The sequence below is a fragment of the Leptospira noumeaensis genome, from assembly GCF_004770765.1.
GTDB lineage: Bacteria > Spirochaetota > Leptospiria > Leptospirales > Leptospiraceae > Leptospira_A > Leptospira_A noumeaensis.
The window spans coordinates 286,031-343,701 of the sequence record NZ_RQFK01000033.1 but is presented as its reverse complement, the minus strand read 5'-3'; the positions used below and the strand labels follow the sequence as shown (position 1 = coordinate 343,701).

50 protein-coding genes (2 of these 50 running past the window's edge) are annotated in these 57,671 nt (G+C 39.1%); 23 read left to right on the top strand and 27 right to left on the bottom strand.

The features are described from left to right. The 5 genes in view from EHQ24_RS18440 to gap are tightly spaced (at most 9 nt apart) and all read right to left on the bottom strand, a layout consistent with a single transcriptional unit that may run on beyond the window. Positions 1-112: the beginning of an LIC_12096 family protein gene (locus EHQ24_RS18440; protein ID WP_135603056.1), read on the bottom strand. The gene continues 557 nt to the left of window position 1, outside the view; 112 of the gene's 669 nt are visible here — the first part of the coding sequence; it begins with the start codon at positions 110-112; its stop codon lies beyond the left edge, outside the window. After that, a complete protein-coding gene (secG, locus tag EHQ24_RS18435; RefSeq protein ID WP_135603055.1) occupies positions 72-404 on the bottom strand; it encodes a preprotein translocase subunit SecG in 333 nt (110 codons plus the stop codon). The genes EHQ24_RS18440 and secG overlap by 41 nt, the downstream gene beginning before the upstream one ends. A gap of 9 nt (positions 405-413) precedes the next feature. Then, entirely contained in the window at positions 414-1,163 is a 750-nt protein-coding gene (gene tpiA, locus EHQ24_RS18430; RefSeq protein ID WP_135603054.1) for a triose-phosphate isomerase, read from the bottom strand. Position 1,164: 1 nt separating this feature from the next. After that, positions 1,165-2,355 (bottom strand): phosphoglycerate kinase, encoded by a 1,191-nt coding sequence (locus EHQ24_RS18425; protein WP_135603053.1) that lies wholly within the window; start codon positions 2,353-2,355, stop codon positions 1,165-1,167. A 1-nt stretch (position 2,356) separates the two neighbouring features. Further along, positions 2,357-3,364, bottom strand: coding sequence for a type I glyceraldehyde-3-phosphate dehydrogenase (gene gap / locus EHQ24_RS18420; RefSeq protein ID WP_002973650.1), 1,008 nt, complete (start codon positions 3,362-3,364; stop codon positions 2,357-2,359). A gap of 188 nt (positions 3,365-3,552) precedes the next feature. On the opposite strand from gap, the gene EHQ24_RS18415 reads away from it, so the two are divergent. Further along, the gene (locus EHQ24_RS18415) at positions 3,553-5,211 is read left to right on the top strand and encodes a GAF domain-containing sensor histidine kinase (RefSeq protein WP_135603052.1); all 1,659 of its coding nucleotides are present in this window, start codon (positions 3,553-3,555) and stop codon (positions 5,209-5,211) included. A gap of 13 nt (positions 5,212-5,224) precedes the next feature. On the opposite strand, the gene lepB is transcribed toward EHQ24_RS18415, so the two are convergent. Both lepB and EHQ24_RS18405 read right to left on the bottom strand, forming a co-directional pair. After that, positions 5,225-5,755: a signal peptidase I gene (lepB, locus tag EHQ24_RS18410; protein WP_135603051.1), complete on the bottom strand. Its 531-nt coding sequence runs from the start codon at positions 5,753-5,755 to the stop codon at positions 5,225-5,227. Further along, positions 5,748-8,243: a methyl-accepting chemotaxis protein gene (locus EHQ24_RS18405; protein ID WP_135603050.1), complete on the bottom strand. Its 2,496-nt coding sequence runs from the start codon at positions 8,241-8,243 to the stop codon at positions 5,748-5,750. Before EHQ24_RS18405 ends, lepB begins: the two co-directional genes overlap by 8 nt. A gap of 74 nt (positions 8,244-8,317) precedes the next feature. Here EHQ24_RS18405 and uvrC point away from each other — a divergent pair, with 74 nt between their 5' ends. The 4 genes from uvrC to EHQ24_RS18385 are packed head-to-tail and all read left to right on the top strand — an operon-like array spanning position 8,318 to position 16,065. Beyond that, complete coding sequence (gene uvrC / locus EHQ24_RS18400; protein WP_135603049.1) at positions 8,318-10,159, top strand: excinuclease ABC subunit UvrC; 1,842 nt, start codon at positions 8,318-8,320, stop codon at positions 10,157-10,159. Between the two features lie 34 nt (positions 10,160-10,193). After that, a complete protein-coding gene (locus tag EHQ24_RS18395) occupies positions 10,194-13,025 on the top strand; it encodes an LIC11755 family lipoprotein (RefSeq protein ID WP_135603048.1) in 2,832 nt (943 codons plus the stop codon). Beyond that, the gene (locus EHQ24_RS18390; protein ID WP_135603047.1) at positions 13,022-14,449 is read left to right on the top strand and encodes an LA_2168 family protein; all 1,428 of its coding nucleotides are present in this window, start codon (positions 13,022-13,024) and stop codon (positions 14,447-14,449) included. The genes EHQ24_RS18395 and EHQ24_RS18390 overlap by 4 nt, the downstream gene beginning before the upstream one ends. Further along, a complete protein-coding gene (locus tag EHQ24_RS18385; protein ID WP_135603046.1) occupies positions 14,446-16,065 on the top strand; it encodes a phospholipase D-like domain-containing protein in 1,620 nt (539 codons plus the stop codon). The genes EHQ24_RS18390 and EHQ24_RS18385 overlap by 4 nt, the downstream gene beginning before the upstream one ends. Here EHQ24_RS18385 and EHQ24_RS18380 read toward each other — a convergent pair whose 3' ends face one another. The 5 genes from EHQ24_RS18380 to EHQ24_RS18360 form a co-directional block, all read right to left on the bottom strand. Continuing rightward, a complete protein-coding gene (locus tag EHQ24_RS18380) occupies positions 16,066-16,251 on the bottom strand; it encodes a hypothetical protein (RefSeq protein ID WP_135583192.1) in 186 nt (61 codons plus the stop codon). Positions 16,252-16,294: 43 nt separating this feature from the next. Then, entirely contained in the window at positions 16,295-17,536 is a 1,242-nt protein-coding gene (locus EHQ24_RS18375; protein ID WP_135603045.1) for an MFS transporter, read from the bottom strand. Positions 17,537-17,598: 62 nt separating this feature from the next. Beyond that, positions 17,599-18,585 (bottom strand): LBF_2017 N-terminal domain-containing protein, encoded by a 987-nt coding sequence (locus EHQ24_RS18370; RefSeq protein WP_135603044.1) that lies wholly within the window; start codon positions 18,583-18,585, stop codon positions 17,599-17,601. Between the two features lie 7 nt (positions 18,586-18,592). Next, positions 18,593-19,381, bottom strand: coding sequence for a FecR family protein (locus EHQ24_RS18365; RefSeq protein WP_135603043.1), 789 nt, complete (start codon positions 19,379-19,381; stop codon positions 18,593-18,595). Positions 19,382-19,540: 159 nt separating this feature from the next. After that, the gene (locus tag EHQ24_RS18360; protein ID WP_135603042.1) at positions 19,541-20,083 is read right to left on the bottom strand and encodes an NUDIX hydrolase; all 543 of its coding nucleotides are present in this window, start codon (positions 20,081-20,083) and stop codon (positions 19,541-19,543) included. 123 nt (positions 20,084-20,206) lie between these two features. On the opposite strand from EHQ24_RS18360, the gene EHQ24_RS18355 reads away from it, so the two are divergent. The 5 genes from EHQ24_RS18355 (at position 20,207) to EHQ24_RS18335 (ending at position 26,122) form a co-directional block, all read left to right on the top strand. Next, complete coding sequence (locus EHQ24_RS18355) at positions 20,207-20,803, top strand: glutathione S-transferase family protein (RefSeq protein WP_135603041.1); 597 nt, start codon at positions 20,207-20,209, stop codon at positions 20,801-20,803. A gap of 68 nt (positions 20,804-20,871) precedes the next feature. Then, entirely contained in the window at positions 20,872-22,887 is a 2,016-nt protein-coding gene (locus tag EHQ24_RS18350; protein WP_208725863.1) for an ATP-dependent helicase, read from the top strand. Beyond that, the gene (locus EHQ24_RS18345; protein WP_135603039.1) at positions 22,887-23,579 is read left to right on the top strand and encodes an LIC12587 family lipoprotein; all 693 of its coding nucleotides are present in this window, start codon (positions 22,887-22,889) and stop codon (positions 23,577-23,579) included. The genes EHQ24_RS18350 and EHQ24_RS18345 overlap by 1 nt, the downstream gene beginning before the upstream one ends. Before the next feature lie 66 nt (positions 23,580-23,645). Further along, positions 23,646-25,769, top strand: a complete 2,124-nt coding sequence (locus tag EHQ24_RS18340; protein ID WP_135603132.1) for an LIC_12586 family protein — start codon at positions 23,646-23,648, stop codon at positions 25,767-25,769. Continuing rightward, positions 25,754-26,122, top strand: a complete 369-nt coding sequence (locus EHQ24_RS18335; RefSeq protein ID WP_135603038.1) for a hypothetical protein — start codon at positions 25,754-25,756, stop codon at positions 26,120-26,122. Before EHQ24_RS18340 ends, EHQ24_RS18335 begins: the two co-directional genes overlap by 16 nt. Here the strand turns inward: EHQ24_RS18335 and lpxB are convergent. From lpxB to EHQ24_RS18275, 12 genes are all read right to left on the bottom strand, one after another. Then, entirely contained in the window at positions 26,096-27,307 is a 1,212-nt protein-coding gene (gene lpxB, locus EHQ24_RS18330; protein WP_135603037.1) for a lipid-A-disaccharide synthase, read from the bottom strand. The two genes, EHQ24_RS18335 and lpxB, sit on opposite strands and share 27 nt — an antisense overlap. Continuing rightward, complete coding sequence (locus EHQ24_RS18325; RefSeq protein ID WP_135603036.1) at positions 27,282-28,142, bottom strand: LpxI family protein; 861 nt, start codon at positions 28,140-28,142, stop codon at positions 27,282-27,284. The genes lpxB and EHQ24_RS18325 overlap by 26 nt, the downstream gene beginning before the upstream one ends. Before the next feature lie 9 nt (positions 28,143-28,151). Then, entirely contained in the window at positions 28,152-28,382 is a 231-nt protein-coding gene (locus tag EHQ24_RS18320; protein ID WP_135603035.1) for an FmdB family zinc ribbon protein, read from the bottom strand. A 13-nt stretch (positions 28,383-28,395) separates the two neighbouring features. Continuing rightward, positions 28,396-29,850 carry an SH3 domain-containing protein gene (locus EHQ24_RS18315; protein WP_135603034.1) on the bottom strand — a complete coding sequence of 485 codons (1,455 nt, stop codon included), beginning with the start codon at positions 29,848-29,850 and terminating at the stop codon, positions 28,396-28,398. A gap of 21 nt (positions 29,851-29,871) precedes the next feature. Beyond that, on the bottom strand, positions 29,872-31,413 hold the full coding sequence (locus EHQ24_RS18310) for a TolC family protein (protein WP_135603033.1): 1,542 nt from the start codon (positions 31,411-31,413) through the stop codon (positions 29,872-29,874). Positions 31,414-31,472: 59 nt separating this feature from the next. Next, positions 31,473-32,363, bottom strand: a complete 891-nt coding sequence (sucD, locus tag EHQ24_RS18305; protein WP_135603032.1) for a succinate--CoA ligase subunit alpha — start codon at positions 32,361-32,363, stop codon at positions 31,473-31,475. 12 nt (positions 32,364-32,375) lie between these two features. Further along, on the bottom strand, positions 32,376-33,545 hold the full coding sequence (gene sucC, locus EHQ24_RS18300; protein ID WP_135603031.1) for an ADP-forming succinate--CoA ligase subunit beta: 1,170 nt from the start codon (positions 33,543-33,545) through the stop codon (positions 32,376-32,378). A 163-nt stretch (positions 33,546-33,708) separates the two neighbouring features. Next, positions 33,709-34,839, bottom strand: a complete 1,131-nt coding sequence (locus EHQ24_RS18295; protein WP_135603030.1) for a sensor histidine kinase — start codon at positions 34,837-34,839, stop codon at positions 33,709-33,711. Between the two features lie 84 nt (positions 34,840-34,923). Then, a complete protein-coding gene (locus EHQ24_RS18290; RefSeq protein ID WP_135603029.1) occupies positions 34,924-36,195 on the bottom strand; it encodes a Vgb family protein in 1,272 nt (423 codons plus the stop codon). 268 nt (positions 36,196-36,463) lie between these two features. Further along, positions 36,464-37,159 carry a hypothetical protein gene (locus EHQ24_RS18285; protein WP_135603028.1) on the bottom strand — a complete coding sequence of 232 codons (696 nt, stop codon included), beginning with the start codon at positions 37,157-37,159 and terminating at the stop codon, positions 36,464-36,466. A 49-nt stretch (positions 37,160-37,208) separates the two neighbouring features. Continuing rightward, positions 37,209-38,639 (bottom strand): Lcl C-terminal domain-containing protein, encoded by a 1,431-nt coding sequence (locus EHQ24_RS18280; RefSeq protein ID WP_135603027.1) that lies wholly within the window; start codon positions 38,637-38,639, stop codon positions 37,209-37,211. 47 nt (positions 38,640-38,686) lie between these two features. Next, positions 38,687-40,987, bottom strand: a complete 2,301-nt coding sequence (locus EHQ24_RS18275) for a SpoIIE family protein phosphatase (RefSeq protein WP_135603026.1) — start codon at positions 40,985-40,987, stop codon at positions 38,687-38,689. Positions 40,988-41,124: 137 nt separating this feature from the next. On the opposite strand from EHQ24_RS18275, the gene EHQ24_RS18270 reads away from it, so the two are divergent. Both EHQ24_RS18270 and EHQ24_RS18265 read left to right on the top strand, forming a co-directional pair. Continuing rightward, complete coding sequence (locus tag EHQ24_RS18270) at positions 41,125-41,883, top strand: SDR family NAD(P)-dependent oxidoreductase (protein ID WP_135603025.1); 759 nt, start codon at positions 41,125-41,127, stop codon at positions 41,881-41,883. A gap of 117 nt (positions 41,884-42,000) precedes the next feature. Then, a complete protein-coding gene (locus EHQ24_RS18265; protein WP_425270102.1) occupies positions 42,001-44,580 on the top strand; it encodes a PAS domain S-box protein in 2,580 nt (859 codons plus the stop codon). Here the strand turns inward: EHQ24_RS18265 and EHQ24_RS18260 are convergent. After that, positions 44,577-44,993: a response regulator gene (locus EHQ24_RS18260; protein WP_135603023.1), complete on the bottom strand. Its 417-nt coding sequence runs from the start codon at positions 44,991-44,993 to the stop codon at positions 44,577-44,579. The two genes, EHQ24_RS18265 and EHQ24_RS18260, sit on opposite strands and share 4 nt — an antisense overlap. A 78-nt stretch (positions 44,994-45,071) precedes the next feature. Here EHQ24_RS18260 and EHQ24_RS18255 point away from each other — a divergent pair, with 78 nt between their 5' ends. Then, positions 45,072-47,087: an oxidoreductase gene (locus EHQ24_RS18255; protein ID WP_135603022.1), complete on the top strand. Its 2,016-nt coding sequence runs from the start codon at positions 45,072-45,074 to the stop codon at positions 47,085-47,087. 7 nt (positions 47,088-47,094) lie between these two features. Further along, entirely contained in the window at positions 47,095-47,913 is an 819-nt protein-coding gene (locus tag EHQ24_RS18250) for a TrmH family RNA methyltransferase (protein ID WP_135603021.1), read from the top strand. 27 nt (positions 47,914-47,940) lie between these two features. Here the strand turns inward: EHQ24_RS18250 and EHQ24_RS18245 are convergent, their stop codons facing one another. Beyond that, positions 47,941-48,135, bottom strand: a complete 195-nt coding sequence (locus tag EHQ24_RS18245; RefSeq protein WP_135603020.1) for a hypothetical protein — start codon at positions 48,133-48,135, stop codon at positions 47,941-47,943. Continuing rightward, positions 48,122-49,246 carry a lysophospholipid acyltransferase family protein gene (locus tag EHQ24_RS18240; protein ID WP_135603131.1) on the bottom strand — a complete coding sequence of 375 codons (1,125 nt, stop codon included), beginning with the start codon at positions 49,244-49,246 and terminating at the stop codon, positions 48,122-48,124. Before EHQ24_RS18240 ends, EHQ24_RS18245 begins: the two co-directional genes overlap by 14 nt. Before the next feature lie 198 nt (positions 49,247-49,444). On the opposite strand from EHQ24_RS18240, the gene EHQ24_RS18235 reads away from it, so the two are divergent. The 9 genes from EHQ24_RS18235 to EHQ24_RS18195 all read left to right on the top strand — a co-directional run. After that, on the top strand, positions 49,445-50,239 hold the full coding sequence (locus tag EHQ24_RS18235) for a hypothetical protein (protein WP_135603019.1): 795 nt from the start codon (positions 49,445-49,447) through the stop codon (positions 50,237-50,239). Between the two features lie 147 nt (positions 50,240-50,386). Beyond that, entirely contained in the window at positions 50,387-50,725 is a 339-nt protein-coding gene (locus EHQ24_RS18230) for a MarR family EPS-associated transcriptional regulator (RefSeq protein ID WP_135603130.1), read from the top strand. Positions 50,726-50,783: 58 nt separating this feature from the next. Next, on the top strand, positions 50,784-51,731 hold the full coding sequence (locus EHQ24_RS18225; RefSeq protein WP_135603018.1) for a GDP-L-fucose synthase family protein: 948 nt from the start codon (positions 50,784-50,786) through the stop codon (positions 51,729-51,731). 61 nt (positions 51,732-51,792) lie between these two features. Further along, positions 51,793-52,800 (top strand): phosphoglycerate dehydrogenase, encoded by a 1,008-nt coding sequence (locus EHQ24_RS18220; protein WP_135603017.1) that lies wholly within the window; start codon positions 51,793-51,795, stop codon positions 52,798-52,800. Positions 52,801-52,802: 2 nt separating this feature from the next. Continuing rightward, the gene (locus EHQ24_RS18215) at positions 52,803-53,882 is read left to right on the top strand and encodes an NAD(P)/FAD-dependent oxidoreductase (protein ID WP_135603016.1); all 1,080 of its coding nucleotides are present in this window, start codon (positions 52,803-52,805) and stop codon (positions 53,880-53,882) included. A gap of 9 nt (positions 53,883-53,891) precedes the next feature. Further along, positions 53,892-55,643, top strand: a complete 1,752-nt coding sequence (locus EHQ24_RS18210; RefSeq protein ID WP_244310503.1) for an ABC transporter ATP-binding protein — start codon at positions 53,892-53,894, stop codon at positions 55,641-55,643. Then, a complete protein-coding gene (gene pseC / locus EHQ24_RS18205) occupies positions 55,640-56,824 on the top strand; it encodes a UDP-4-amino-4,6-dideoxy-N-acetyl-beta-L-altrosamine transaminase (protein WP_135603015.1) in 1,185 nt (394 codons plus the stop codon). Before EHQ24_RS18210 ends, pseC begins: the two co-directional genes overlap by 4 nt. Next, the gene (gene pseF, locus EHQ24_RS18200; protein WP_135603014.1) at positions 56,821-57,516 is read left to right on the top strand and encodes a pseudaminic acid cytidylyltransferase; all 696 of its coding nucleotides are present in this window, start codon (positions 56,821-56,823) and stop codon (positions 57,514-57,516) included. The genes pseC and pseF overlap by 4 nt, the downstream gene beginning before the upstream one ends. A gap of 30 nt (positions 57,517-57,546) precedes the next feature. Then, a protein-coding gene (locus EHQ24_RS18195; RefSeq protein WP_135603013.1) for a glycosyl transferase crosses the window boundary here: on the top strand, positions 57,547-57,671 show its 5' portion. 799 nt of this gene lie beyond the right edge of the window; only the first 125 of its 924 coding nucleotides appear in the window; it begins with the start codon at positions 57,547-57,549; its stop codon lies off the right edge, out of view.

Sequence of the window (57,671 nt, the reverse complement as noted above, 5' to 3'; positions counted from 1 at the left end):
CCTTATCTAATCTATTTTCTTTTTCGGAAATGGCAGTCTCAGCTAAAAGACTGGCACTAAAGAAGAATAAATTAAGGAGTAGTAGGAGCCGGTACTTCGGGAGTGCTTCCATCAGTTTCTACCGGAGTCTCTAAACTTGGTTCTAAATCAGGAACCAATACTTCGTCTTTTTTTGCAAAAACAAAGGATAAAGCCAGTGATAGAACGATAAAAAGAATCGCTGCCACTCTTGTTGTTTTTGTCATTACGTCAGCTGTGGATGCCCCAAAAACCGATTGGCTCGCGGTGGATCCACCTAACATTCCTGCACTTCCGCCTTTTCCAGTTTGGATCATGACAAGAAGGATGAGAAAGAGTGAGAGTAGAATAAAAAGTGTGAGGATGGTTCCTGCAAAAAATCCCATATTGTTTCCTTATTTTAAAAGTCCTAAAAATGAATCTAATTTTTGACTGGCTCCTCCCACGAGGCCACCGTCTATATTTGGTTTGGCGAGTAATTCTTTGATATTGTCCGGTTTTACCGATCCACCATAAAGAATTTGAATATTTTCCGCAATCACACCAGCACCAACAAATAAATTTCCTATTTCTTTACGGATAAAGGCATGTGCCTCTTCCGCTTCCACAGGTGTTGCCACCTTTCCAGTTCCGATCGCCCAAACAGGTTCATAAGCAATGACGAGGTTTTTAAAAAGGTCACTTGTAATGTCTTTTAGACCTTTTTTGATTTGGTCTTCTAACACAGTAAAGGTGTTTCCTTTTTCTCGTTCTGCCCAGGTTTCACCCACGCAGTAAACAACGCGGAGACCGGCTTTCAAAAAGTATAAAATCTTTTGGTTATCAAATTCGGAAGTTTCTCCGAGAAATTGGCGCCTCTCTGAGTGACCCACAAGAACTGTAGTAATGCCAAGTTCCGCTAATTGCGCGGGAGAAATTTCTCCAGTCATTGCTGTGAGTCCGGACTGGTAAGCATTTTGTGCCCCGACGATGAGTTTTGATCCTTTGGCAAGGGAAGAAACTGTTTCTAAATGAAGAGCACTGGGGAAGACCATCACTTCAAAAGCCGATGTGTCACTTGTAGAAACTAGTCCTTTTGTGATGGAACTTGCTTCTGCCAAAGTTAAATTCATTTTCCAATTTCCGGCGATGATCTTCTTTCTCATTTTAATTTTCTTCCTTAGGGATTAAACATTGTACACCAGGTAGAGTTCGTCCTTCTAAAAATTCTAAAGAAGCACCGCCACCAGTGGAAATATGCGTAATTTTGTCTGCAACACCCGCTTTGTTCACAGCAGCAATCGAATCACCACCACCCACAACCGTTTTGGCCTTGGATTTACTAATGGCTTTTGCAATCTCAATGGTTCCCTTCGAGAACTTGTCCATTTCAAAAACTCCCATCGGTCCATTCCAAAGGATGGTTTTGGCTTCTTTGATTGCTTTGATGTAATTATCTACGGTTTTTGGGCCAATGTCCATTCCCATCCAACCGTCAATGATTCCCATTTTATCAACAGACTTGGTTTTGGCATTGGGATCAAAGGCATCCGCAATGATATGATCCACTGGAATTTGAAGGTCCACTCCTTGGATTCCCGCTCGGTCAATGAGTTGGAAGGCTTGGGATTCAAAGTCTGGTTCCACAAGGGATTTACCCACGGGAACCGCTCTCGATTTGAGGAAGGTATAAGCCATCCCCCCACCGATGAGTAGATGATCTACTTTTTCCAGTAGGTTCTTTAAAATAGCAAATTTGGAACTTACCTTGGATCCACCCACAATCGCCACAAAAGGGCGTTCTGGTCTTGCAAGGAGTCCACTTAAAACTTCGATTTCTTTGCGCATCAGAAGTCCTGCAAAAGCAGGGAGAAGGTGAGCCACACCTTCTGTCGAGGCATGGGCTCTATGTGCAGTTCCGAAAGCATCGTTCACATAAACATCAGCAAGTTTTGCCAATTCCTTACAGAAGGCAGGTGCATTTTCCTCTTCTTCCTTATGGAAACGAAGGTTTTCTAAAAGTAAAATTTCACCTTCCCCCAGTTCATTTGATAACTTCACTACTGGCGCTCCAACGACAGCTTCCGAGAAACTGACTTTGGTTTTTACAAGTGTGGAAAGTACATCAAACACGGGTTTCATGGAATATTTTGGCTCAGGCCCGCCTTTGGGGCGACCTAAGTGACTTCCCAAAATGATCTTTGCCCCTTTGGAAATGAGTAATTCCAAAGTGGGAAGGGTTTTTTCGATCCGAGTTTTGTCTGTTGCTTTTCCGTTTTCTACAGGGACATTGAAGTCCACACGGACAAAAACTCTTTTTCCTTTTAGATTTTGTTCTTCTAGAAGAGGTAATTTCATCTTAGCCTTTTTTTGCCATGTAACGTACGAGGTCTAACACTCGGTTAGAGTATCCCATTTCATTGTCATACCAAGATACGAGTTTGAAAAAAGTGGAGCTAAGTTCAATACAAGCATCTGCATCAAAGATAGAAGAACGAATGTCCCCAAGAAAGTCGTTAGAAACCACCATATCTTCTGTATAACCAAGGATTCCTTTCATGGAACCTTCACTGGCTTCTTTCATTTTCTTTTTGATTTCTGCAAGTGATGTTGGTTTTTCTGTGCGAACGGTTAAATCCACAACAGACACGTCTGGAGTGGGAACTCGGAAACTCATACCTGTGAGTTTTCCGTTTACTTCTGGGATACAAAGTCCTACTGCTTTTGCTGCTCCTGTGGATGCAGGGATGATGTTTTGCGCTGCACCGCGTCCACCACGGAAGTCTTTTTTAGAAGGCCCGTCTACTGTTGGTTGGGTTGCTGTCATCGCGTGGATGGTAGTCATGAGTCCTTCTACGATTCCAAAGTTGTCAAGAACCACTTTTGTAATCGGAGCAAGGCAGTTCGTTGTACAAGATGCGTTAGAGACAACATTGTCTTTTGCAGAATCATATTTTTCATGGTTCACACCCATAACAAAAGTAGGGATGTCTTTGTCTTTTGCAGGGGCTGAGATCACGACTTTTTTCGCGCCAGCTTTGATGTGTTTTTCAGCACCCACTCGGTCAGTAAAAAGACCAGTAGATTCAATTACAAAGTCCACTCCGAGTTCTTTCCACGGGAGTTTTTCTGGGTCTCTTTCTGAGAAAGTTTTAACTTTTTTGCCATCGATAATGATTTCGTTGTCTGTGTGAGAAACTTCACCGTCGAATCGACCGTGAGTGGAGTCATATTTGAAAAGATAAGAAAGGTTGTCTGGGGTCACGAGGTCGTTGATGGCAACGAATTCTAAATTGGGATCTTTGATTCCGGAACGAAGTACAAGTCGTCCAATGCGACCAAAACCATTGATTGCGATTTTTACCATGAGTTTCTCCTAAAAGGCTCGTATCGAGAGATGAAACGATTTTTTAATTACAGAATTTCGGATTCGGGGTCTCTGTCACTCATTTTAAGACCTAAAGCTGCATAGAACCCTTAAGAAATTGAGAAATTCCCCATACTACTTGCCAAAATTTCGCAATGGAATCCGTCGAATAGGATTAGAAATTACCCATGAAAGGCTTAGAAAAAGAGCTAAAACGGGCACGGAACGAACAGAAAATTTTGGCCGAAGTCTCCTCCCACCCAGCAATTCGATCTGGGGAGATCGTTGTATTTGCTTCTTTTATTACGGAATCAGTTTCGAAACTTGTCGGAATCGAAAGGGTTGGGGTTTGGCTCTTTAATGAAACCAAAAACGAACTGCATAATGTTGACACATACCTTTTAAGCAAAGCAGACCATATCTCCGGAGCCATTTTGAAAGAAGCTGAATTTCGTGAGGAGTTCCAATACCTCCTGACGGAAAAGTTTGTAGATGCCAATGATCCCTATACCGATCCAAGAACCAAAGGTTTTATCAATTCTTACCTAAAACCAAATGGCATCACAGCTATGTTAGACGGAGTCATTCGAATGGGTGAGGAACTGATTGGAACAATCTGTTTTGAACACGTTGGAAAATCACATACTTGGGAAGAAGATGAAATTATATTTTGTAGCCAACTCGGAGATCAGATTGCCCTCACCGTTAGTAATTTTCGAAATAATGAAGTAAACAAGGAATTACAAGCCAGGGAAAAAGAACTTCGGGAACTCAATGAAAGTTTAGAAAGGTTAGTGGAAGAGAGAACAAAAAACCTGAAACAAACAAATGCAGAATTGGAAGTGACCATTTCCAGTTTACGAAAAACACAAGCACAGCTCATTTTATCCGAAAAAATGGCAAGCCTTGGCCAACTCGTTGCTGGGATTGCACATGAAATCAATAATCCTATCGCCGCAATCCATGCTTCGGCTCAAAATTTAAAAGAATCTCTATTTGATTCTGAGTTATCGTTATTCCAAAAGGAACTAAAAGACCTTCTACCATCCTTAGACAAACAGAAGTTATTCTTAAATTGTTTGGATGTTTTAAAAACTCGTGTGGATATGGTTTCAGGAAAGGAGAGGATGAGGCGGAGAAAAGAAATTGAATCTTGGCTCAAATCTAAAAATATACCGGAATCTTTTTCTTATCAGTTAATTGATTCTGGATTTGAATTGCCCATTCTGGAAGAGTTTGAAATTTTGTTTCAAGACTCGGATGTGTTTGCCATTATTTCTTTGTTAGCCGAAGAGATCACCGTGTTTCAATCTTTGAGTATTATGCAACTTGCCGTGGAACGAGCGAGTAAAATGACTTTTGCATTAAAAAATTTTGCAAGGTTTGAAGTTTCCACAAATCCCATAAAAACTAACCTTCATGAAAATATAGAAACTGTCATCACTCTCTACCAAAATCAGTTCAAAAAAAAGGTGACTCTCATCAAAGAATTTGAGCCAGTTCCCTATATCGAAGGTTATCCGGAAGAGTTATTACACCTCTGGACAAATTTGATTTATAACGGATTACAAGCCATGACCTTCTCTGGAGTGATGAAAATTCGAACTGAAGTTTTGGAAGATAAACTGAGAGTGACAGTGGAAGACACTGGATGTGGAATTCCAATGGAAGTCCAAAACCGAATTTTTGAGCCCTTTTTTACAACCAAACCGTCTGGTGAAGGGAGTGGGCTTGGTCTCGATATTTGTAGGAAAATTGTGGAAAGGCATAACGGACAAATCCACTTTGAATCAAAACCAGGTAAAACCAAGTTCTTTGTGGATTTACCTTTTGTACTTTCCGTTTAATATTTGTTTTGTTTTACCAAAGAGTTGCGATGACCTGAGTTTCCTGAACCACTCCTAATGTCCTTGAATCCACTCCTAGTTCTCTGTTGTCAGCAAGTAAGAAAAAAGATTTTTCTGGAACTGTGATTTTGGGCATATCATCGGATTCCGTTTTACCTGGTGGGATGAGTGGGATATCGTTTGAGGCTGATTCGGGAAAACTTGTGGGATCGAGAACCGATCCGTTACGAAAGACCAATCTTTTTTGTACAGAAATTGTATCTCCCGGTTTCCCAACAATCCGCGCAATAAAAACGGATTCCGGATCCAGCGGGGAACGCACAAGAACCACATCCCCAATTCCTAATTGTTTGGCTCGAAACCATTTGTTAAAATAAGCAGTGGATCCATTTTTTAATGTGGGTTCCATAAACTGGTTAGGAACATGAACGGGGGTGATGATATAATACTTCACGAGAATTGCAAAAAATAACCCTAAACTGAGGGGAATTAAAAACTCATACAGTCTTGTTTTGAAAGGAACTTTGTTTTTAGGTTTAGACATGGAAATAATTGATCTCTCTTCGTAAACTTTCTGAAAGTTGGTTCATGTTCTGTGAACTGGATTTTGTGCCTTCACTCGACATCGCAGTGGTTTGGGCATGGGTGTTAATTTCAGCCATTGACCTAGAAATTTCGAGCATCGCCATTTTCTGTTCGTCGGTAGCTTCTCTGATCATTTCAGAAAGTTCTCGGATTTGTGTGACACCTTCGTTCACTTCTTCGTTGGTTTCAATTTGTTTTTGGACAACGGAACGAATTTCTTTTGTCATTTGGTTGATGGAGTTTACCCCAGAGATGGTTTCACTTAAAATCACAATGGACTGGTCAATTTTTTCCTGGCCTTGTTTGATTTCCCCTTCGTTTTGTTTGATGAGTTCTTCAATGTCATCAATGGACTTGGCGGTTTTATCAGCAAGTTTTGAGATTTCATCTGCAACTACGGCAAAGCCACGACCGCTGACACCGGCTCTTGCGGCTTCGATGGCAGCATTCAGGGCCAATAAATTGATTTGTTCTGAGATATTGTGGATGATTTCTACAACATTTGTCATTTCCGAGGAGGACTCATAGATTTTGTCCATAGAAAGTTTCATTTCACTGAGAGACTTTTCACCTAACTTGGCATCGTTTGTGATTTCTTCTACCCTTGTGTCAGCGATTTGGAACTTTTTATCAATTTCTGAGACAGCCTGGTTCAGTTCAGTCATCTTTTTCATCAGGGAAACCAAGGTAAAAGATTGGGTTTCTGTCCTTTGGGCCACACTTTCAATCCCGGCTGTAATTTCTTCTACAGAGGCGGATATTTCTTCACTGCTTGCCGCTTGGTTTTGGGCAGCATCGGAAAGAGATAACATTGATTCATAAATATCGGAACTTGTGTTTGTGAGTTCAGTCGATACGGTTTGGGTTTTGTTTACAATTTGGCGTAGTTTGGTTTGGAAATCAAACATGGCATTGGCCATACTTCCAATTTCGTCACGACTTGAATCATAAAAATCGGATTGTAAATTTCCTTTTACCATATCCGCGATTCTCACTTTGATTCTCTCTAGTGGTTTTAGTTTGGATTCGATGACGAGTACCGTGATGATTCCTATGAGTAAAACAACAATGATAGAAATCGCAAGTGTGGTAAAAAGACTAAGCAATGTTTTTTCATATAATTCTGCGTTTTCAAAAATACAAAAAATTACATAATTGAATTCAGGGTTTTTGACAAAGAAAATTCTTTTGAAAGTCCCGTCTTCTGTAGAATCGGCAAAACCAAGAGCATCCTCTCTTTGGAAAGGAATATCAAAAACTAACTTAGTTTTGGCGTTCGTTCCAATTTCTTTTTTGTTTGTGTAGTAGATGACAGCACCATCTCCATCAAAAAATCCAACCTTTCCAGAAACCCCAATTTTAATATTTCCTAAAATAAAACTAGAGAGTTTGCCAATATTGAGAAAACCACCTACATAACCCAAAAACTGATTGTTTTGATAAACGGGGAGAGTGTAAGGGGAAATGATATCTCCAGAAATTTTAGAACGAAAACTTGTATGACGAAGTGGACCTTGTTTGGCTAGTTTTTCATTTTCGATATAAAATACTGATCCTGATTTCCCAAGATCATAATCATTTGTGGAAACAAAAACTCCCGATTCTGGTTTGTAATAAAAAAGAGCCTCTACGGCATGGTTTGTACTTTTTAATTGGATTTCGTTTAGGACATTCTGTATTCCTTTGATGTTTTTACTAACGATTTGATCTTTCAGTTTATTTTCAGAAAAAACTGATAAGGTTAGGCGGTCGCGAAAATCAACCAATGTGACACGCATCAGTGTCTCAGAGTCCATCACCGCTTGTTCCATACTGGTATTTACCAAATTCAATTCTTGGCGGAAATTCATGCGGTAGTTGATGATAAATAAAATGAGGATGGCGGCAAAAAAGGAAAGAACCGTTTGGAATCCTAAATTTCTCGAAAGTTTCCTTGTATTGATCCTTTGGGTTTGGTCATTGCGAATCGAAAGTAAAATTCCTTTGATATTGAATTTGTTTTCCACATAATCGATAAATATGGATTGAAAGATGACAGTCACAGCCAAAGTTAAAAAAAGACCAATGGCCATCTCACTCATCAAAATAAAGTTTTTGGATTTTAAATAAAATAGTAGGGCACCGATCACAAACAAAAATCCGATGGCATAACGGATGATCATGTCAATGATGGCAACTTTTCCAAGATGATCCAACCAGAAGTAAGCTAATTTGTGGTCTCGTTTTGTGACCTTTGGTGTTCCAATCCGAGAGACTGGAGCAAATCGAATCCAATAAAAACTAATACAAAATCCGAGGATGAAAAAAACTGAGATGGATGTAGAAATTAGAATGATTTGAAATTCCTCTCCTGACCATTCTGTAAAAAAGTAAATATAACTGAGGAGAGTGGGGACACCGATTCCGTAATTAAAACCTTCCAGACCAAAAATTATAAATTTGATCATTTTTCGTATATCCATACCCTAGGGATACAAACTGTCTAAGAATTGTAAACGTAAAATTCCAATTAGAATCCATAATGAAAGACGCACTCATTCTACAAACCATCCAAGAAAAGATTAAAAACTTAGGAAGTTTACCTGGTTGTTATCTTTGGAAAAATGAAATCGGCGAAGTGATTTATGTTGGTAAGGCACTAAAACTTCAATCAAGGGTTCGGTCTTATTTAAATCCGAACCAAAAAGATCGTAAAACAAGAGCTCTTTATGTAGAATTGTATGATCTAGACTGGATTGCCACAGGTAATGAAAAAGAAGCTTTGCTTTTAGAAGCTACATTAATCAAAAAATACAATCCTAAGTTTAACGTAAGACTCAAAGACGATAAAAATTATCCCTTCCTCTGTGTATCAACAAGTGAGGATTATCCCATGGTTTTTATTACTAGAAAAGTAAAAGACAATGGAGATCGGTATTTCGGTCCTTTTACGGATGTGAAAGCGGCTCGTGATACTTTGGAATTGATACATAGAATCTTTCCAATTCGTAAAACCAAATTAAAACTACCACTTTCCAAACCCCAAAGACCTTGTCTCAATTTTCATATGGGCCGTTGTCTTGGGCCATGCCAAGGAAATATCTCAAAAGAAACCTATGCTGAGTTAACCGATGAAATTCTTAGTTTTTTAGAAGGGAAAAAGGAACGTTTGGTTTCTGGATTAAAATCTGCAATGGTTAGAGCTTCCGAAAAAATGGAATATGAAAGAGCAGGATATTTAAAAACACGGATCGAAAAAATCAACCAAGTCCGAGAAAAACAAACTGTTGTTAGTATGGATGGAGGTGACGAAGATATCCTTGGAATTGGAAAACGAGAGGATGAAGGCCAAGTGGTAATTTTAGAAGTCAGGGGAGGAAGGCTTGAAGGGAAAAAATCTTTTCCTATTACTGGACTCTCTTTTTCTGATGATGAAGAAGTATTTACCTCTTTTCTACGTGATTATTATTTGAATGTAACTCTCCTTCCGAGTACAGTTTTTTTACCTCCTTCTGCCAAAGGAAACTATGATGTTTTTGTGGAAGCCATCACCGAAAAATTTGGAACTTCCATCAAACTTAAATTTCCGGAGATGGGCCCCAAAAAATCTCTTCTTCGGTTGGCTGAAAAAAATGCCGAACTCAGTTTGACGGAACGAATTCTTGCGACCAAACTCCGAGACCAAACGGTGGCAATGAAAGAACTCCAAGAAAAGTTAAATTTACCTGTGTTACCAAGAACCATTGAATGTTATGATATTTCTCACTTCCAAGGTTCTTCTCCTGTGGCAAGTGGTGTGATGTTTGTGGATGGAAAACCGTATAAGGCCGGTTATAGGCATTATAAAATGCGCGGGTATGAGGGAATCAATGATCCGGGTATGATCCATGAAGTGATCGCACGCCGTCTCAGTCATTTGGTGAATGAAGAAGAAACACTCCCCGATTTAATTGTCATTGATGGTGGACTCACGCAGCTGTCGAGGGCAGCAGAAGCTGCCAATGCATTGGAACTAGGTCATATTCCAATGGTTGGCCTCGCCAAAAAACGAGAGGAAATTTATTTCCCAGGTGAAAAACATCCTTATAGTTTTGATATGCATTCTCCTATGATGCGACTCCTTCGGAACTTGCGAGACGAAGCCCATAGATTTGGAGTTACTTTCCAAAGAGTCCAAAGAAAGAAAAAAGCATTAAAAACCATTTTAGATGATATGGAAGACATTGGCGCAAGCCGACGGAAAAGTATCTTATCCTATTTCCAATCCAAAAAGAAAGTCACCGATGCTACAATTGGTGAGTTAAAAGAAGTTCCAGGGATTGGGCCTGTCCTTGCGGAAAAAATATACAATGGAATTCAAAGGTTAAGAAAAATAGAACCATAAATATGATTTTCCACCCATCTAGGCGAGGTGGGAGATGCGAAAACAATTATTACTCTTTATTTTTTTTCTCTTATGCAGATGCCAAAATAAAGAAGAAATCCCCTTCCTTTCATTTGGTGATGGTTTTACGGATACTCCAAAATTGGAATTCCAATATGGATCCATCGAAGAAACGGGAGACACCATTGAAAATACAAACTATACTAGTTTTGATTCAAATGTAATTTGTATCCATTCTCTCCCGCTTTCACTATATAAACGCGAATTAGGTGGAAAGTTTCGGATTTGTTGGAAAACAAATGAATCTCTTTTCCAGAAATGGAACGAAGGTTTTTCCTTATTGGAAAAAGATTTTTTAGAATATCCAAATTGGAATCTGAGTGGGAAGGGATGGCAGGCTTCCACGATCGAATTCGGTAAATGGAAAAAAGAATCGGAAGAGTTGGATGTTCTTTCCTCCTGGGATTCGCAGATTTGGTCGGGTGGGCTTGTTACTTACCAAACTTTGGGACTTCCTCATCCCACCTTAATCCAAAGGACAGTAGAGGTTTGTGAAGTTGTATTTCCTTCCCACAATTTGGCAGGTTCCGAAAATAAACAAAGAACTCTCGTTTTCGAATTCCCTTGTCCGAACCTAGAAGAAATTGCCGAACAAATTGAAACTCAAAATGAAAAGTGGCTGGCAGAGTGTGATCAAACAGAGCCTGTGGTTTCCGAACTCTTTCGACATTCCGAGTCTTCTTACCAAAGGTTTATTGAATGGGAAAATCCAAAAGATAGAGTTCTTTGTCCCAGGTTTTCCTCAATCGATTGGGAGTTAGATGGATCTTGGAAATCATTCCAGTCTGATTTATTTTCTAAAAGAACCAAATTGATTCTACCACGAGGGATTCTTCTTTTGTCAGATGAATCCAAATATCACGGAATTCCCATTCCAAAAGATTTTTTAGTAGGCCTTGGAACAAATGTTAGGGTTCGTTTTGGAGATTCTGAATATAGAGATTCTAAATTTTCTTTTCGACAAGGGAATGAATTTTTTACAACCCAAACTCATTCCGTATCCTGTCGCAACCAATTCAATTTTTGGAAAACAGAAGAAATCTTTTGTGGAAATCCAGGTTTGCCTAATTCTTTAGAAAAAAAAGAAAATGAAGACACCATACCAGGTTGCAAACCCGACCAAATCCAAATCACTGAATTTTATCCCGGAAATCATTTTGATTCCGAGATGCCACTACCAGGATTTTTTGAATTTCAAAACACAGGAAAAACTTGTGACGGATCTTCCCTCAATTGGTTTTTTGATCATTCCATTTATCCTCTGTCAGCTGGTGAATGGGTTTTGCCAACTGGCTCTATTTTCCTTCTCACAAGAAAACGTTGGGCTGGACTCGAACTTTTGGAGAAGGAGAAACCATTTTCACTTCCAAAGCTATCATTTCAAATTCCCAGTTTCTACTTTGAGGACAGAAAAACGAAATTAAAATCTGAATTTGTAACCAGTCCTTATCATTTCCATCTCCTTCGAATCCAAGAAAAAAATCGATTTTCAATCCAAGTAAACTTAAAAAATGAATCACCTCATCCTCGAGTGGGTAGTTCTCCTTTTTTATCCTCTTATGGTTTTCAGATCAGTCCAGGAAATGCAAACGAGAGTTTGGTGAATCAAATTTCTACCGAACTTTTGGAATACCATCCCGGGCCATCTTCGTTTTTTGACTTCGGATTTTCCGGACGAGAGGAAGGAGTTGTTTCTTTTGAAAGAGAAAATGGCAACCGATATTCCTTTTGGAAACCAAGTGGCACTGAAATTTTAACCTTAGTCGCTGACCCTGCTGGTTGTTTCGGAGAAACAAATTACCGACTGCCGGAAGATTTTTTTAACCATCAATTTCGTTCGCTTCGTTTTCAAAACCTGAACTCCGATGCCCAGGTCACCATAACATTCGATCCAAATGTCATTCGAGAAAAAAGTATGGACGGAACTCGGTCACTCCATCCAGAACCAAATCCAATTTTCTTTTCTCGTTCTTTAGTTCCTTCGCTCAATTGTGCGGGAAACTTTCGAAGTCCGGGGCAAAGAAAAGAAAGAAGTTTGGAAGTGGAGAGGTTACCATCCGCTTTTACCTATCTGTCAAATCTTATCTTAGACCAGCAAACGGAAATTCTGATAGGGAATGGATCGGAAAAAGTCTCTTCTATTTTACAGCCATTAGGTGGCAATTCCTACCAACTCCAATTGGAATCTCCACTACCGCATTTTCCAGAAGAACAAATTTATTCTTATTTTTCTCATCCAAAACTCATTAAATCAAAAAGTTTTTTAGAAAGAAAGGGTCCCGTTCAAATCGAAGCCATTTATCCAAACCCTCACCAATCACAAAATGAATGGATCTATCTTTGTAATCGTGGAAATGATCCAGAGGATTTGGCTTCTTATTTGGTAGAAGACGAAGGAAACACAGATGAGCTAGTTTCTTACCAATCTCGGTTTCCAAGCCTTTCCCCATTGGGAAGTGGGGGTAGGAGTTTCCAATACAATTCTACCATCCTAAACCCTGGTCGTTGTGCTTGGATTGTGGATCCAGATGGTAAGGACTGGTTTTTACCTATCTTCCAAAAAGGATCGGATTTACTCCTTACCGTTCGAACAACATCAACCATCGGCAATGGGATCTCTTCTGGTGAGTTCATTCAACTCAGAAAAAAACAGGGTTCAAAATCCATTTTAATTTCTTCTTTTGGACACAAAGAGAGTTTTTCTCCGCTTCGTATCACAGTTGCCACAGGTGAGTTTCTTTGGTTGAAGTCAGATGCCTTGGGGATGTCGCTGAGTGATTTCGAAATCTTTCGCGAGGAATTTTGAAACTCACTAGGGTTTTTCCATTTTTCGTATGCTCTCTGTTATTTGGAGTGTCTCCGCAGTATGCAGTGGGTCTGGAAGTTGGAATTCTTGGTTACGAATTGTTTTTAAGAGAGGTCAAAACACAAAAGCCAAACGAAATTCCTGGTTGGGATTTGGCATTGGGTAGAATGGGTCAAAATTTTCAAAACTCTTCTTATTTGAATCGAGTTTCCAACGAATCCATGTTTGTCGGCCTCAAAGATAAAAATAAAAAAGATAAAATTGTTTGGGATTTAGAGATCAAACTCACTACAGGAAAGGAAACAGGGTTAAATCCTTTTTATTTAGGAAAAAATCATTATCTTGGATATGAAACTTCCAAATTTCTTTTTGGAGTAGGACGGAGAGAACATTTGTTTCGGCCCAAGGCTTTTCAAACTGGTTATGATGGAGGAGAGGGAGCTTTTATTGAATTTTTACCAAGTTCCCATTTAACGTTACAGTTTTTTCTTTGGGATCGGTATTCGGGAGTTATGTTATTTGAAAAGGATCGATTCCATTCTTTTCTTCCTGATGTATTGGGTGACGAAGAATTAAAATCCGACGGATCCCAACCAAACAAAAACAGACGAAGTCACCATCGTAGGCATTCCTTTGGTCTTGTTTATGGAGAATATTTTATCTTACGCCTTGGGTTACAATACCTGGAACTTGGGAATTTTGGACGTAATACCAAGGATAGTCCTTGGGAAACTAAGGTTTCTGGAGCCGATGGGGATTCCCTCGTCACCGGAAATTTAGGACTCGGAATGGATTTGGAAATTCTAAATTTCCAATTTGATTTTCTTTGGGCAAAGGGAAATGACAGAACCAGTTCTAAAACGGCTGCAAAGCCAAATTCCATTCCGATCTCAGGAGAAGCGTTGCAGATGGGAGCCGAACTACGATTTGGTGATTTTCTTTTTCGAAGTTCTCACTTCCTATCAGATAGAGAAGAAAGGAATGCAAAAAATCAAATCATTCGGGATGGTTTTGTTTTTTTGGGGGCACACCCCGCTCAAACTCCCTATTTATCTCAAATATTTCGGATCTTTCCTGCAGCGGCAGTCACCGAATCTGGTTATGAAAAAAACTTTGCTTTGAAAGAAGGTCGGTGTTTCGGTTATCTGACAGAACTTGTTTTACAATTCACCTATGGTGAGTTTGTTGCGAAGTTAGTCGGATCTTACTTTTTACCGTACAAAGTAAGTGGGCAGACGGATGGACGGATTAGTTTTCAGAAACGGGATTTTGAAGTTTTTTTCATTGGAGAGGGGCTTCTTGAACTTTCTTTTAAAGAAGAATCCTCTTTTGAGTTAGGGCTCGGATTCTCTAATTTATTTTTACCAGAGTCGATGGGCATAGTATCAAACTTCGGATATGTTTTTGGGAGACTTCAAATATGAATTGGATTTATTATTCTTGTTCGATTCTTTGTTTTTCAAATATCTTTTTTTGCAAAAATCCGAAAGCTAAGGATCTAAGTTCCCTTTTTTTCCCTGCGGCTCCTGTCACAGAGTTATACTTTTCTTATCCTGGTCGAGATATCGCGGAAGAGAAAAAAAGACTAGTGAAAGATGTTTTACTTTCAGAGATTCGAAAGGCAAAAATTTCGATCCGTGCTTATCTTTATTCCATAGATGATTATGAAATCATTTCGGAACTCTATTTAAAAAAGAGAATGGGTGTACAAATACAACTTTTCGGTGATAAAGAGGAAGATTACTCGGAATTAGAATCTTTTGGTTTGGAAATAAAAAGATGGTCAGGTTCAGGAATCCATCATACAAAGATTTGGATCATCGACAAAACTCGTGTATTTATGGGAACAGGAAACTTTACCACCCACGGGTTATTGACAGATCATAATGTTTATTGGACTCAAAACATTTCTGAAAAGGAATCATTCGAGATGATTTCTACTTTAGAGGGAAAAAATCCAAGAGGATTTTTTCAACTAGGTTTTTTACGATACTATACTTCTCCCGAAGCGGGCTTAGAGATCCAACAACAGTTACTCGATGCAGTGGATCAGGCACAACATTCCATTAAGTATCTAATTTATTCCCATTATGACCCGGTTCTTAGTTTGAAACTTTTGGAGGCAAATAAAAGAGGAGTTCGTGTAGAAGGGATATACAACAGTCCTATGTCTACGAACCCTGAAGGCATTTTCCTTAGTAAAAGTTTAAGTTTTCCTTCACAAATTTGGGAAGACGGGAATGTTGATTTTGTTTATAAAAACGATCGGTACTTGGGCGGGTTATTACACCACAAAACAATGATAATTGATGACAAGATTGTTTATACTGGTTCTTATAATTTTTCTGTATCAGCAAGAGATAAAAATAAGGAAGTTTTTGTTAGGATGGAACATCCTACTGTTGCCAATGAATTCCTTATGGAATGGAAACGAATTTTATGGATGTCAAATTCCGTTACGAATCCAACGTTAAGTTCAGAACAAACAAATCCAAATGCCGATTCTGATTTAAAATTCTATTCTATCCAGAGGTTTCAAAACTCTTTGTTCCAAACAAATGTTTTGTTCAATAGTGATGGATACTTTGATACCAATTCCAATGCATTGTCAAGTGCTTACAAACAAAGTATGGGACTAGTAGGCATAGTCAGGAATAAACTTGGGGATCGGTTTTTATTTTCTTCCAATCAGATTGATCCTATTTGGGAAGAATCTGACGGGTCTCCTTCACGACTCATCTTACAAAACTATTTTCTGGGAACTGCTGTTTATCTTTCTAGTGGAGAGAAGGTTCTTTCCTTTTCTTTTTGGGATGGTTCCCATCCGAAACAATCCTTTATACCGGATGGGAATTCAATTATTTTGGGTCAGACAGATTTTTGGAGGGGAAAAAACTTATGGTTTTGGGTGCGGACAAATCAAGGAAACTTTTCATTTTGTCATACAAAAGAAAAAAATAAACCACCCGAATGGATGGTATTTTTAATGAACCGTTTAGAAGTTACAGGAAAAATAACTCCAGTTTGTTCTAGCGACTGATCATTCCATTTTGTCTTCGATGATAGGAAGTAAAATCTTCGCAATGTCATCTTGGAGTTTCATATAGTTATTGATTCCTAAATGAGTGATTTGTTTGTTCACATCGTTTAACATTGTTTGTATGAGAAGTACAAGGGTGTGTTTTTTGTCTTCAGGAAGTTTGGAATCATGGATCAAATCTGACATGGCCTGTCCAGTTTTCCTTGCAAAAGAGATTTTCCAAGCATTTTTAAACCCAGTTTTTCAGTTCTAATTCTTTTAACTTAGGAGATAAACGGAAGGTAAAGAACACAACAAGGATGGTCATAACTCCTCCAAAAACAACCGAACCCACCGGGCCAAGGAATTTTGCGGAAACCCCTGACTCAAAGGCTCCAATTTCGTTTGAAGAACCAATAAAGACTTTATTGATCGCACTTACGCGGCCCCGCATATCCTCAGGAGTCATGGTTTGCATGATGGTGGAACGAACCACAACGGAAACACTATCAAAAACTCCTGAAAGAAAGAGAGCAGTTAGGGAAAGTAAAAAGGAATGGGAAAGGCCAAATACAAGCATACAAACTCCAAATCCAAACACACAAAGTAATAAAACTCGGCCGGACTTTTCCAAAGGTGGTTTATACGTGAGGTAATAGGCCATGAGGAGAGCACCGAAAGAAGGGGCTGCTCGTAAATATCCTAGACCTTCGGAACCAACAAATAAAATGTCTTTGGCATAAACTGGGAGAAGGGCAACAGCTCCTCCAAATAAAACTGCAAACATATCTAGGGCCATAGCACCTAACATGATTTCGTTTTTCAAAACAAAACGTAATCCTTTGAGAAGACTGTCTTTTAACGCTTCCTTTTCTTTGCGTTCCGGAAGGTCACGTTTTGCGATCCAAAAGAAAAGTAAAAAGGGAAGTCCAATACATATCGAATCCAGTACATACGCGGCCTGCATTCCAAAACTTCCGTATACTATTCCACCGAGAGCAGGTCCAATCACGGCACCTGCTTGGAAGGACGTTCCCATCCAAGCCGCCGAATGTGGGTAATGTTCTCTTGGCACAAGTTGTGTGACAAAACTAAAGATGGCTGGGGATATAAACCCCCTCGCAATTCCTGAAACCAGAATCACTAAAAATATAGGATATGCTTTGTAGGTTTCCAGTAAAAATGACAGAGGGCCAGTGAATGCAAAAAGAGTGAGAGAACAAACAAGTAAAAAGAAGAGGCAGATAACAATGATATTACGCCGATCTTTTAAGTCTGCGAGATGTCCGGCATAAAGGGCAACAATGATGGAGGGGATTGCTTCAAAAAGTCCAACGAGACCTAGGTCAAGGACACTTCCTGTTAGTTCATAAACCTGCCAACCGACAATCGTGGCTTGGATGTTGATCGCTAGAACCATAAAGAATCTTGCGACAATAAAGTAACGAAAGTCACGGTGTTTGAAAATGGCCAAAGAAAGGTTTTTCTTCATCTCTTAGGCCAGTGTTTAGAAGCCCTAAATTTGGGGCAATCGACAATCTTAATGTTTATTTCTTAATTGGATTCGCTACCCAATTGGATATTCAATGTTTTGACTGCTTCCTCATTCCCTACGTTGTCAATCCCGTAATAGAATAATTGAAAGGATCCCTTACATGTTGCTTTTAACTCAATAATCGAAATCTCAGCAGTATATGGTTTAAATTCAGATTGGTTCCCCGACTGACAAGTGTAAGCAACAAGTATGTCTTTGGTTCCACTCAAACGATCTTTCGAGGTGAGTTTGATCTTAGTTTCTGGTGAAAGGAACTTAACCCCGCCTTTACCACTTGCAGTTTGTCCTACCCAGTTCAGTTTTGTTTCAGGTGGAGTAGAATCTTTAATAAAGTCTAAAACTTGAATTGGTTCTTTGTTACCAGCATGGTCTAGAGAAAAATACAAAAATTTATAATTCCCTTCTTCTTGGACTGGAACTGAGGTCATCGCTTTGCTGGAATTCCAGTGGCCTCTGTTCATCTGATAACGTATTTCGGCAACTCCCGATGCATCATCGGTAGGATTGAGTGTTAGATGGTCTTTTGTCAGATATCGAATGGATTCATCCTTTTCTTTTACAATAACAAAACTATCACCCGAAATTACTGAAGTGGCTTTTTTCGGTTCCGTTTTAGGAACAAAGGCTTTTTTGGTAGCAACATATTCTTTGGGAACAGAGAGAGGGGAACCTGGATCCACATTTGTAGAATATACTTGGGTCCAAAACCCTTTAGCCCCATATTCACCGAGTCTACGAACACGAAAGTATTCAAAATCATCCTTGGGTGTTACAGTAATTCTGTTTCCCTTAAACTGAATGGATTCTGGAGGTTTGGGGGCAATGCTGTCCCCATTCTCATTCGGTTTCTCTTGCCAAAGTTCCAATTCAAAATTGGCATCTGCTTCAGCATCGATTGCTATGCGAAGTTCTCTTTTTGGTTTAGAAACTAGAGAACTAAATGTAAGAAAAACAATCCCAAGGATCAGTAAAAAATTTCGATTCATATTCCTTCTATTCTTCTTTGAGGCGTGGCGCTTCGGGAATTTTATAAGGTTGCACAGGAGACTTACCTTTTTCAACAAAAGTAGCCATTCCTTGTTTTAACTCTACTGTTTTTCCTTGTGCAGCAACATCTACTACTCCTTCAAAACAGGAAATAGTAGAACTTAATTTTTCATCTAATTCCACTCGAAATTCCGTTCCGCGAACACCCGCAGTGGAAGAGGGGCTTACAATATTGAATTTGTGTTCATTTGTCGGTGGATTGGATTTTGTGACCTTAGCATCCAAACTTCCTTTAAACAGAGCAACTGTTACTGCCCCACCTTTTTTCTCGGCACCTTTCACTTCAAAATGGCTGTTTGTCAAAATTCGCACCATACCAACGTTATTGATATGAACATCTGTTTTTCCCTTGCCGGTGGTTTTGATTTGGTCATTGGGATGGAGTTCTTGTCCGAGTTTCAAAGGAACCCAAGGTCCCTTACCACCAGTTCCATTCCATTCCACTTGTCCCATCACAAATTCAGTGACACCAACAACGGGTTTTCTAAGGAAAACGGGAACCACTAAGGATAAACCTGGTTTGATTAGATCGGGATTCGGGATTTTATTGTGTTTTAAAAGTTCTGGCCACCGTTTGGGATCAGAAAGATGTCTTTCTGAAATGAGAGAAAGGGTTTCTCCCTTCTGGACTGTAATGGTAATTGGCTCTAATGTTTCACCATCTTCTGCAAAAAGCGGAAGATGACTGAATACTATGATAAGTACTAGGATTGACTTTGCGATGGACTTTCTCATATACATACTGTCTCAAACTAATGATTAATTTTCCAGCAATTTCGAGATTCTTGGGGATTTTTCTAAATATAGTTTTGGTTCGTTTTTTTAGAATTCACTAAAGAATGAATGTAAATCTCCGAGGGGTAGTTAGTAAAAAACTCTACAATCGTTAGGTTGTTACTTTGATTGTAAAAAGTATATCCCAAGTGCTGCGGCCATATGTGGGTGGTGGATTGATCCATCAAGTAACAGTTGTTTTACTTCCGATGGGTTTTTTAAAACTATTTCTATATCTTCGCCTTCATCAAATTCTACTTCGTGAACAAGTTCCACATCATAAGCAACATAAGAATAAGACCAGTTTGTAAACATAGCCGGGTTACCTGAAAACTTAGAAAGTAATTTGTATTTGGAGAGTTCTGTGGCATATCCGGTTTCTTCCCTAAGTTCGCGTATGGCAGATTCCAATTCCGAACCTGGCCCTTCTTCATCCACGATCCCACCTGGGATTTCTAAACTGATCTCCCCAATTCCATGTCTGTATTGTTTGATGAGTAAAATTTCACCTGATTTCGTGACGGGAACAACATTGACCCAGTTTTTTGATTTTAATACATAATATGTTTTTTCTTCTTCAGATCTCGGAAGTTGGATATCAAAACTGGCAAGGGTATAAATTGGGGTAGGGAATAGGTCTTTCCAGTTTTTTCGTTCTTTCATTTTGATTTCCTTCGAACAAGGGATATTCTGAATCCAAGAATTGTATAGAGATTTTCTCACTTTTTTGAAATTATCAAAATCTTACTCTTGAAGGATGGAAGGGATAGAGAATACTATCTCTATATGAAATTATATGGTAGCATCACCTCTCCTTATGTAAGAAGGATTCGTTTTCTTTGTTTGGAACTTGGAATTCCTTTTAACCTTGTGGATACGATGACAGAGACAGGCCAAAAAGAATTACGGGAAAAAAATCCTCTTTGGAAAATCCCTTATGCTGAGATAGATGATGTGAAAATTTGGGACAGCCATACCATCACCGACTATATTTTTGAAACCAAGGGTAGTGGAAACTTTCGACCCAAAAGTGGAACCCACCATTACCGAGAGACAAATTTACAAACAGCCATTGACCAAGCTCTTGATAATGGAATCCTTTTGTTTTATCTGAATAAAGAAGGGATTAAACCTGACGCCGCACCTTATCTGACAAAAAATGCACTCCGCATCAGCTCCATTTTAGAGTATATCAAACGCGAGTTAAATGGTCATTTTTTCTTTACCGACGGAAAAGTTGGAGTTTCCGAAATCGCGCTATACACGGCCCTAGATTGGATCCGCTTTCGATCGGTATTGCCTGTGGAAGAAGATCCAGTTTTTGCCAGTTTTTTAAATTTCCATGGCCAAAACAAATCTTGGAAGGAAACCGCTCCTAAGTAATCAATTACAGCCGTTTTTCACTCGACCGAATCGGATTTACCAAGATTATGTCCCTTACCGGTCTCCCTATGAAATTAAATGCGGCGCAAATGGAAGCAGTTTCCACCATCCAAGGACCCCTTCTTGTCTTCGCAGGTGCGGGATCTGGAAAAACCAGGGTAATCACGAACCGGATTGCACATATGGTAGAAGGGGTAAAAATCCCAGCGGGCAAAATTGTGGCCCTTTCCTTTACCAATAAAAGTGCCAAAGAGATGGCCGAACGCCTCAGGAAAATGGTTCCCCGGGAAAAACTCAAAGGAATCACACTATCCACCTTCCACTCGTTAGGTTTAAAAATCCTAAAAGAACATATTACTAAACTCGGTTACAACGAAACCTTTTTATTATTCAATGGAACAGACCAAGAAGCCTTTGTTTCCGACCTATTAAAATCCAAACGACTCGATCCCAAAAAAGTTCCCCCAAAAGAAATCCTACGTCGTATTTCTTATGCAAAAAACACACAAGTCCATCCGAGAGACAATGGCCAAACGGGTGAGTTTGATCTCATCGCAGCAGAAGTTTTTTCAATGTATGAAGATGGACTCAAAGAAAAAAATGCCATCGACTTTGATGATTTGATTTTACTTCCCAAACGTCTGTTAGCTGAATTTCCTGAGATTGCAGCCTATTACCAAAGAAAACACGAGTATTATCTGGTGGATGAATTCCAAGATACAAACCAACTCCAATACGAGTTCTTATCTTTATTTCGTGGCAAAAGTGACAACCTTTGTGTGGTAGGGGACGACGACCAAAGTATCTATGCCTTTCGTGGTTCCAATGTCCAACTCATCCTTAACTTTGAAAGGGAATTCCCTCATGCCAAAGTGGTTAGACTTCTCGAAAACTATAGATCCACATCACTCATCATCCAAGCGGCAAACTCTCTCATCCAAAACAACAAAGGCCGAAAGGAAAAAACCTTATATAGCCGAATCCCTTCAGCAGAACGAGTAGAATATTATGAAACCGCCGATGAAAGGGAAGAAGCCATCTTTGTTGCAGGAAGGATCCAAACCTTACTCATTAAAAATGAGTTTAAAGGAAAAGAAATTGCCATCCTATTTCGCACCAATTTCCAATCTCGCCCTTTTGAAGAGGAACTAAGGAACAGAAGTATTCCCTACAAAGTCGTGGGTGGTTATAATTTCTTTGATCGGAAAGAGATTAGGGATTGTATTTCCTACTTACGTTATGTGGCAAACCCTAAGGATGATTATTCGCTTCTCAGGATCATCAATTACCCCAAACGGGGGATTGGCCCCGGCACCATGCAAAAACTCCAAGAGGAAGCCTTCACTCACAAACTGTCTTTATATGAAATCTTTCATAAAATGATTGAGAGTCCTGACTATTTGCCCGAAATAAAAGCTAAGGTCAGACAAGAAATCTATCAATTCGTAGAAATGGTGGATGCCTTTAAAAAGAAGTTTGCCATGTCACCGAAACTGGCACCCATCCTTCGGGAAATGATCACTCAAATCGGTTTTGAGCGGGAAATTTCCATGGAAGAAACCGAGGAGAAGGTGGTCAAGGCTCGGATCTACAATTTGAGTGAACTTGTGAATATGTTGTCCTTTTTTGAGGAAGAAGAGGGTCGGGAAGGCAAAGCCACCATTTTTGACTTTTTACAGAGGCTAGTCCTTCTAATGGAAGACGAACCCAAAGAGGACGAGGAAGACCGACGGGTGCAACTTTTGACCATGCACCAGTCCAAAGGTCTGGAATACGATTTAGTTTTTTTAGTAGGCCTAGAAGAGGGAATTTTACCGAACTCACGTGTTATAGAAGAAGAAGGGGAAGTGGTCGATGAAGAAAGACGCCTTCTCTACGTGGGTATGACTCGCCCAAGGCGAAAATTGTACTTGACTTCGGCTCGTACAAGACGCAAATTTGGGGAGCAAATCGAGAGTGCCCCCTCTCGGTTTTTAAATGAGCTGTCTCAGGACGCTGTTCTTTTTTTCCCTATGGAAACGAAGGATAGAGACACAGAAACTAAGAATTTCTTAGAGGAATTAGACAAACTAAAGGTAGGCTAATGAAATCGATTCTCCCACTCACCCTCATTTTTACGATGGTAGTGGCATTTGAAAATTGTGCATCAAATCAAGGAAACCAAAGAACAGGAGTTTCCAAAGTCAATACAGGGTCTCATTTGGCCCAAATCGAATCTATCGATGCTGATCTCAAATCCTCTACACTATCCGACGAATCCCGAGACAAATTAATCATTCGAAAGGGAAAACTTTTGCTCGATCTTGGAAAATATGATGAGACCATTTCCACTCTGAACCAGGTCAACCAAGCAAAGTCAAACCCAGTCCAACTCTCCGAGTGGAACCTCACCATGGGCAAAGCCTATGTGGGAAAAAATGAATATTCTAAGGCCATTCAATTTTTAAACCAATCCGAAAGATTGGATAAAAACGCGAACCTAATGGAACGTAAAAAACTAGTGGTACAGTCACTTGTGGCGGAACGGGAATACTATCCGGCCCTAGCAACTCTCACAAAAACCTACACCAAGGGAAACCAGAAAAAAGACGAATTCTATTTTGAAACGGCTGCAAAGACTTATTTAAAAATGGGCTTTGAGTATAAAAATACAGGATTTTACCAAAAAGGTTTGCAAGTTGCCAATTTAGGATTGGAAGAATTTCCAAACAACGAAACTCTGAAGTCCATTCAGAAAGAATGTTTGGAAGTGTTGCAGCCGGAGGGCAAACTCTAAGTTCTTTTGGAACGGATCTTTTCTTCCTACCGCCTATCGCAGTATAGGTCATCCTTTCTAATTTTAATGAATAGAATCCGTGAAAACAAGCGGGTTCTATTTTCATTTCTGGCCCTAGGTTTTGTTTTTTTCTGTTTTATCCTACTCTATTATAGTCTGGAATTTTACCTCCGCAACTACCGCATCCCCCTTGTCCAATTGAGAAAAGTTGTCTCTTTTACCATCAACAAAGAACTAGGGAAGGCCGTAGACATTGGGGTTCTTGATTTTTCTCTTCGTGAGGGACTGATCATCGAGGATCTAGTGGTTTCGAATGAAGAAGACTTTTCCTTTAACGACCATATGTTGAAGGTGAAAAAAGTAACCTTTCGTCTCTCTAGTTATTTTAAAGAATCTCCCACAGTTGAACAAATTGATTTTTATAGCCCTCATTTGGTTTTGAATGAAAACGTAAGTTTAAGAAATCAGCTCATCGAATATGCGCAAAAAAACAAATTAAAAGACATTCGTTTTCACGATGCAAGGCTCACTGTAAAACAAAACGATTCCACTTTGGTCGATTGGAAAGAAGGTTGGGACATTGTTTTAAAACGCAAAAATAAAAAGTTATTCCTTTCATATAACAATGGTTGGTTTTGGATTCCGAACACAACTCGCATTAAGGGTGAAGGTCAGTTTTCTGATACAAATTTGGACGAGTTCCAATTTGAATTCCAATGGAAAAATTATCCATCGGAAGAAGCCATCATTTTAACCAATTACCTGTTTGGTTCGAATGTACATTCCGCTGTACTTTCTGGAGAAGGGAAAGTGGTTCGAGATCCTGTTTCCGGATTCACTGCGAGCGGAGATGTGGAGTTTGAAAATTCACTCATCCCAGTTCCTTTTTTTGAAAACTTTATACTCGATGGATTCAGGTTCCGAGAAGTGTTTTTATTCACAGAAAACAAAGAAGATAGGGAATTTTTAGGAACAGACTTTCGGATCAAAACCTCAGTCAAAAAAGAAACCATTAAAGAACCTGTCTTTGACCGTCATTTTGAATTTCAAATTGAATCTCTAGAAGGAATTACCGAGCGAATCTCTGATGTTTCGGGAAATTTCATTCTACCTTTAACCGGTAATCTCAATGGTAATTTAGACCTCACGGAAACAGGAGATAAAAACAAATGGTTCCGTTTGGTTGGGGCAATTGTCGGATCAGAAATCGAATGGGATTCTAAACTTTTACAGATCGAAAATGGAAATTTAAACCTAAACTTACTCGAAGGCAATGAATGGAATTTGAATTTTGATTCTATGGTTTTTGGTAAACCTTCCCATCTTTCTGGGGGAGGAGTGAATGTTTGGGGCAGATCTAAAAAGACAGATGGAAGTTTTTATTATCCATTAAATTCAAAAACCAAACTGGGTTTCAAAACGGCAGATCTGACAGCCAATGATTGGAAACCTTTGTATGAAGACTGGAAAAAAGAAACCTTAGAAGAAATCAGGGAACGCCAGGAGAAGTTGATTCCAGAAGAATATTTTTACCAAACAAAGGTTTATAAATACTTTTTGGAATCGATGAATTTGGACTTGGGAATTGCTGTTGGAAATTATTTTCCTTATAGCGGCTCAAAATCACTTGGAGAAGCAAAGGGTAATCTACAAGTAAAAGATGGGCGAATGAATTTTAATTTGGCCTTGGGAAATACTGGTTCCAAGGTTTCTATGATTTCTTATTTTGCGAGTAAAACTCCCAACTTTGGTTTTAGTTTGGTTTTGAACGAATATCCTTGGTCTGATCCTTGGATGCATCTTTGTGGTGCGGAATTAAAACCTTCGGAAGTCAGTTTGGATTATAGTTTTAATAGTATTGGAAGCGATTATTATACTCTACATAAAGATGCTAGAACTTCTTATTTTCTAAAACTATTTGGCGTGAGTTTTAAAGAAGCCGATTTAATTTCTAAATTAGAAATGGATCTCACACCCTTTAAAAAACCCTTTCAAATGGAATTTGATTTGAGTCGGTATTCGGATATGGATTATATTTCGAACCTGGTGGTTTCCAGTGAATCTTTGGATCTGAAAGGATACGGAAATAATAAAAATGGAAACTATGGTTTTACCGCGTATGGTCTAGTCGGCGAATCTCGGGGAACTTTTAGTTTTTCAGAAGAGGATAATAAATGCGTTATCAAATAGTTTCTCTCAGTATTCTTTTTTTATTCTTATTTTCTATTGGTTGCCAGGATAAAAAAAATCCTGCTGATACGGCTCCTGAGGCTTCCAGTTTACCGGCGTTTGGTGGGGAGTGGGTTTTGGAATGGGAAAATAAAACTCATGTAATCAAAATCCAACCAGAAGATCAAACTGTCCTTTGGAACGGAACAGAAGGCCTTAGTTTGGAATTGGATTCTGTAGGAATTCGCTTACGTCCCAGTGATGAAGAAACCATCAAAGGGTATTTTTTGTATTCAGACCTAAAACCCAAATCCTGGATAGGAACTTGGGAAAATCGAGTGGTGCGGTTAATTCGGAAGGGATCTCAGGAGTGATTGGATTTCCTTTGCCGCCTTTTTGGAAGCATTGGTAGTTCCGAGTTCCCTTTCTTTTGCATCCCGTAAGATCCCTTTCATTTTATTCCTGAGTTTTGTATTGGAAAGGATCTTCCAAGCTTCCTCGAAAATATACTTTGGTTGGCATTCGTTTTGAGTGATTTCCCGACAAACTTCCTCACCGGAAAGGATATTGGCAAGTCCAATGAACTTGGAACGCATCAGCAGGGAACCCAATAGGTAAGTAAATAGACTCACTTTATATAGAATGACCATCGGGGTTTCAAAATAGAGTCCTTCTAAGGTGGCTGTTCCAGAAGCAATGAGGAGGAGGTCGCTTGTTTCCATCACTCGAAGAGATGCATTCCATAAATAATGAATTTGGATGTCGGGATGGGTTTGTTTTAGGGCTTCTATTTTTTCTAAAATAAAAGGTTCTTCTTTGGCATTGATATTTGGAAGTAGAAATACCACTTTCTTTTTTTCCAATTTGCACTTTTCGTGAAGAAGGGTAGCCGTTCCGAGGATGGGATCAATCAGCCTACGAATTTCTCCTTTTCTAGAACCAGGTAGGAGTCCCACAGTGTATCCATGGTGCGAGTCGGGAAGTTTTTCAGTGATCACCGGTTCCTTTTTTAATTTTTCAGGAATTCGTTTGGTGATGGGATGGCCCACAAATTTAGCATTCACGCCGTATTCTGTATAAATCTCTTCTTCAAATCGGAAGAGGGTGAGCATGAGTGCAATCTGTTCTTTGATAAAATAAATTCGATTGAACTTCCAAGCCCAAATCTGTGGAGATACATAAAACACCGTAGGGATTCCTCGAAGTTTTAATTCCTTCGCCAAACGAAGATTAAATCCAGGATAATCAATTAGAATGGCAAGTTTCGTAGGCCTTTGAGCGGTTTCATCAAGAACGCGGTAAAAAATCTTTTTTAAGAAACTATATTTTTTTAGAGCTTCAGAGAATCCAATGACACTTAAGTGTTCCAGTTCTTCCATAGATTCAAGGCCCTGTCCGATCATTCCTTCCCCACCAATTCCATAGAATTTGTATTCTGGTTCCAGGATGGACAATTCTTGTAATAAATCGGCTCCGAGTAAATCGCCGGAATGTTCACCGGCAATGACTAGAATGTTTTTGTCTGACTCTTGACTATGGGATTTTTTTTTGGTTACCATTGAGAACCTTACTTCCACTTTTTCCTAAGACACAGAAGTTTAATTTGTGTTTGGTGGCAAATTCAATCGCCGTTTTTGGATCCACTACTAAAGTTTCTCCTTCTCGTATACAAAGTGTTTTACAACCACTTTCGAGCATCATTTGGAAGGTATGGATTCCAATTGTAGGTAAGTCAAAACGGTCATCTTGTTTGGCTTTTGGACTTTTACAGACAACCGCATCTCCCTTTTTTTTCGTATATTGGCCGCCACGTTTGATGGTTTCATCGGTCCCTTCTACAGCTTCTACTGCAATGACGGATTCATCACAAACCACAACCATTTGCCCGATGTCTAAATCGGCCATTTTTTCTGCGTAAAACATTCCAAAGTCGATGTCCTTTATTTCTTGGGAACTAAACTTTTTGGGAGTGTATCTTCCTTCGGGAAGTAGGAGGGATTGTAAGTAGATCTTTTGGGAGATGACTTTGACACCCATGGCTTCGAACTCATCAGCAATGGCTAGGAAAATGGGATAGTCATTGCGATTGATGGTGCGAGCAAGGATGGAGAGTGCTTTTAAATCAAATTTGAGTTTTTGGAAAAGAAGATCTTTACGAACTTTTCCAAGCATTAATATCCTTGAGATTTTTTCTTTTTGGATGGTTTTAAGTATTTTACCGACTTGGGTGATGTGCACAGGAATTGTCCGTGCACTGTGTTCTCGTGGGACGAAATCAGATTCGATGAGGCCAAGAAATAGAGGATCCTCACCTGCTGCCAAGGCTTCTGACATTCCGATATGAGGTAGTTCACCACCACCAGCAATAATGGCTAATCGGCCTTTGGTTGCCAAAGAAAAACCTTATTTAGATCCAGAATCCGTACTGCCGGAAGATGGCGTGGAACTGTCTTTTTTATAATCGGTAACATAAAATCCAGATCCTTTAAAGATGATTCCGGCACTAGCGGAAATGCGGCGTTCGACAGATCCATTTTTTCCACAGAGGCACAGGGTCAGTGCATCATCTTTCATTGATTGAACGTGTTCAAAGTCTTTTCCACATGTATGACAATGGTAATCGTAGGTAGCCATAAATTTTCCCCCTCTAATGGATTCCCGTTCTAATTTCAAAGAGTAACACTTGTTCCCGATTTGGTTCCTTTGTCAGTGGGAGACAAATTTCCCAGGAATACCGGCCAGACACCAAGGCTGATTCATCCATAGGGAAGGAACGAATGGACTGAATGAGTCCTGTATTTCGCCTCCAGAGGCTTGCGTTCCATTTGTCCCCGTCTCGGGATTCAATGTGTAAGGACAGATTTTCTCTTCTTTTTTCGCCGTCGAGGACATATCGATTTTTATTTACCCAAATGGATTCTTTATCCAGGGAGATGGAATAGGCAAGGTGTTCTCGGTTGTCATAGTTTAAATGGAGTTCTAAAAAGCTGATAGGAACTTCGGAGTCTGTAGGGCTAAACGAAAACTCAAAATAGTTTTTATCACCTGATAGTTTTTTACAAATCCGTTCGGTGCCTTTGGATCCTTTTGATTTTCCATAGATGGGAAATCCTGTTTCTCCTGAAACCCTGACAGATTCTCTAGGAATGTAAGTCCCAAAAAAAGTGGATGGGATTTGGTTCCCGTTCCAACCTTCGAAATCGATTCGCACCTCATTGTCTACAGCCTTAAAACGTTTTTCAAATTCGGCAACGATGTTTGGATTTGGTGGCACTTCTGTTAAAAATCCAGAAAAGATCCAAGCTGATTTTTGTAAGTTAGGAAAGTAACAACGTTTCCAATGACCGTTATGGCCAGCGATGGTTTCTGTGCCGGCATCTTCTTCTAAACAAAAACTAAGTTCGGGTTCGCTGATTTTTCCCACTTCTGCATTTTCACGTCCAGGGCCACTCCGGAGGTTTACATTTTTTCCTCGTATGGTAGCTGTTTGGTGGGAGAGAAGGGTATTCGGTGTATTGGCTAAGAAGTGTAAACTCTGGAGTAAAAATTCCGATTCGATTTCACCGATTGGTTCAAAAGGAAAACTGAGTAGGTTTGCCAGTGACCGACTGAAACTCTCCTCCATACCTCGTGGGTCTTCTAAGATGAGTAAGAGGAGGAGGTGGGTGACTTCCGATTTCGGAATGGGTTTGGATAAAGTTCCAATTTTAGTGATGAGGGCCCTTTTGTATCCATCTCCATGTTTTTTCAAATGCGAAAAATATGGGTCTTCAATATGGTAATAGGTTCCTCTGGTGGTTTCCCATTCGATGAGTTTGGTTAAGGAACTTTTTTTGAAAAAAGAAATAAGATCTTTTGGTGAACCTTTTTCGTTTAGTTTTTTTTCTAACTGGGAAATGGTTTGGGATAGAATGGTAAGTTCTAATTCACTGGAAGGAATTTCTGTATCGGAGTAGAGTTTTAGAACTTTGAGGTAGGATTCCGATTGATAAAGGTCATACGCCTTGTCTTCTCTTTCTCGAAAGTCAACAAAGGCATAGGTAACAATGACTATGAATGAAAAAAGAAGAGCAAGGGCAAAAAACACACGGGATCTAATCAAATGATTCTCCCGTTTCTTTAATTAAAGATTTTCAGGTAGGAGTTTGGATCTTTCCACTCCGTATTCTTCAAACAATGCATTTTTAGCAACATAGTAGCGATGTAAATTGATATTGTAGTCAACTTTTGCTCGAACTAGGGACAACTGGTCTTGCACATGAGTGTCTAAAGCATTTTTAACTGCCAATGCATTGAACCTTCCTTGTTGGAAAGAACGCAAAACACCGTTGTAGTATTTTTTAGATTCTTCTTCTGTGCGTTTTGCATTTTCCATCACTTGGAAAGATGCTTTTAAAATATCGATTCTTGTTTTGACATCATCAGAAACTGCCTTTGTCAGGTCTGCTTCTTCCAAAGATACCTGGCGTTTTTGGATTTCTGCATCTCGAATTCCAGCCTTCACACCTTTGTCCATAATTGGATAACTTAGATCTAAAGACCCTTGCATCACAGGGTATTGGTATGAAAACACACCTGCTCCCTTGTCAGTATAATTGTTTTGTGGGCTAACCAAATTTTGTGCTTGGTATCCGTAAGTTCCCGCTGCTTTCAAACTAGGAAGCGCTTCGTTTTTTGCAGTTTTCATAGAGAGTTCTGCATTTTCTTTTTTGCGAACAATGGCTTTGAAATCGGCTCTATGTTTGTATGCGTAATCGATATCTGCTGCGTAATCCAGCTTTGTTGGAAGAGTTTCCGAAAGTGGAGTTGTTTTTTGGAAAACAGTATCTTCGGGAAGGTTCAAAGAACGAATCAGTTTTCTTCGTGCTTCTTCTTTTTCAGCAACAGCCTGTGCCATCTGTCCTTCCACTTGAGAGAGGAGGGCATTCCACTGGTTGACTTCGAAACTTTCAGAAAGTCCGAGTCCTTGTTTCCGAATGGTTAAGTCACGAACGGTTTTTGTATTTTTTAAAAGTTGTTCGAAGGTTTGGTATCCTGATTCCTTTACAGAGTAGTTCCAATAGTCAACAAGAGTGGCTACCACTTTGTTTGCGACTTGGTCTTCCATTTGCTCGCGCATGATCTCTGTTTGGTTTTCTAGGATTTTTTCCATATTCCTTTCGTTAGCACCAAAAGCATTTTTTAGTAAATCCTGTGCAATGGTGACAGAAAGGGTATCAGTGTATAACGGTGGAAGTCCAAGAGCAGTAAATCCCGCAGGAGTTTTGTTTGGATCTTCAAAAGCGTTTGAGTCAAAACGTTGCGACTTGGCTTCTAGTTTGAAGTAAGTTCCTGTTGTGAATAGTTTTTCGAGTCCAGCACTATAAGTGGTGGTTTGGGTTTTTGTTCCCGTAAAGATATTGTTTTGGTTGAAAGGGAATTTTTTTTCATCCAATTCCGCTTTAGAAAGAGCGCGCCAAGAATACTTTCCCTCAAACTTCATGAGGTTGGAGTCAGCTTTTGCTAACTCTAAACGGGCCTGCATGACCTCGCGGTTGTTTTCTATGGCATACTTGACTGCGTCTTGTAAGCTAAGTGTAAATCCCTTATCTCCAGATTCCGCAGCCAAAAGGCCCACGGAAACGAGGAGAATCAATGTACTTGAAACCCATGAACGTTGTTCCATACTCTTAATTCAGACTCCCCATTCCCCTTGAATAGCTGTTTTTTTTTTGAGGCAAACCCTTATTTTTTAAGGGCTGCCTTCATTTTATCGCCAACTTCACCAATGTGCGCGCAGATGCTGACACCAGCGTCTTGCATTGCCGCAATTTTAGAAGTGGCAGTTCCCATTCCACCTGAAATGATCGCACCGGCATGGCCCATACGTTTTCCTGGAGGAGCTGTTTGGCCTGCAATGAAACCAACCACTGGTTTTTTCACGTGAGCTTTGATGTAAGCAGCAGCTTCTTCTTCCGAAGTTCCACCGATCTCACCAATCATTACGATTCCCTCTGTATCTGGATCTTCGTTGAGGAGACGAACCGCTTCTGTATGGTTCATTCCTGGTACTGGGTCTCCCCCGATTCCGATACAAGTGGACTGGCCAAGACCAGCCGCAGTTAAGGAAGCAACGGATTCATAAGTCAAAGTTCCAGAACGAGAAACGATCCCGATCTTTCCTGGAGTGTGGATGAAACCTGGCATAATTCCCATTTTCACTTTATGAAGAGGGTTGATGACCCCAGGGCAGTTTGGTCCAACCAGTTTGGTTTTGGAATTACGAAGTACGCTATATACTTTTAGCATATCGTGAGTCGGGATTCCCTCTGTGATACAAACCACAAGTGGGATCTCAGCAAAGATTCCTTCTAAAATCGCATCCGCTGCGAATGGAGGTGGAACAAAGATAATCGCAGCGTTTGCACCATCTTGGATCATCGCTTCTTTAATGGTGTTACGAACGGGAGCTGTTTTTCCAGTTTCGGAAGTCCAGGTTTGTCCGCCTTTGCCTGGAGTGACCCCTGCAACCACTTTTGTACCATATTCTAACATTTGAGTCGCATGAAAGGATCCTTCCTTACCGGTGATCCCTTGGACGACTACTCTTGTGTTTGCGTCAACTAATACAGTCATGTTTTATAGTTCCTATTTTTTGATTAGGGAGACGATTTTGTCTGCCGCTTCACGGAGTCCTTCCACTCCCACAATGTTCATACCGGATTCGTTCAGGATTTTTTTTCCTTCTTCCGCATTGGTTCCTTTCAATCGAACCACTACTGGAACCGATACATTTACCTTTTTTGTAGCTTCTATAATTCCAAGAGCCACTCGGTCACAACGAACGATACCACCGAATACGTTTACAAAGATACCTTTTACGTTTGGATCAGAAAGGATAAGACGGAAACCGTTTTCTACAGTAGTAGGGTTTGCTCCACCTCCGACGTCCAAAAAGTTTGCAGGTTCAGCACCAGCTAACTTTACGATGTCCATAGTTGCCATAGCAAGACCTGCACCATTTACCATACAACCAATGTTACCATCTAACTTTACGTAGTTGAGGTTGTATTCTTTTGCTTTTACTTCATATGGATCTTCTTCGGAGATATCACGAAGAGCTTCGTTTTCAGGGTGGCGATAGAGTGCGTTTTCATCCAAGTCCATCTTGCAGTCACCGGCAACGATTTCGTTTTGTTTTGTTAGGATGAGGGGGTTGATTTCCAATAGCGCTGCATCTTCTTTGATGTATGCGTTGTAAATTGAGTTTACAAGAGCAGAGAAGGACTTTTGAGCCTCCGCTGGGATTCCTAAAGCAAATGCGAGTTCACGGATTTGAGAACCTTGGATTCCGATTCCTGGATCAATTTGGATTTTGATGATTTTTTCTGGATGAGTTTCTGCAACTTCCTCGATTTCCATTCCACCTTCGGTAGAAGCCATAATGATGGTTTTGCGGAAAGCACGATCGAGTAGGATGGAAAGGTAGTATTCTTTTGCGATTTCAAGACCTTGTTCCAAATAGATTTTTAGAACTTTTTTTCCTTCTTCACCGGTTTGAGGGGTGATGAGTTGCATCCCGAGAATTCTCTCAGCAGCGGCTTTAGCGTCTTCTTTGGTTTTGGCAACCTTGACACCGCCACCTTTTCCTCGTCCACCAGCGTGGATTTGGGCTTTCACCACCACTACGGGTGATTTTTGGACAACTTCGCTGTATGCCTTTTCGAAATCACCGACTGTGTCGATGACCTTTCCGAAGGGAACGTTGGCATTGTGTCTACGTAGGATTTCTTTGGCCTGGTATTCGTGGACTTTCATGGATTTCCTTATGTCATTGGTACGTCCGAAGGTTTTGCCGACGGATCACTAGGGTAAGGCTCGTGTGTTGGGTGAGATTGTCAAGACAGAATGGGGAGATCTTACCATCCAAACTTTGGGTAAGGAGTTACCTCGAGTTGTATAAAAATAGTACAATGGGGAACTAGATATAGAGGGATTCATCTGGAGAGTCTGGGAGTATCACGGTGAACGTGGAACCTTTTCCTTCCAAACTTTCCACTGTGATGGTTCCGCCGAGAACCTCCACCTGGGATTTTGTAATAAAGAGTCCTATCCCCCGAGCATCTTCATTTTTATGAAAGGTTTTGAACATACCAAAGATTTTGTCTCCGTGTTTCTCTAAATTGATTCCGAGTCCATTGTCTTCAAAGACGAGATGAACTTGGTTTTCTTTCTTAAAAGCGATGATCCGAAGGAAAGCTCCTTCTTTCAACCTTATGTACTTAACAGCATTAGAAATTAAGTTTAGAAGGATACTTTCTAAATATACCGGGATGATTCTAAGATTTAAATTGGATTCCAATTCGAGGATGATTTGGATTTTTCTGGACTCAAGTGATCCTTTGAGGATGTTTAAGGTTTTCTGAATTTCTTTTTCCAAAGAACAAACTTCCGTTGGTTTGTTTAACATTTGTCCAATGGATACAATATCATTTAGATGGATGATGGTTTCATTCAATTTGTCCGCAGAAGTATGTAACATTTCCATGATACTTTTTTTCTCCTCTGCCGTGAGATTCTCCTCTAACAAACCAATGAGGGATTTAAAATTAGCCGAGTGTTGTCTGACATTATGTGAGATGATATAAGCAAAATTCTGCAAACGACTATTTTGGATCCCAGTAAAATGTAACATCTTATCTGTATTCTCCATCGCCTCCACAGTTTCAGTGATATCTTCCAATAGGAAAGAAAACTGGTTGGCCGTAAGAATCGCTGTTTGTAAGGAATAGATTTTTTTATTACTCGTATCTTTCTGAAAAAGTTCTTGGTGACTGATGACTATCCTAGATGGTTTTCCTTCTTCCAACGAGTGAAGGATCTGAGAAAAAAATCCATCTGATTGGAATCTTGGAAATAGATCTAAGATCGTTTGTGTATTTTTATGATTTGGTTTTAGATCTAAAATAGAATGTGCATTGGCGTTTGTATAGATCAGATGACTTTCTAACGAGAGTTCTGCGGTTGGTGACTCAAAAACAAAAACCGCATGGGGGAGGCTGTTTGCAAATAGAACAAAGGTAGTCGGAAGGTTATTTTTTAGAGAAAACATAGGGGTTCTATCTTTTGCAAGGAAAACTACCCTTACCACCCATCTGACGCACCAATTTCCGAAATTATGTCATTCTTTTTTTGATTAAAGTTTGTTCCAATAAGGAGAAAGGCGGAGGGAATCACAGAACTTTCCTTTCGAATTGGTTCGAATCAGATCAAATCGATTCGCTCCATGAGGCGCCAAGTAGATATCTCCATCCGCACTGAGTGCTCCTCCCCGGTAAGCAGAAGTGCCACTGGGATTCGGAAACAGGGTGGCTATGGTATTATCTTTTGTATCAATCGAGATAAAGTTGTTATAAGCAAATGGAACAGGGTAGATCTTTCCATTGGGCGCAAGAACTGCCCCATTGAACATTGCACTTCCGGCAGAGGGAATGTTCCCGACTGGAACAATATTTTGAGTGGCTAACTCTAGATAAATCACTGGTATATTTTCAAAAGGAATCATATAGATTCTACCATTGGGCGTGAGGATTCCTGAGATGTATTTATTGGATCCTGAGAACACATATGGGTGAGATGTCACCGAATCGTTATTAGTGTCCAAAATATACATAGTAGTTGATGTGAAGGGGATGAAATAAATTTTACCATCGGGAGTGATTACGCCATTAGAAAATCCTCCCGAAGTTGGCGTTGCTACCGTACCAACTGTTTCGTTAATTGTATCATAATAACGAATGATGGTTTGGCTACTTGGTACAAAATAAATTTTACCGTTAGGTGCGTATATTGCCCCGTTATAAGCGGCCGAACCCATAGTCTGAGTCGCCACAACTTTTTGTTGGTTCACATTTGTTGTATCAATGGTAAGGAAATCGCTGGATAAGTGTGGAGAAAAATAAATTTTTCCTGCTGGTCCAAGGGCCCCTCCGATGGAGGCAACTCCACCTGGAGCGGTTCCTGCATTCACGAAAGTTTTTGTTATGGGGTTAACAGATAAAAACATTGTGGAATCATATGGTAGAAAATAAATTTCTCCATTTGGTGCATTGAGGGCTCCTTGAAAGGCAGTGGTTTCGTTGCCACCGATGACAGTGAGAACTGTTTCCGGTCTATATTGCGATAAAGATTCAGATCCCTCTGATCCCAGGGCAAATTGTGATTCCACTTCTGTCTTCACTTGGGGCCAATTTTCAGCTAAATGAGTTTCTTCGTAGGAGAGATTACAAGCAGGTACCTTTTCAGACAGATTGTATCCACATTGGTTACTTTTGTCTTTAGAGATGAGCCTGTAAAAAAGGTTGGGTAGGAAGATTGAATCTTCGAAGTCGCAAGCATTGCCTGTATTCGGTTTTGCGCAAGATAGGATAAATAAAAATACAAACCAGAAAATCAATAATCGATTCATAAATACTAAAGTTAACCTGGTATAAGAAAGGGGAGTGCAGAATCAAGCGAGAAAGATATTTCCAAATCTTGCGGATGAGTCCGTAGTAAAAACTTGGATTTATTTTTAACGCAGTTGACTATGTTCCGTTCCGCCACTTTGCTGAACGATTGTGCAAAAGGTTCTAAAGATGAATGTCCTCTTTAATTTTGTTTTTCTATGCATTTTTGCCATCGGTCTGGATGCAAAAGAAGGCGAATCGACAAAAAACTTGCCTTATCACTGAAATTTAATCGATGTTAGAATAGATGAGAACTTGCGACCGATTTAATATTTTTTTTCCGGAGGTTGTTAGGTTTGGAAAAAAGTTAGGATCTCTTTCTGGATCAGCGAGAAGGAGTTTTACATCCCGAATTTTTTCATAACAATCTTTCATAAAAAGTTGGTGGCCACAGCCAAGTAAGTGGTAACCTTCATGGATCAGTGTGGATTTGGGGCTTGTGAATAAAAGTTGAATGGTCGATTGGTATTTTGCCTTGATATACCCTCTTGTATTGGACTGGCCTTCCACAGCCCCTTGGATTTCTAGTTTGATTCCTACACCAGCAAAAATGCCAAGAGTCAAAACTTCGAAAGCCATATCCCCCCAAGTTCTACCTTTGAAATAAACAAGTCTGTCACAATCTTTTGTTAGGGGAGTCGACATTAGGTATCCCAAGATATCAGCTCCCCAAAATCCTGGCCTATCCATAACACCTAAATGGATAGGTTCCGCTTTTAGTTGGTACAAAGACAACTCTTCGTTCCACGCAGTAAATAAATCAGCAATTTCTTTTTTCGTGATATCTGGTTCAGAAAGTAGGCAAACTCTGAATTTGGATTCTTGGCCAAAGGAAATTTTTTCTCGGGTATCTTTTTGATGAAATCCAATGGTGGTGCAATGAAAAAGAAAAAATAGAAGGAGAAAAGGAAAAGTTCTTAACATATAGACTAGAGAGTCCTATTTTTTTATCGATTCGTTTTTTCGCCAAACCTTAAAAATCGGAAACACAACGGATACGATTGTCCGCATTGTTTGATTTTGCAATAGAGCCGCCACTGGAATAACCAAAAAAAACGATAAAAGCTTCTGAAGGATCTGCTAGCCGAGTCGTCGATGTCCAGTAGTTAATGCTAGGGGGGCCGAGGGAAACATTAGTATTCGGAAAGTAAATAGGGTCAACTCCTGGATTTCCATAAGTAAGATAGAAATCCAGTAAACTTCTTAGTTCATTGGCATTAGGAAGTCTCCAAGTTCTTCCAGCTAGGTTTAAATTTTGGCAATAGCTGATGGCCCCAGACCAATTGGTGGTGAGTTCTGCTCCGCCAGTGCAAGTAGTGAGGTTCGTTAGGCCAGCGGTACATCTTTGCCAAACGAGAGAAGTATCTAGGTCAAGAATGGTTCCATCGTTATTGTTTTGGAGTCGTTTGTTCTTGGGAGGAGTCCCGTTGGAAATACAACGCAAACGGTGATTGTCACTAAAACTTCCAGATCCAATACTAGATTCAATAAAAGTGGGGTAGAATGCACCAGCTCCTGGGTTACTTTCTGTATTTGTTTTATAATTCCAACTATCGGTTGCTGGAAAATAGGTTTGGTTGATGGAAGGATTTGCTAGTGAATAATCGAATGTACTAATATACTCATCGATTTCCGGAACCCTCCAGTCAGTGCGACCGGCAAATCCAGATCCCGCATTGAGACTGGCGCATTCAGTTCGAGCTGGCATAAATTGAAAGTCGGTCGTTCCTGTTGTCGAACAACCAATGGAATTTTTTCCCCTTTGGCAACTAGTCCAAACGAGTCCCGTATTGAGATCGGTTGTGATTTCCACACCTGCGACAAGGGTCGGGCCGATAAAACTTTGTGAAATCCCCTTTTGAAATTGTCCATCTTGGCCTGGAATGACAGAACAACTTGGATCTAAATTTGGTATAGTCGCACCATCGTAACAAGTTGTGATATTGGTTTTTAAGGGAAGTTTTCCCATCCAAGCTGGTTGGTATGTACAACTAGCACTCCCTTTCGGGTTACTTGCGGTAATGGTATAGGATTCCCGATTTGCTTTCCAACCGGAATAACTTCCTTGGAGGGAACCTGCAAAAGGAGAAAAAGAAATTCCTTCTGGAAGTGGGGGTGAAGAGGAAAAACTCAAACGATTTCCATCCGATTCAAAACCTTCAATAAAGAAACTTCCATTTACCTTAGGTGTGAGTGGGGGACAAATTAAAAATGTGGGTGGGTCAACTTTTAAGACCAGTCCACAATGCGGCGTCTCATCAAAGTTAATGTATCTAACAAGTAAACTTTCTAAGTAGTCATCTGATTTGGGATCACAGAGGTTATTTAAGTTTGACCTCTGGCAGAAAAGTGGCAGAAATAGAACCAGAAAAGTACAGATTGTTCTTTTGGTTCTTGATAACATGAAAATCTACACTAGGGAGCAGATCCTTCCTAAAATGATTTAGGGTTTTAATCAAGAACTTTCTTCTTATAGTCCTCGATTTGTAGTCTAAAACTTTCGATTCGTTTGGAATCGGCTGTTAGAAAGGATGTGAGACCTAAAGTTTTTTCTGCCTTAGGCAAATTGCCTATTAAAAGATACAATTGTACAAGACGCAATAAGTTGGATAAGTGGCCTGGGTTCCGAAGCCGAATCCTTTCCCCCATATCAATGGCTTTTCCATATTCTTTGGTTTGTTTGTAAGTGAAGGATGCCAGATAAATGAGATCAGTATCACCTGGAAATTCTTCAATATAGGCGTTTAATTTTTCTGCGGCAAAACTATAGTCTTTCATTCTGACAAGGAGGCGGATGAGGGCTCTGGAAATTTCTTGGTTTTCGGGGTTAATTTTATTGGCATCGATCAAATTCTGTTTGGCTTTTTCCAATTGGCCTTCTTTGATATTGGTTCTTGCCTTTCTCATAAGTTCATAGGATTCCTTGCGGATGGATCTAGCCGGGAGAGTTGTATTCTCCTTAAAAGAAATTCGCATAAGACTTAAGTCATCGGTGAGTTCTCCCGTTTCTAAAATGGATTTGTATATGGATTTTAGATCTCCTTTCCCTTTTTCTACATGGTGTAAAAATAATTCTTCGTCATGGTTGATTTTTCGTAATTCTTCCATACTGACAAATTCTATATCGTCTCGGCCGTCTGATCCTAAAACCAATACATCTCCAGGTTGCAACTGTAAGGTGGATATTTCTAACGAATTTTCTTTGACAGGGGTTCCTAGTTTTCTCAGTTCGGAATTGTTTTTAATGAACTCAGCTTTTTCGTTTCGGAATAAAACAGACCAAGGATGTTCTGCATTTAAATAATAAACGAGTCCAGTTTCATCATCAATGAGCCCCATAACCATGGAAACTAACATAGAACAATCGAAACTTTCAAATATATGGTGGAGTTCTTGGTAGGCATTTTTAATCCATCTTTCTGCATAGAGAAGTTTGACAGATTGGACTGCGATGGAACGTTCTAAGATGGATTGGACGGCAGCACCAAGAACAAGAACTCCTCCTGCCCCTTGTAAAGATTTTCCCATGGCATCGGCATTCAGAAAAAAAGTATAATCTTTACCTCGAAGTGACAAAGTCCTTGTGATACAAATATCCCCACCAATTTCATTTTCTCTCCCATGAAATGTGAAGGTTTTCTTTTGTTTGATGAAAAAATCTGTTTTTACGTTGGAACCAAGAGTTTTGTTTAAACTCAGTGGTTTGATGAGTAGAGAAGTTAAAAAATAATCCCCATCTTGTTGTTTTTTCAGTGATTCTACAATTTCTAAACTGTTTCTGAGTTCAGAAGTTTTTGCTTCCACTAATTCTTGTAAGTTTTCTCTGATCCTTCCTACTTCTCGTGTGGCTTTTTCAAAATTTTCCGCAAATTGAATGAATTCTTTATCGATTGATAAAATCGGAAGGGCACCGCGGCCTCCACTCGCCAAACTATTTGCAGATTCATTGATTTGTTCTAAGGTTAAATTGATGGATTGGAAAAACATAAAAATCAAAATGACAGCTTCAAAAAAAGTCATGGTAATGAAGGCTGAAATTTTCACAAGACTGGCATTTTCAAAAGAGATAAATACGGCAAGCACACTGAGCGATAATAAAATAAGAATGAGTAAAAAAATAAATTTTCCTTTTAAACTCATGATTCCATAATTTTTATGAATGGTAACATCTCTATACGCTAAGATTTTTTTGATCTCCACTCGTTTTGCACCTGTAAAATAATCGGAGATGATATAAGAAAATCCTCCGTAGACAAAAACAGCAGCAAGCCAACCGATAAAAATAAGAGCCAGTTCATAAATTGGGTATTTGTAAATGAGATAAGTGACCATTACCGAAAGGAATACAAAACAAGCATAACGGACAGCCGCAAACATATTCTCTTTAGGAAAATCAATAATGGATTTTAAAATGTTTTCTAATTCAAGTATGTCCTTATGACGAATGGTCTCATTGGGTTTTAGTGTTGTGTTTAATTTTTTTGTGTCGGAACGAAATCCTTGGTAACCAATGGGGGCTAAGATTCCAAACTCAATGCTATGCCCAAGGGCTGCAAATAAAGTAGAAACAACAAATACCAAAACCACTTCAGGGTGGTTTGCCATCGTAAAATCGGGGATTAGGGCAGATCCAAAGAAGTAAGCATAAAAGGCCCCGAAAAAGGCACCTAGCAGGGAGAAAAATACAATGGCAAAACTGTAAGATATGTATTTATAGAAGAATTTGAAAATCCGATCAAAAAAGCTGCTCATTCCGATTCTCCGGGGAAAACAAAATTTAAGGATAAAAAATAGTTAGTAAAGATTTTTTATAGAAATGTTCTAAAAAAGTTAGACATCTCATCAAAAAGAACTTTATTCCGAATCTCTCTCCTTTAGGTTTCACCAATATGGAACTAAAAAACAAAAGAATCGTAATTACCGGTGCCGGTTCCGGAATCGGAAAAGAAACCGTATTGCAAGTGTTAAAGCACGAAGGGGTCAAAATCCTTGCTTGTGATTTAAATGAAAAAAACATTCTAGAACATCCGAGTGTCATCCCTTACAAATGCGACGTATCTAAAAAAGAAAATTTGGATAAATTATTAAAAGATGCAGATAAAAAATTGGGTGGCATTGATATTTTTTATGCGAATGCAGGTTTTGCTTATTACGAAGTCATTGAGAATGCTGATTGGGACAGAATTGATCGAATTTATAGCACAAATGTATTTTCGCCCTTATACACACTCATTTCGCTCAATCATACAAGGAAAGAGCCTTTTTTATTCGTAGTCACTGCTTCGGCCATGAGTCATTTAGCACTACCTGGATATGCTCAGTATTCTTCCACGAAAGCAGCAGTTCGTTCCTTTATTGATGCTTACCGTTTTGAATTAAAACCAGGAAACCGTGTGATGGTTGTTTACCCGATAGCAACAAGAACCAAGTTCTTTGATTCGGCTGGGAAAAAAGTACCCGTTCCTTTCCCAAGCCAAACGGCAGAAACTGTTGCCAAAAAGGTGGTGAAGGGAATTCTATCTGATTCCAAAGAAGTGTATCCTTCTTTTCTGTTTCGTTTCATCCAGGTGTTAGATCGGTTTTTGTTTTTCATTTTGCCGGTTTATCAAAAAATCGAAGCATCTAAATTGGATTCATTAAAAAAATAAGTCTACACTCTAGTGGATCCTAAGTTTTCAAAAGGCGAAGGTAAGGACGGCGAGAGATCACTGAGAGGTCTCTCCGTCGAAGAAACCTTTGTCGAAGCGGAACTTTTGACAACCATCATGAATGTCAGTTCCACTGCCATGATGGTTCTCAATCTATTGGGACAAATTCGTTATGCCAACCCGGCATCTGAGTCAGTTCTAGGCATCCGTTTGAATGACATCCTTTCCCGAACATACGATGCACCTGAATGGAAAAATACTTCTCTCGACGGTGGACTTTGGAGGGAAGAAGACCAACCCTTCAATATTATCTTAAAAACTAAAAAACCAGTCACAGACATTCGCCATGCCATTGAAGATTCGTCAGGAAATAAAAAATACCTCTCGATCAATGGATCTCCGGTATTCAATAAAGAAGGAGAACTTTCCTTTTTAGTTTTTCTCATTACAGATATAACAGAGAATGTTTTAAAACAAAAAGCCTTAGAATACAGTGAATCCAAATATCGTATGATCACCGAACTGTCATTAAGTTTAGTGTATGATATGGACATTCGATCTGGTAATAATCATTGGGGTGGTGCCATTGAAGAAATTACCGGTTTTTCTGCAGAAGAATACCAAAAGTTTGGATTTTCAGAATGGTTTGCTTTCATCCATCCAGAAGATAGAGAAACTACTTTGAAATTATTTCGAGAATCTTCGGAAAGTCAAAAAAAGTTTTCTGCTGAATATCGTTATCAAACAAAGTTGGGTGACTATGTTTACATTGAAGACAATGGAATTTTTTTATACGATGAATTTGGGGTCGCCTATCGATTGCTTGGTGCAATGATCGATCGCACCAAACAAACCGATGCCAGTTTTGCTTTAAAAGAATCAGAATCAAGACTTATGATGGCGCTTGATGCTGCAAAAATGGGAATTTGGAGTTGGGATTTAGAAACAAGGGCCATATTTTGGTCTCCCCAAACTTATAATATTTATGGATACCCGGGTGAAAATTTTGAAATAACTGAAGAAAAATTTTTATCTTTAATCTACAAAGATGATTTGGAATTAATGACAAAAGAAACAACGAATCTTTTGAATGATCCGAGTAGGTCTGCGTATAGGCTTCGCAATCGAATTAACCATCCAGATGGAAAACTCCATTGGATTGAAGCCATTGGAAAACTAACTAGATCCAAAGACGGCAAACCGTTGATCCTGCGAGGAACGGTTTTGGATATCACTGAAATCAAACTCAGTGAAGAAGCATTACGAAAGTCGGACGAAAGGTTTGAAGCTTTTTATCAGTTTTCGACAGAGGCCTTCCTTATTTTTGATGCCGGTGGATTAACAGTCAAAGATTCAAATTTTGCATTCCAAAAATTATTTGGTTATGATTTGGAAGATACTCCCCAATTAAAAATACGAAACCTACTTTCCACAAAATCACTTCGAATCATTCGAGAAAGAATTTCAACCAACCAAGCCGGATCCATAGAAATTGTTTGTAGGAAAAAAAATGGAGACTTTTTCCCAGCCCTTGTTTCTATCAAACGATTTCTTTATAAAGAAACCAATTCCATCGCGTATAGTATCTTTGATTTGAGTCCCTTAAAAGAAGTAGAAGAATTACGTTTAATCAATGCAGAAATTAGAGATAAAAACAAACTCATTGAAAAACAAAAACTAGAATTGGAAATGGCTTTCGAAAATTTAAAACGAACCCAGGAGCAATTAATCCAATCGGAAAAACTCGCCGCCTTAGGACAGTTAATTGCTGGGATCGCCCATGAAATCAATAATCCTATCGGGGCAGTAAAAGCCTCCAACCAGAATATGATGGATTGGCAAAAAAGGTATGGGCTTGCTTCCCAGCTCTTTCGGGAAGCCATTTTGTCAGTTCCAGTTCTAGAACAAAAAATTTTAAAAACGATTCTTGGAAATTTAGATAGGCCCATTGAATTTTATACAGGAAAAGAGGATCGTCTTCGTAAAAAAAGAAATCGTGAATTGTTTTTGACCAACGGATTTACAAACGCCCAAGCTGAAGAACTGGCTGATATTTGGGTGGATTTAGGAATCGGCGAAATTGATCCAAGTTATCTTCCTTTATTTCATTCCCATTATATAAAAATATTCTTAGATTATTTGTCCCTGGAGATCCAATTTCGAAGGAACACTCGTTCCATTCAATTGGCAGTGGATCGAATTTCTAAAATTATGTATGCCTTGAAGAATTTTTCCAGGTTTGACGTGAGTGGGAAAAAAAATAAGGCCTCCATCCCTGAAACCATAGAAACCGTATTAACCATTTATCAAAACCAATTAAAACGAGGAATCAATTTAGTCAAAAACTTTGATTTAGTAGAACCTATTGATTGTTATCCGGAAGATCTTTTGCATGTATGGACCAATTTAATTTATAATGCACTCCAAGCCATGTCCTTTGTTGGAGATTTAGAAATTACAGTAAAAGATTTTGGAGAGGAAATTTTGGTTTCGTTTAGGGACTCAGGTCCAGGTGTTCCAGAAGAGATCCAATCAAAAATCTTTGAACCATTTTTTACCACCAAACCTCCTGGTGAAGGGAGTGGACTTGGTCTCGATATCGTAAATAAAATTGTGAAACGTCACGGTGGTAGGATTGAACTTTCTTCTGTGCCTGGAAAAACGATATTTTCCATTTACCTTCCCAAAAATGTTTAAGTTTCCATTGCCTTGGAAATAGTGGTGATGAGTTCTTCTTCGTCCCAAGGTTTTTTCAAACAAACAATGGGACCAATTTCCAAGTTTAATTCATCCATTGATTTTTGGTCTGCAAAACCTGTGACGATCACCTTTTCAATCTCTGGATAGGTTTGGTGTACCTTTCGTAAAAATTCATCCCCATTCATTCCAGGCATGGACCAATCAGTAATGATGACGGAAACAGAACTTCCTTCTTCTTCTAATTCTTGGAGAAGATCCCATGCTTCCTTTGCATTGTCTGCTGTTAGGTATTTGTATTTTTCTCCGAAACGTTGTCTGACTTGAGACTTCATGCTCAGTAAAATGATGGTCTCATCATCTACAAAGAGAATGGCATTTTTTCTATTTTTAGTCTCAGTCCCAATAACCACAGGGGATTGTTATACCTGTTTCCCCATGGATTGCAAGTAAATCTTGCCAAATTCTTCCATTTTCTATTTTTGTAGCATATGACATCTTATCCCAATCTTCTTTCTCCTTTATCATTAGGATTCACAACTCTACGAAATCGAACCATTATGGGCTCTATGCATACAGGTTTGGAAGAGGCACCCAATGGGTATGAAAGAATGGCCGCATTTTATGGTGAAAGAGCTAAAGGGGGAGTTGCCCTCATTGTGACAGGTGGAATTGCTCCCAATGAAGCTGGCCGAGTGTCTCGCGGTGGTGGAGTGATGGATACGGAAGAAGAGGCAAACCACCACAAGGTAGTGACTGAGGCCGTCCACAAAGAAGGTGGAAAAATTGCCATGCAGATTTTACATACGGGAAGGTATGGTTATCATGATAAAATTGTGGGGGCATCCAATCTTAGAGCTCCCATCAATATGTTCAAACCCCATCCTCTCACAGAAGAAGAAATTTACCAAACCATAGAAGATTTTGCCAGATGTGCAGAACTCGCCAAATTAGCTGGTTATGATGGTGTTGAAATTATGGGGAGTGAAGGATATCTAATCAATCAATTCATTGCCAAACGTACAAACAACAGAACTGACGATTGGGGTGGTAGTTTTGAAAATCGCATTAAGTTCCCGATTGAAATTATCAAAGCAGTTCGCAAACGAGTGGGAACGGACTTTATCATCATTTACCGTCTTTCGATGTTAGACCTTGTGGAAGATGGGGGTAATATTGACGAAGTTTTAATTTTGGCAAAAGAAATTGAAAAAGCGGGAGCCACCATCATCAATACAGGGATTGGTTGGCACGAAGCACGAATTCCTACCATTGCCATGATGGTCCCGAGAGCTGCTTTTACCTGGGTCACTGCAAAAGTAAAAGGTCATGTAAACATCCCTCTGGTGACTTCGAACCGAATCAATACTCCTGAAATTGCAGAATCAGTACTCGCTGCTGGTGATGCAGATTTGGTATCTATGGCAAGGCCCTTCCTTGCAGATTCAGCTTTTGTCAACAAAGCAGCCGCAGGTAAATCAGCAGAAATCAATACTTGTATTGCTTGTAACCAAGCATGTCTCGATCATATCTTCCAAGGAAAAATTTGTAGTTGTTTGGTGAACCCTAGGGCTTGCCACGAAACCGATCTGATCATTACAAAAACATCCAAACCAAAAAAAGTGGCAGTTGTGGGTGCGGGTCCCGGTGGCATGGCCTGTTCCACAACACTTGCCGAACGCGGACATTCTGTAACATTGTTTGATGCAGGAAGTGAACTCGGAGGACAACTCAACATTGCTCGCCGGATTCCAGGAAAAGAAGAATTTAAAGAAACCATTCGTTATTTTGGAGAGATGGTAAAAAAATACGGAGTGAACTTAAAACTCAATACTTTTGTTACTGCAGAAGATCTCATTCAACAAGGGTTTGACGAAGTCGTGCTTGCTACGGGAGTTATCCCTCGAATTCCTGAAATTCCGGGAATCAATGGCCCAAATGTACTCAGTTATGTGGATGTGGTTTTAAAAGGAAAACCAGTGGGGAACCGTGCCGTTGTGATGGGAGCTGGTGGGATTGGATTTGATGTCAGTCTTTTGTTAACGGATGCGGGCCATGACTTCACTAAAGAAAATTATCTAAAAGAATGGGGAATCAACCAAACCATTTCCAAAGACGGTGGGCTTGGAACTAAAGACACTCCTCATTCTGGCAGAGAAGTCACTATGTTAAAACGTTCCAATAGTAAGTTTGGTGCGACTCTCGGAAAAACCACTGGATGGATTCATAAAACTTCATTGGAAGATCGAAAGGTAACTCAAATCTCTGGGGTCACTTATAAGGCCATTGAAGCTGACGGGGTTGTCATTGAAGTGAAAGGGGAATCTAGAAAAATTCCATGTGATACAGTGGTTGTTTGTGCGGGACAAGACCCCAATCGTACATTACTGGCACCTTTGGAATTGGCAAAAATTCCTGTTCATTTGATTGGTGGGGCAGACCTCGCATCGGAACTGGATGCCAAACGTGCGATTGACCAAGGGACAAGACTTGCTGTAACCATTTAGAAGTTTGATGAGTACAAAACGACCGCTGAAAATTTCGGTCAAAAATTCTGAGTTTCAGATCCTTGAAGCACTTCGTTCCAACCGTACCAAAAGAAGTAAGGAAAAGGAAGTGTTTGTGGAGGGAACGGAAAACATCAAACAATTGATGGCAGCCCGTTGGCAGATCACAAGGATCATTTTTCAGGAAGGGCGTACTTTGTCGCAGTGGGGGGAATCGGTATTAAAGTCAAACCCCTCGGTAAAACAGTTGGAAGTATCTCCCGAATTGTATCTGGAACTTTCTGAAAAAGAAAATCCTTCAGAGTTACTTGTTACCGCAAAAATTTCGAGTTATGATTTAGAAGATCTTCCAGAAGTTAAAAATCCATTTTACTTACTTTTTGATAGGCCAAGTGATTTAGGAAACTTTGGTTCGATTTTGCGATCCGCAGATGCTTTCTTAGTCGATGCGGTTTTTGTTTTGGGCCATGCAATCGATGTATATGAACCTAAAGTCATTCGTGCAAGCCTTGGGAGTATATTTCATACTAAAATAGTTTTCATCGAATCTCTATCTGTATTGGAAACATTTTTAAAAAAAGAAAAAGAACGTGTTGGTCTTCAGGTAGTTGGATCTGATTCTACCGGTAAATCTTCGTTAGTGGATAAAACTTTAAATTCTCCAATCCTAGTCATTTTAGGAAATGAAGCTAAAGGGATGAGTGTCCATCTACAATCGCTTTGTGATTTCATTCTTAAGATTCCTATGAATGGAGTTGTGAATTCGCTAAATGTTTCGGCTGCCGGTTCCATTTTACTTTGGGAAGTAAAAAAGAACCGGAAATAGTTTAAAGTAGATAATTTGCTGAAAAATCTAACGGCAAGTGGCTATTGTTCCATCCGGGTTGTATTTCACACTTGCTCCTGATGTGAATTGGATGTATTTGACTCCGTCTACACAAACCTCATCATAACCAAAGTATTTGGCGCAACCACGGGAAATGGTTCCGCATCCAACAAAAAATAAACTAAAAAATAAAAGCAAACGTATGGGTTTAAGTGGTTTCATGATAAGCTCCATGTCCTGTAAATACTCCGTTCCATATCTCTTCTAAGTGAGACATATGGGCTGTCAGTTGGTTTTTATGATATAAAACTGTATTCATCTTTTTTAAGTTATGAAGTGACTTTGGTAAATGGTAAAGACTTTCTTTTGTAGAAATGATTTGGTTTTCCCAGTCAATTAGTTTGAACTTTTTTAGATTGGAAAAAATGGATTCCAATTGGTCGTGAAAAATTTCTCCTTTCAGTTCCGATGCAAGTGTGATTTCTGGGAATGAAATTTCGATTTGTTTTTTTAGTTTCAAAAGTAACTCTATAAACTGTTGTTGTTTGATTTTGGTTTCCTTTCCAAATTTAAATAAAACAAAAGAGGTGAGGTTCCCTAATGTAACTGTGTAGTTTTTACCTAATTTTTCACTGACAAGTTTTACCACTTGGTCGGCGGTAAAATCTGGATCAAATTGGAATGGTTTTCCATATTTGATATATAACTTTGTTTTTTTATAGGACAGATGGTCGTAAGTGAGTGTAAAACTATTAAAATGAAGTTGTCCAATTTTGGATTTAATGTAATAAGCACCGCGTTTTACCTGGTTTAAAAATCCGTCCTGGTTGTATGTGCCTTCTGGAAACATAAATAAATTTCGACCTTTTTTAATATGAGCCACAAGGTCATTCCATTCGTTATCTACTGTATCTCTTAACTCGCCTCTTTTGATTAGCTCTCTTGTGTTGTCGCGAAACGGTCGTTTGATGGGAACGGCTCCAATATAACGTAATAAAAATGGAATGATTTTTGTGGCATCGATGAATCGGAAGATCCATTTGAGAACTCCCTTGGCTCGGAATTCCTTTTGTAAAAAACCTGGTGCTAAGATGTCTTCTCTTGCAGGAATGATCATTTTGATTTTGGGTTTGAGTCTAGGATAAACTATAGAAAGGGAAACTACATCGGCTTCGGAAACATGGTTGCAGAGTAAGGCAGAAGGATAGGGTGTTTCTAAGTGATTTTCTGCGTCTGAAAAATTTTCTTCTATTGAATGGAAAACTAGGTTTTTTGTGAAACTCACAAGTTTGATTAGGAAATCGTAAGCAACCGTTCGTTTTTTAGGTTTCATTACCATTGGTATTCCTTTGGGTAGGTCTTTCGTCAATTGGAAAGCGAGAGAAATGGATAAAGACCGTTCGGTTTCTTTTCTTTTCTGCAAACATTGTTCATAACTTGAACAAAAGAGAATCCCTTGTTTTCTGACTAATGATTTTGCTTGTAAGTGTTGTAACGGTTGCCATTGTGATTTGGGATTTTTGATAGTGAAATGAATCGTTACTTGATTACTTTGGGAAACCTTTTCCTTCTTGCGGTTTGGACTTTTTTTTCCATTTGGGTTTGGAAAAATTTAGAATTTCCATTCGCTTTAACCGCAACCATCGCATCACAGTGTCTGATCATTTTTTTCTCTCACTTGTTGAAACCAAATTATGTAGAGAAAGTTTCTTTTATTATAGTTACTATTTGTATCTTGGTTTTTCTTTTTTATTTTAAAGAAGAATTTCAAATCGTTAGAGAAATCGAATTGAGTTTGAAAGAGAAAACTTTGGTTTCCAATGAATCCAAAAATTTCAATTCCAAGTTTTTTTTATTAGATGGTTATCATTTGGATCCGCAGTTGATTCTAAGTACTTCCATTTATAAAAAATCACATGACCATAAAGGAAGGGACAATAGCCATACTTCGCATTATGTTTTGATTCCGCTCCGATGGAAAGAGGATGCCAATACGGAAATTCATTTCTTTGCCCTCGAGTCCAGTTTATACAGGTTTCATCATTGGCAAGAGGAGAGGGTTCATCCAAATTTTGGAGTTTTGATCCCACCGGATGAAGACCATCAAAAATTATTAAGAGAGTTCTCCGAAAAACATTCGGTTTCACTTTCCGACTCTATACGATTTGTCAGCTTGTATGAATCGCCAGAGGATTGTATTCAATCCAAATTGTCTCTAATCAATTTGGTTCTTTTTGTTTTCCCTTTTCTTTGGGCTTTGGTTGGTTTGGTTTCTAATGTGTCTTACTGGATTCGGAGCCGAGGGTATCCTCCCTCTGCCGGTTAGTTGGCCTGACAATTTTTGTTCAAAACTTGAACAAAAATTTCTTTACTTCGTTCAAACACTGAACACATTTTGTAAAAATAATGGGACTCAGGGGGCGAAGCTATGCTTAGTTCTTGGGCTCACTACCTTCTTCGGAACTTTTCCGCCATGAAAGAATCCTTCCAATACCATGACCACCACCTCAAGTTATTACAATTGCTTGAGGAGAATCCTCATTTATCCCAGAGGGACGCATCAGACGTCTTGGGTCTTAGTTTGGGTAAGGTGAACTATATTTTGAAAGCCTTTTTGGATAAGGGCCTCATCAAAATGAATAACTTTCGAAATAATAAAAATAAACTTTCTTACACCTATCTACTAACTCCTCAAGGAATTGAAGAGAAGGCTAGAATCACCTTACATTTTTATGAAATCAAAAAACGAGAATACGAGGCCCTAAAAGCCGAAGTAGAAAAGTTAGGTGAAATTGCGGAAGAATTAACCTGATTTTGAAAATGAAATTACTTACTTATTTTTATCTTAATCGTTAATGGAAAATGCTTTAATGAATCAATCTTCAAAGATCTATGTTGCCGGTCACCGGGGACTAGTTGGTTCTGCTTTAGTAAAAGTTTTAAACCAATTAGGGTATAAAAATGTAATTGGCAGATCCCATTCTGAAATGGATTTAGCAAACCAATCTATGGTTTTGGATTATTTCGCTAAGGAAAAACCTGAATATGTTTTCCTGGCTGCCGCTAAAGTCGGTGGGATCCATGCAAATAATACTTATCCGGCTGAATTTATTTTTTCTAATCTGCAAATTCAAAATAATATCATTGATGCATCCTACCGCTACGGTGTGAAAAAATTATGTTTTTTAGGATCTTCTTGTATTTATCCAAAATTTGCAAAACAACCCATGGAAGAAGGTCAGTTGTTGGATGGTAAACTAGAGCCAACAAATGAACCTTATGCGGTTGCAAAAATTGCCGGTATTGTGATGTGTCAATCGTACAATCGTCAATATAATACTAATTATATATCTGTTATGCCAACAAATTTATATGGACCGGGTGATAACTACCATCCTGAAAATTCCCATGTATTGCCAGCTCTCATTCGTCGTTTTCATGAAGCAAAGGTCAACAAATTACCTGAAGTAGTGATTTGGGGAACTGGAAATCCGCTAAGAGAATTTTTATACTCAGAAGATATGGCAAGAGCCTGTGTTTTCTTAATGCAAAACTATGATGTGTCAGGTGACCCGAAAGGTGGCGAACATGTCAACGTAGGATCCGGAATCGAAGTGAGTATTAAGGAACTTGCAGAAACGGTAAAGGCGGTTGTCGGTTATCCGGGAGATTTAACTTTTGATCTAACAAAACCAGATGGAACACCTAGAAAATTATTAGATGTTTCTAAATTACACCGAATGGGTTGGAAACACCAAGTGGAGCTAAGGGCTGGAGTGGCTTTGGCTTATGAAGATTTTTTACAAAAACAAAATTGATGAGTGGAATAGTGCTTCATCAATGGAAATTGTATTTTTTTCAATATAATAACATTTAAGTATGCATAAAATTTTTGTTTCTACATTTCCATTTTGCCGAACAAGTCCTAAGGCTCTTGAGGTTTTGGAGTCAAATGGTTGTCAGGTGGTTGTTAATCCACTTGGTCGAAAAATGAAACCGTCTGAGGTAACCGAGGCAGCGCAAAATTTTGACGCTTTGATCGCCGGTACAGAAGAATTAACTCCTCTAGTGACAACTACGAATTCATTAAAATTAATCTCTCGTGTGGGAGTTGGTTTAGATAGTGTTCCATTGGATCTCTGCAAAGAGAAAGGAATTGCTGTTGCATATACGCCTGATGCCGTATCCCCGGCTGTTTCTGAGCTTGCCCTAAGTTTGATTGTAGATGCAATGCGAAAGGTAACTTATTCGGATCGTGAAATTCGACGTGGTGAATGGACAAGGCCTTATGGGGAAAGGATTGGTGGCTCTACCATTGGAATTTTAGGATTTGGAAGGATTGGCAAACGAGTTGCTTCCCATCTTTTAGGTTATTTGCCGAAAGAAATTCTTGTTTGCGATTTGTTAGACCAAATGGAATCCATAACTCGATTCAGTGAGTCAGCAATTCAGATTGCAAAAATGAATGGTATTTTGGGTAAAAATTGGAATGAAACGTCAATAACTCAAGTGGATTTAGAGACCTTATTGAAAAATTCAGATGCCATTACCATCCATGTTCCTCTCACAAAAGATACCAAAAATTTATTAGATCAGTCCAAACTGTCTTTATTGAAATCAAATGCAATTCTGATCAATACGGCTCGTGGTGGGATCGTAAATGAAAATGATCTCTATCATTCCTTAAAAGAGGGAAAGTTTTCTGCAGCTGCTATGGATGTATTTGATGAGGAACCATATAAAGGACCACTTTGTGAGTTGGAGAATGTAATTTTAACCCAACATATGGGTTCGTGTTCCAATGATTGTAGGGAAGATATGGAAAGGGAAGCTGCAGAGAATGTGGTTGGGTTTTTTAGCGGCGGAAGTTGGGAGAGGGTGGTATAGGGATGGTGATTGTTGTTGGTTCTGGAATCATAGGATCCTGGATAGCCTATCTCTTAGCAAAATCTGGTTACGAAGTTTATGTATTTGAAAAATCCGAAAATGCAGGTGATGGCATCAGTGGCAGAAACTCTGGTGTATTGCATTCTGGTATCTATTATGATCCAATCTCACTAAAGTCCAAGTTATGTTTTCGGGGTTATGAACTGGCGATTCCTTTTTTTGAAAAAAACAAAATACCTTTTTCCATATGTGGGAAAGTCATTACCACTGGAATTTCAGATACATTAACCGAAGAGAAAGATAAACAAAATGAGATTGAAAAACTCTTTGAGAATGGAAAACGCTTAGGAATTCCTGAGATTGAATTATTTTCAAATCCCGGAAATCATTGGAAACATGTGCTTGGTAATTCTTCACTTTGGATTCCGAAAACAGGCATTGTGGATGTCTCGTCTTACCTAAAAGTTTTATGGCAACTGGGAGAAGAAGCAGGGGTTAAAATCTTGAAGAACAAGAAAGTGATTCGAGAAGACGGCGGAGTTTTTGCTATAGACTTACAATCAAATACAAAAGAAGAGTTGGAAGCAGATTTATTCGTAAATGCATGCGGTTTATATTCTGATGAATTATTAGTATCCGATGAAAAGGGTAACAACTTTGAAATTCGTCCCAATAAGGGTGAATACTTCCGATTAAACAGACAGCTTCCTTATGAAACTTTAGTTTATCCGTTGCCCATGAAAACTTCTACAGCTTTGGGTGTTCATTATACTTTCCATTTGGGAGGTGATGCATACGCTGGCCCCAATTCAAATTGGGCTTCTTCAAAAGAAGATTATTCGATCAATACACAAAGAAGTGTATATTATGAGTCATTGCGAAAGATCATAGATTTTTATAAGGAAGAAGATTTGAGTGAGGGATATGTCGGATTAAGACCTCGTTTGTTTTTGAATGGAGAGGCAGTGAAAGATTTTGTGATTCATAAAGAATCCAATTGGCTCCATTTGATAGGGATTGAAAGCCCTGGTCTTACGTCTTCTCCTGCGATTGCAGAGGAAGTTGTACGGATGGTTGGTTAGGATAAGTTTGTGAAATTTTCTAGGTTGATTTTAGATGAACTATATCTTAGTTTTTGGTATTCAATTAACCAGCGCAGAAAACAACAATTATTTTTATTGTTTGCCTTAATCATATTCACATCTTTTGCAGAAATTTTTAGCATAGGTGCAGTCTTCCCTTTTTTGGCAGCTCTTACAAATCCCGCACAGATTTTTAATTTGGAAGAACTTCGGTTTTTCTGGAGGATATTCGGTGTAAATGATCCTTCTGCTGTATTAGTCTATGTGACTGCTGGGTTTATAATTGCGTCTTTGGTTTCTGGAGCAATGAGGCTTTTGTTAATTTACGCCACCACTAGATTATCTTTTGGGATTGGTGCGGACATTAGCTATGAAATATACCAAAGAACTCTCTTTCAGCCTTATTATGTGCATATTAACCGCAATAGTGCAGAGGTAATCACTGGAATTACATCAAAGGCAAGCAGTGTTGTTACTCAGATTATAACGCCGATACTGACGTTGCTCTCTTCTATCGTTATACTAATATTTATAATAGTTGGATTATTGTTGATTGATACAAAGACAACTTTGATTTCTTTTTCATTTTTTTTAATGCTTTATCTGTTTGTTGCTTTGTATTCAAAAAAAAAGCTCCAAAAGAATGGAGAGATTCTTACAAAAAATTTAACCACGGTTCAAAAATCTCTCCAGGAAGGGATGGGTGGAATTCGCGATATTTTGTTAGATGGCACACAACGCTATTTTTTGAATATCTACCGCGTTTCAGACTCGCTTTACAGAAAGGCTTCTGCGGAAAATTATTATTATAGTGCCAGTCCTAGGTATATAGTGGAATCATTGGGAATGGCTTTGATTGGAATCTTTGCCTATCATTTCGGAAGATCAAATGATTCGCTAATGTCTGCACTTCCGATTTTGGGATCACTCGCCATTGCTGCGCAAAGGGTTTTACCTATTTTGCAACAAAGTTATTATTCTTGGTCAAATCTAAGATCTGGACGGGAAAATTTGTCAAATGTCGTGGATCTTTTGAATCAACCGATTAAGACGGAGAATTCAAATCGACCAATTGGAAAATTTACTTTTAATCATGATATAAAAATTGATAATCTATGTTTCAAATATGATGAATCCAAAAAAGAAGTAGTTTCAAATGTTAGTTTAACAATTCCAAAAGGAAGTAGGGTTGGAATTGTTGGGCAGACAGGAAGTGGAAAAAGTACACTTATGGATTTACTGATGGGGCTTCTCGTGCCTTCTAAAGGTAGGATTTGTGTAGACGGGATTGAGTTGAATGAGGAAAATCTAAGACTCTGGCAAAACAACCTAGCTCATGTTCCACAAAATATCTTTTTGTCAGATTCTTCCATCGCCGAAAACATTGCCTTTGGTTACAGAAAAGAAGAAATCGATTTTGAAAAATTAAAAATTGCAGCCAAGAAAGCGCAAATATCTGAACATATCGAGCAGTTACCAGATGGTTTTGATACATTTGTCGGAGAGAGAGGTGTAAAACTTTCAGGTGGACAAAGACAAAGGATAGGTATTGCAAGAGCTTTATATAAAGATGCGGAAGTTATTTTTCTAGATGAAGCAACGAGTGCATTAGATAACGACACGGAAAAAGCAGTTATGGAATCGATTGATTCTTTAGATAAATCGATTACGATATTCATAATTGCACATCGGTTGTCTACGATAGATGGATGCGACCAAAAAATTGAATTATCTGAAGGGAAAGTGATCCAACGAACATGAAAAACCAAATACCTTATGGAAGACATAGTATTGATCAGGCGGATATCGATGCAGTAGTATCGGTTCTGAGATCTGATTTTCTTACGCAAGGACCACTTGTGCCGTTGTTTGAAAAGATGATATGCGAGTATGTCGGTGTTAAGAATAGCATTGCTGTTAATAGTGCCACTTCCGCACTACATTTGGCTTGTTTAGCACTGAATGTTGGCCCTGGTGATACTGTATGGACTAGTCCCATTTCATTTGTTGCAAGCTCCAACTGTGCTTTGTATTGCGGTGCAGATGTTGACTTTGTCGATATTGATCCTGTATCTTATAATATGTCTGCAGATGCACTTTCGTTGAAATTGGAAAGAGCTAAGTTAGAGAACAAACTCCCTAAAGTTGTAATCCCCGTACATTTTTCTGGTCAAAGTTGCGACATGGAGAAAATTTTCGCATTAAGTAAAGAGTTTGGATTTCGTATCATCGAAGATGCCTCCCATGCAATAGGTAGTACTTACAAAAATCATAAAGTAGGTTCCTGCGAGTTCAGTGACATTACTGTGTTTAGTTTTCATCCTGTGAAGATTATTACCACTGGGGAAGGTGGTATGTGTACAACAAGTGATGACGAATTGGCAAATACCATTTATCGACTTAGAAGTCATGGAATCACAAGAAACCCTAAAGAAATGACTGAACCACCCGATGGTCCTTGGTATTACCAACAAATTGATTTGGGTTATAATTACCGAATGAATGACCTGCAAGCAGCTTTAGGTGTTTCGCAATTAAAAAGGTTAGATTCAATTGTTCAGAGAAGGCAAGAGATTAAAAACTATTATGATAAGATATTAATTGATCTTCCATTGATTCTTCCAAAACAAATGGAATACAATCATTCCTCGTTACATTTATATGTAATTCAGGTTAAAGAAAAAGAAATGTTGGCTGATCGCAAAGTAGTATTTGAAAGATTGAGAGAAGGGGGAATCCTTGTGAACGTACATTACATTCCGATTTATCGCCAACCTTACTATCAGAAAAAATACTCGTTTTTGCCTTCTTCTTTCCCTAATGCAGAGTCTTATTACAATCAGTGTATTAGCCTTCCCATATATCCAGAGTTAACGAATGAAGACATGGATCGAGTGAAAGAAACTTTGATTACTCCCATTGGGCATCAGGTGTTGTTTTGACGAATATATGTATCATCCCGGCCCGGGGTGGGAGTAAGAGAATCCCTCGCAAAAATATCAAATTGTTTCATGGAAAACCCATGATAGCCTATTCGATAGAAACAGCCATTCAATCGAAGTTATTTGATAGGGTGATTGTTTCAACAGATGATTTAGAAATTGCAGAAGTATCCAGACAATATGGTGCTGAAGTTCCATTTATGAGACCTAGTGAGTTGTCTGATGATCAAACAGCAACGATTCCTGTGATTGCTCATGCCATTCAATGGATAATAAGGGAAGGCATTCAAGTCGATTGTGTCGCTTGTATCTATGCCACTGCTCCTTTTATTCTGGAAAACGATCTTATCAATGGAGAAAAAATTTTTCGCAAAGGGGGATGGGAATATGTATTTTCTGCCACCTCCTTTGGATTTCCTATCTTTCGAGGATTTAAGAAAGATACAGATGGAAATATAGAAATGTTTTTTCCTGAACATTTTGGTACTCGTTCCCAGGATTTGCCAGAAGCCTTCCATGATGCCGGTCAGTTTTATTTTGGAAAACCAAGTGCTTGGCTTGAAGGTAAAAGGATATTTGACAAGTGGTCGTCCATCATTGAACTTCCTAGATGGAGAGTTCAAGACATTGACACAGGGGACGACTGGGAGAGAGCCGAAGTTTTATATAAGATGATTAGCAATATGGCCTAAAGTTGAATTAATAATTCAAAAAATATTACAATGCCTACCTTGATTTTCACAGAAGCACTCCTTACCACTGGACTTGGACATTTGGGAAGATGCACAGCTCTTGCCGAAAAACTTTTGGAAGAGGGTGAGACTACCATTCAAATGATCCTTCATAG

What these genes read in the sequence shown, in the direction of transcription:
- EHQ24_RS18320 (WP_135603035.1), bottom strand. Translation starts at nt 28,382, where the DNA reads ATGGCTACCTACGATTACCATTGTCATACATGTGGAAAAGACTTTGAA.
- EHQ24_RS18220 (WP_135603017.1), top strand. Translation starts at nt 51,793, where the DNA reads ATGCATAAAATTTTTGTTTCTACATTTCCATTTTGCCGAACAAGTCCT.
- EHQ24_RS18355 (WP_135603041.1), top strand. Translation starts at nt 20,207, where the DNA reads ATGAAATTATATGGTAGCATCACCTCTCCTTATGTAAGAAGGATTCGT.
- EHQ24_RS18285 (WP_135603028.1), bottom strand. Translation starts at nt 37,159, where the DNA reads ATGTTAAGAACTTTTCCTTTTCTCCTTCTATTTTTTCTTTTTCATTGC.
- lpxB (WP_135603037.1), bottom strand. Translation starts at nt 27,307, where the DNA reads ATGGTAACCAAAAAAAAATCCCATAGTCAAGAGTCAGACAAAAACATT.
- EHQ24_RS18335 (WP_135603038.1), top strand. Translation starts at nt 25,754, where the DNA reads ATGCGTTATCAAATAGTTTCTCTCAGTATTCTTTTTTTATTCTTATTT.
- EHQ24_RS18280 (WP_135603027.1), bottom strand. Translation starts at nt 38,639, where the DNA reads ATGTTATCAAGAACCAAAAGAACAATCTGTACTTTTCTGGTTCTATTT.
- EHQ24_RS18345 (WP_135603039.1), top strand. Translation starts at nt 22,887, where the DNA reads ATGAAATCGATTCTCCCACTCACCCTCATTTTTACGATGGTAGTGGCA.
- EHQ24_RS18250 (WP_135603021.1), top strand. Translation starts at nt 47,095, where the DNA reads ATGAGTACAAAACGACCGCTGAAAATTTCGGTCAAAAATTCTGAGTTT.
- EHQ24_RS18245 (WP_135603020.1), bottom strand. Translation starts at nt 48,135, where the DNA reads ATGAAACCACTTAAACCCATACGTTTGCTTTTATTTTTTAGTTTATTT.
- EHQ24_RS18405 (WP_135603050.1), bottom strand. Translation starts at nt 8,243, where the DNA reads ATGATCAAATTTATAATTTTTGGTCTGGAAGGTTTTAATTACGGAATC.
- EHQ24_RS18270 (WP_135603025.1), top strand. Translation starts at nt 41,125, where the DNA reads ATGGAACTAAAAAACAAAAGAATCGTAATTACCGGTGCCGGTTCCGGA.
- tpiA (WP_135603054.1), bottom strand. Translation starts at nt 1,163, where the DNA reads ATGAGAAAGAAGATCATCGCCGGAAATTGGAAAATGAATTTAACTTTG.
- lepB (WP_135603051.1), bottom strand. Translation starts at nt 5,755, where the DNA reads ATGTCTAAACCTAAAAACAAAGTTCCTTTCAAAACAAGACTGTATGAG.
- EHQ24_RS18255 (WP_135603022.1), top strand. Translation starts at nt 45,072, where the DNA reads ATGACATCTTATCCCAATCTTCTTTCTCCTTTATCATTAGGATTCACA.
- EHQ24_RS18380 (WP_135583192.1), bottom strand. Translation starts at nt 16,251, where the DNA reads ATGTCAGATTTGATCCATGATTCCAAACTTCCTGAAGACAAAAAACAC.
- gap (WP_002973650.1), bottom strand. Translation starts at nt 3,364, where the DNA reads ATGGTAAAAATCGCAATCAATGGTTTTGGTCGCATTGGACGACTTGTA.
- EHQ24_RS18340 (WP_135603132.1), top strand. Translation starts at nt 23,646, where the DNA reads ATGAATAGAATCCGTGAAAACAAGCGGGTTCTATTTTCATTTCTGGCC.
- EHQ24_RS18225 (WP_135603018.1), top strand. Translation starts at nt 50,784, where the DNA reads ATGAATCAATCTTCAAAGATCTATGTTGCCGGTCACCGGGGACTAGTT.
- EHQ24_RS18375 (WP_135603045.1), bottom strand. Translation starts at nt 17,536, where the DNA reads ATGAAGAAAAACCTTTCTTTGGCCATTTTCAAACACCGTGACTTTCGT.
- EHQ24_RS18395 (WP_135603048.1), top strand. Translation starts at nt 10,194, where the DNA reads ATGCGAAAACAATTATTACTCTTTATTTTTTTTCTCTTATGCAGATGC.
- EHQ24_RS18275 (WP_135603026.1), bottom strand. Translation starts at nt 40,987, where the DNA reads ATGAGCAGCTTTTTTGATCGGATTTTCAAATTCTTCTATAAATACATA.
- EHQ24_RS18265 (WP_425270102.1), top strand. Translation starts at nt 42,001, where the DNA reads ATGAATGTCAGTTCCACTGCCATGATGGTTCTCAATCTATTGGGACAA.
- EHQ24_RS18370 (WP_135603044.1), bottom strand. Translation starts at nt 18,585, where the DNA reads ATGAATCGAAATTTTTTACTGATCCTTGGGATTGTTTTTCTTACATTT.
- EHQ24_RS18425 (WP_135603053.1), bottom strand. Translation starts at nt 2,355, where the DNA reads ATGAAATTACCTCTTCTAGAAGAACAAAATCTAAAAGGAAAAAGAGTT.
- EHQ24_RS18385 (WP_135603046.1), top strand. Translation starts at nt 14,446, where the DNA reads ATGAATTGGATTTATTATTCTTGTTCGATTCTTTGTTTTTCAAATATC.
- EHQ24_RS18310 (WP_135603033.1), bottom strand. Translation starts at nt 31,413, where the DNA reads ATGGAACAACGTTCATGGGTTTCAAGTACATTGATTCTCCTCGTTTCC.
- secG (WP_135603055.1), bottom strand. Translation starts at nt 404, where the DNA reads ATGGGATTTTTTGCAGGAACCATCCTCACACTTTTTATTCTACTCTCA.
- EHQ24_RS18295 (WP_135603030.1), bottom strand. Translation starts at nt 34,839, where the DNA reads ATGTTTTCTCTAAAAAATAACCTTCCGACTACCTTTGTTCTATTTGCA.
- EHQ24_RS18230 (WP_135603130.1), top strand. Translation starts at nt 50,387, where the DNA reads ATGAAAGAATCCTTCCAATACCATGACCACCACCTCAAGTTATTACAA.
- EHQ24_RS18235 (WP_135603019.1), top strand. Translation starts at nt 49,445, where the DNA reads ATGAATCGTTACTTGATTACTTTGGGAAACCTTTTCCTTCTTGCGGTT.
- EHQ24_RS18350 (WP_208725863.1), top strand. Translation starts at nt 20,872, where the DNA reads ATGAAATTAAATGCGGCGCAAATGGAAGCAGTTTCCACCATCCAAGGA.
- EHQ24_RS18240 (WP_135603131.1), bottom strand. Translation starts at nt 49,246, where the DNA reads ATGAAACCTAAAAAACGAACGGTTGCTTACGATTTCCTAATCAAACTT.
- uvrC (WP_135603049.1), top strand. Translation starts at nt 8,318, where the DNA reads ATGAAAGACGCACTCATTCTACAAACCATCCAAGAAAAGATTAAAAAC.
- pseC (WP_135603015.1), top strand. Translation starts at nt 55,640, where the DNA reads ATGAAAAACCAAATACCTTATGGAAGACATAGTATTGATCAGGCGGAT.
- EHQ24_RS18415 (WP_135603052.1), top strand. Translation starts at nt 3,553, where the DNA reads ATGAAAGGCTTAGAAAAAGAGCTAAAACGGGCACGGAACGAACAGAAA.
- EHQ24_RS18215 (WP_135603016.1), top strand. Translation starts at nt 52,803, where the DNA reads ATGGTGATTGTTGTTGGTTCTGGAATCATAGGATCCTGGATAGCCTAT.
- EHQ24_RS18365 (WP_135603043.1), bottom strand. Translation starts at nt 19,381, where the DNA reads ATGAGAAAGTCCATCGCAAAGTCAATCCTAGTACTTATCATAGTATTC.
- sucD (WP_135603032.1), bottom strand. Translation starts at nt 32,363, where the DNA reads ATGACTGTATTAGTTGACGCAAACACAAGAGTAGTCGTCCAAGGGATC.
- EHQ24_RS18290 (WP_135603029.1), bottom strand. Translation starts at nt 36,195, where the DNA reads ATGAATCGATTATTGATTTTCTGGTTTGTATTTTTATTTATCCTATCT.
- sucC (WP_135603031.1), bottom strand. Translation starts at nt 33,545, where the DNA reads ATGAAAGTCCACGAATACCAGGCCAAAGAAATCCTACGTAGACACAAT.
- EHQ24_RS18360 (WP_135603042.1), bottom strand. Translation starts at nt 20,083, where the DNA reads ATGAAAGAACGAAAAAACTGGAAAGACCTATTCCCTACCCCAATTTAT.